We start from the raw sequence: 56,268 nt of genomic DNA on the forward strand, positions 1-56,268 counted from the left end.
TTGCTATGTAGGTGCATCACGGATTAAAAATGATGCGTTTATTATTATAGCGCATTTCCGTAAAATTTCAAAGGGAAATTTCAAAAATGAATCATCCCAAGAAGCGAAGGGTAATATGATAACACCAACCATCCATGTAAAGGAGCTTGTGCCATGCGTCAATTATTGTCGGCCTTATCCTATTTCAGCATATTTTTCGCGCCGTTTCTTTTTCCGTTGATCGTCTGGATCGCAACGCAGGACAGGTATATAGCGATGCACTCCAAACGCGCTTTGGTTTCGCATATAGTCCCTTTTGCTGCCGCCATTCCCCTGCTGATCCTCACCTTCGGCGCCGATAACCCCGGGTCGGTATTCGGTTACATCGTATTATTCATCATTATCTACTTCGGAACGTTTATTTACAATATTGTCAAAGGCATTCAGGTTTTGCGCGAATATGCCTAATCCATAAAAATAAATTCCTTCCATTATATGTTACCAATATCCGCAATATCGCATCGTTCGTAATAATAACCCTCCGGGCTTCCCGGAGGGTTATTCGTTTCAGGGGTTACTTGTTGCCAAAACGTCTCGGGCTTTGCGGAACAGCCATATTTCTGTCGTTTTTGCTCAGGACCTCTTCAGCAAATTCAGTCTGGTGGGCATACTTGTTGCCTTTCGTCTTTTTGTACGGAATCGCCACTTTCGCTCACCCCCCTAAAGGATAGTATGGGAAGCACGAAGCGAGGTTATGAACCGAAAATTTTGGCTTGGTTTACAGGGACAAACGAAACCGGTAAACGTTAAACCAAGTGCTTTTTGAATGACAGCATCCCGCTGTTTGTGACAAGTTCCTCCGGAACACTTCACGGTCGGACAGACATTTTATGCCCAGCTTCGGCATATAACTGTATCACTTGACAAAGAAATTTGGCAAAACTCCCCAAGCGGGGTGGATAGTAGTGGATAAAGACAAAGAAAGGATGAGCCGTCATGTGCGGAATAACCGGTTTTGTTCAGTGGAGCGGCGATTTGACGCAGCATTCCCAAACTCTCGTAAAAATGACGGAAACCTTGACCCCAAGGGGTCCGGATGCTTATGGAACCTGGATATCGGGTCCATGCGCCTTCGGCCATCGGAGGCTGAGCGTCATCGATCCGGAAAACGGGGCGCAGCCCATGCTTGTATACGATGATGAGGATTTATACACCATAGTATATAACGGGGAATTGTATAACGCGGCAGAGCTCAAAAGGGAGCTGCTGAAAAGAGGCCACCACTTCCGGACGAATTGCGATACGGAAGTTCTTTTGGTCTCCTACATCGAGTGGGGCCCAGCCTGCATCGACAAATTCAACGGCATTTTTGCCTTCGCCATCTGGGACAGCGTGCGGGAGCAGGTCTTTATGGCAAGGGATCGGCTTGGCGTGAAGCCGTTTTTCTACAGTCTTCTCGGCGGCACGCTGATTTTCGGCTCCGAGCCCAAAGCATTGCTACAGCATCCCAAGGTTGAACCCGTCGTTGGTGCGGAAGGGCTGGCCGAAGTCTTCATCATCGGGCCGGCGCGCACGCCTGGCCAAGGCGTTTACCGCGATATCAAGGAGCTCCGCGCTGGGCATGCCATGATATTCAGCCGCAGCGGTTTAAAATCGTATGCCTACTGGAAGCTCGACAGCCATCAGCATGAGGATGACACCGAAGCGACGGCAGCGCAACTGCAGGAGCTGCTTCGGGATACATTGGAGCGCCAGCTCGTATCCGACGTTCCGGTATGTACGCTGCTGTCCGGCGGACTCGATTCAAGCGCCCTGACGGCACTTGCCGTCCAGTATTATCAAAGAACCGGCCAAGGGCAAATCGACACCTATTCGGTTGATTACGTCGGCAACGACAAGCATTTCCAATCCCACAGCTTCCAGCCCGGTGCCGACGGCCCCTGGATTCAGCGGATGGTCGAGGAGCTGGGGACGAATCACCATTACATTGAATTCGACACCCCGGAGCTGATCGAATCGCTGAACTATTCCACCCTGACGCGAGATCTGCCCGGCATGGCCGACGTGGACGGCTCGTTGTACCTGTTTTGCCGGGAAATCAAAAAAGGCGCCACCGTCGCCGTCTCCGGCGAAGCAGCCGATGAAATTTTCGGCGGGTATCCGTGGTTTCACCGCGATGAAATGCTGAATTCCGGCACCTTCCCCTGGGCCGTAGCCTCCGAGATGCGTGCAAGCTTGCTGTCGCCTGAAATTCGGGAATGGACGCGGCCGATCGACTACCTGGGCGACCGTTACGCCGACGCTGTGCGGGAAGTACCGAAGCTGCGGGGCGAAACAGGCAAACAGGCCCAAATGCGCGTCATGTCTTATTTGAATATCACGCGCTTCATGCCGACGCTGCTTGACCGCAAAGACCGCATGAGCATGGGGGTCGGTCTGGAGGTTCGCGTACCTTATTGTGACCATCGCCTCGTGCAGTATGTATGGAATATCCCTTGGGAGATGAAAATGACCGGCGGCCGCGAAAAAGGCATTTTGCGCAAAGCGCTGGAAGGCGTGCTGCCTGACGACGTGCTCTACCGCAAAAAAAGCCCTTACCCGAAAACCCACAATCCCGATTTTCTTGCCAGCGTCAAACAGCAGATGATGGAGGTTCTGGATGACCCGTCTTCCCCCATCCTGCCCCTGATCAATCAGGAAAAAATACGCGAAATCGCCGCTTCCCCGGAAGCTTCCTCGAACCTGCCCTGGTTCGGCCAGCTGATGTCCGGTCCGCAGCTGTTTGCTTACCTGGCCCAGGTGAACCATTGGTTGAAAACCTATCATGTTACCATCAAATAACGCTTGTCCTCGGACGCTAGAAAGCCCGTTTCCTCAGAAACGGGCTTCCCTTTTTCACTGCAAGCGCCTTGATGTCATCCGATTACGCCTTTGGACAAAATCAGGTTTCCGTACAAAGCCTTCTCGCCTGTAGCGACGACCGCATAAGCCTTTTTGGCGCGCTCATAAAATTCAAAACGCTCGATCTCCGCGAACTCGATGCCCGCTTCAGATTTGTCCACCAGACTGCGGTACACCTCCCATATGGGTGTCTCCACCGGATCGCCCGGGACGACCTGCATCAGCATCACCGGATGCGTAAGGTACCGGTTCAGCGGAAACAGCTCCAGCGTCGCCTCCAGCAGCTCCGGGATGCCGTGGCCGTCGGCGCGCACCAGGCGCTGAGCCATCGAAACGGCAGGAAAATTCGCATCCGCAAATACAATCTCATCCCCGTGTCCCATTTCACACAATATCTTCAGCAGCTCCGGAGACAATAAGGGGGAAATCCCTTTTAGCATGTTGAAACCTCCTCATCAGCAAGCGCATTCATCCTCTATACATTACGACATGAACCGAAGCAATCCTTCCCGGCAACCCGTGAAAAATACCGTTCCCCCTTCCCCCTATCGCTCCCCGCAAGCGTTTATACCATCTATTCCGACGCATCGGCGGACCTGGCAGCTTCAAGCTTGATGCAGACGCCTGTATTTCAGCGGCGGCATTCCCGTGAGTTCTTTAAAGGTACGGCCGAAATGAGTGAGGCTTTCAAAGCCGACCCGCTCCGCGACATCCGCGACTTTATCGCTGGTGCCGATCAGAAGTGCTTTCGCTTCCTTGATGCGTACATTGTTCAAGTATTCGGTAAAGGTAAACCCGGTGCTTTTGCGGAACGTTTTGCAAAAATGGGACGGGCTGATATAAAAGCGTTTGGAAATCCCTTCGATCGTAAGCCGTTCCGCATAATGGCGGTTCATGTAATCGACGATTTCGAACGTTTTTTTGTGTATGGTGCCGATTGAGGTTTGCTCCGGGGCTTGCGCGGAAGACATTTTGCGGCGGATGAACAGCAGCAGCTGGAACAGGAGTGTTTGCAGGCAGGCTTCATAGCCTTCGGGCATGTGTGTAAATTCATGGATCATGTGCTCCAGATGCCTTTCGACGTAGCCCTGCTCCTGTCCCGTCAATTTTACGAATGGACGTCCTTCGTTAAAGCTGGACATCACGTCAAAGGATTGGCCTTCCGGAAACAGACCCTCCAGAAATTCCTTTTTGAATTCCAGCGTGATTCTCTCAAAAGTGGCGCCGCTGGCATTCACCAGCTTATGGATTTCGTTCATGCCGATGATGAACAGCGCTCCGCTGACGGCCTGATAAGCCTGGTCCCCAATGAAATAACAAATATCGCCGGAAACCAGATAAAAGATCTCATATCCGTCATGATAATGGTGCATCGGCATGCTGGATTGGTATTTATGTCCCTTGTCTACGTAGAACATGGAAGCTTCATAGAAATTGCTCTCCATCCCTGTTGAGCCCCCTGCATCTAAAGAAATATAAGAATAAGATATGTAGAAAATAACCTATAAACAACGCAATATGTAATGATTATGATCTTATCATGCGGTATGGTGGGGAGCAAGATAGAAAAACCTAAGGTTTGGAGGCTTTCCTCATGACATTCGATCTGCATACGCATCACAACCGCTGCGGGCATGCCCACGGCTCGATTCGCGACTATATTGAAGCAGCTGTAGACAAAGGCCTGTTTTACATCGGAATTTCGGATCATACCCCCTTGTTTGCGGAAAAAGACGATCATCCCTCTCCGGAAGCCTGTATGGCCAAAAGCGAATTTCCCGCCTATATCAAAGAGGTGCTCGCGCTCAAAAAAGAATATGAGGGGCGAATTGACGTGCTTCTCGGCATAGAAGCCGATTTTCTTCCGGATTGCCTGCATACCTACGAGCGGATATTTAAATCCTATCCCTTCGATTACGTCATTGGATCCGTTCATGGATTTGCCGGAATCAGCCTGTACGATACCCTTTATTGGGAGCAGCTTTCGCCTGAAGGAAGACGCGAACTCAAGGAAAGCTACTACGATTACATCGCCAGGTCTGCGGCATCGGGCCTCTACGATGTGTTGGGACATGTGGATGCACTGAACCGCTACTTCCCCGGCTATTCCAAGCTGCGGACCGAAGCCGCGGATCACACGCTGAAGACGATCGCGGCGCATAATATCGCCATTGAAGTCAATTCCTCGGACGAACTCTGGGTACCTGACGGATGGGTGCTGGAGCGCGCGCTCCATTACGGCGTCAGCGTCACCTTCGGCTCCGATGCGCACGAGCCAGCCCGCGTCGGGGAATACGCTGACGATATTCGCAAACATCTGATCGACATCGGTTACCGGGAATGGGCCGTCTTCAAAAACCGTGAACGCATCCTGCTTCCGCTGTAGGAGTCAAATAAAATCATTGCCAAAAAAAAAGAACACCCCCGGCCGCGAATGCTGACGAGGGTGTTCTTGGCTTAGTTCAAGCCTACCGGTTCAATCCAAAATTCAAAGCTCATATCCTGATCCGCCGGCAGGCGGTACTCCTCATGGACGGGTGCTCCCCAGCTGTCATCGCCGCCAACGCCCATTTGCCGCCCGGCTACGGTCACCACCGTATAATGAACCGGCGGAAGCTCGAAGCGGTGCCGCGCATGCTCCAGCTCGAAGGCAGTGTACGGCGATATCCGGCATTCCAATGGCGCATGGGCCGGAGCCTTCACCGAAATCCCCGCCTCTCCCCGGTCGAGGATGCTTACGCTTCTGACACCGGTCCGGTTTCCGGACTCCTGCGGAACAAGATAACCTGCGTCGCTGTCTTTCACTTCCGTCTCGAACAGGCAGAGTCTGGCTCCCGAGCAGCGATCGATGTAGTTCTCCTCCGGTCCCATGGCAAGCCATTTGAGCTTGCTGTAACTAGCGGGAAGCTTGAAGCAAAGCGCAAAAATCGGTATATCAGGCAGTCCTTCCACTCCCTTATATTCAGATCTGACGCGGATTCTTCCATCCGGGTACACCGAGTACGCTACGGACGCTCCTGCATCCGCATGAATGCTGAGTTTGTAGTTAAAGCGGACGGTCACCGCCGTGCCCTCTTCCCGAAGCTGAACATCGGTACACTTCGGTGCAAGGCTAGCCGCATACCAGCCGGCACCGTGGAAATCCATCCCCGTGCCGCGGTCATTATCCGTCGTCGCCCGCCAGAACAGCGGCTGCGGCGGATAAGAGATCAGTTCCCGTCCCCCGTAGCTTAGCGATACCAGCGTTCCGATCTGCTTCGAGAACAGAACTGAATAATCACGTCCATGAACGCCGATATTCACATCGCCCTGTACCACTTCGGGCGCAGGGCTGCTCGAGCCCGCTGTTTCAGATTCATTCCTGCTGCCAATCTCGAACACATGCTGTCCGAAAGCCGTTTCGTATCCCGCTTTTGCCCACAGGTTGTCTTTCTTCAGCTTCAGGGAAGCCTGAATACAGTATTCGCCGGCAGGAAGCTCTTCGGCCCCGGCAGTTCCTTCAAACTCTATCGGCAGCGTTTGACGGCACAGCGGCTCGATATGGACCGGTACCATGCTTCTTCCGATCGCTTGGCCTTCCCGATACAGAATGACCTCCAGCGAATAATCCGACGTATCCGCAAACAGCTGGTCGTTGACGACCGTAATGCACCCCTGTTCCGGGATCAGCTTGACGTTCTGATACAGGTATTTAACCTCCTGCATCTTCGGCGACCACTTGCGCTCCGCATAAACAATGCCGTTGCCGCAGAAGTTGTAATCCGTTGCGCGATCCCCGAAGTCCCCGCCATATGCGGGATAAGACTGGCCGTAAACGTCCTCCTTCAACAGCGCTTGATCGATGTAATCCCAAATAAAGCCACCCTGGTACATCGGATATTTTTCCTCAAGCTCCGTATATTTGTGCATGCCGCCGAGCGAATTGCCCATCGCGTGCATGTACTCACAGGTGATATATGGCTTGCCCGGATCGCTCTTCAGGTAAGCTTCTACCTCCGCGGGCTTGGCATACATCCGGCTCTCCATGTCGCTGGTGCCGTTGAATCTGCGATCATGAAAGACGCCTTCATAATGCACGAGCCTGCCGGGATCGGCTTTACGGAAATATTCCGACACCTGATAAATGACTTCGCCGCCGAACGATTCGTTGCCGCAGGACCAGATCAGAATCGAGGGGTGATTTTTGTCCCGCTCCAGCATCGATACGGCCCGGTCCATGACGATCTCTTTCCACTCCGGACGATCTCCCGGAACAACCCATGACGGCTCTACTGCGCCCATTTTCTGCCAGGATCCGTGGCTCTCGAGATTCATCTCGTCGATCACGTACATGCCGTATTTGTCGCATAGCTCATACCACAGACTTTGATTCGGATAGTGCGAGGTCCGCACCGCATTGATGTTGTTCTCCTTCATCGTCTTGATATCGTAGAGCATGTCTTCCTTCGTCACGGCCCGTCCGCGCTGGCAGTTCCATTCATGCCGGTTGACGCCCTTGAAGACGATCCGTTTGCCGTTCAGGTGCATGATGCGGTCCTTCATTTCGAAGGTGCGGAACCCGACCGTCTGCGGCACGGACTCTACAACCGCATTCGAGCTGTCATAAATTGTGATCAGCAGCGTGTAGAGCGCGGGAATTTCCGCGCTCCACAGCCGGGCCCCTTTAACCGGCAGCTCCAGCGTCAAACGCAGCTCCGGCCCGCCGTCTGCCGCCGGTGTCAGGCTCGTTCTTCCCGCCACCTTGCCATCCGGGTCCAGCAGGACGGCTTCGGCATATCCCAAGCCCTCCCCCTGCACGCAGACATCCGCCTTCAAAACCCCATCTTGATAAGCCCCGTCCAGCTCCGTGCGGACAAACAGATCGCGTACATGCAGCTTCGGCACGGTATATAAATAAACATCCCGGAATATGCCGGAGAAACGCCAGAAATCCTGGTCCTCAATCCAGCTGCCTGTGCTGCGCTGGTATACCTCGACCGCCAGCTTATTGCTTCCATCCTTCACAAAAGGAGTCAGATCAAACTCCGACGGCGTAAAGCTGTCCTCGCTGTATCCCACGAACTGTCCGTTCAGCCACACATAAAAGGCTGATTCTACGCCTTGAAACGATATATAGACCGGCTGCTCCGCAAAAGACGCGGGAAGCTCGAACTCCTTCACGTAACTGCCGACCGGATTGGTTTTTCGCGGCAGCTGCGGCGGACGAAGCTCCTCATGCCCGTCCCAAGGATACATGGTGTTGACATACTGCGGCTTCCCGAAGCCCTGCAGCTGGATATGCCCCGGCACCTGGATGCTGTCCCAGCCGGCACAGCTTCGCTCCGGCAGGTAGAAGTCCGCAGGCCGGCTGTCCGGATGGTTCGAATACGCGAATTTCCAGGCTCCGTTCAGCGAGGAGCGAAGGTTCATTGCTCCTTGTTCGCGTGCTTCGCCTTCCGTGCGGTAGTAGCGGTGATCCGAATGCGCCGGCAGACGGTTCACCGCAAAGACGGCGGGATCGCCAAGCCAATCCAGACTCGGTTGTTTGATGTTCATGTGTTTCCTCCCCTTCAAAAGCGTCTCTCTCGTACTGAATGTATTATTTAACGGATCCCATCATGCCTGCGACGAAATGCTTTTGCATCAGGAAAAATACAAGCGCGGTCGGCAGCGTGGCGATCACGATCGCCAGCATGATGATCCCGTAATCCGGCGCATAACCCGAGCCGAGATTCGAAATCAGCAGCGGAATGGTTTTCTGCTGCGGCGACTGCAGCACGATCAACGGCCAGAGGTAATTGTTCCAGCTGGACATGAACGTGATGATCCCTGCGGCTGCATAAGTCGTCTTCATCGTCGGCATAAAGATGCGGAAGAAAATTCCGACTTCGCTTAAACCGTCAATTCGTCCCGCTTCGATCATCTCTTTCGGGAACATTTTCGTGCTCTGCCGGAAAAAGAAAATCAAAAACGCCGTCGTTACCGTCGGCAGCATCACGGCCGCCTTGGAATCGATGCCAATCAGGGGAGCCGAGTTGGACATATCCGCGAACATCCGGTACAGCGGAACCATCAGCGCCGCGAAAGGAATCATCATGGACAGCAGCAGCACGTTAAAGACTGCGTCCTTCAGCTTGCTGCGGAATATTTCAAACCCGTATCCGGCCAAAGAGGCGATCACGATGGCCAGCACCGTCGTGATGATCGAAATGACGGCGGAATTCCACAAAGCCCTCCCCAGATCCGTCGTATCCAGCAGGTTTTTGAAATTTTCGAGCAGATGACTGCCCGGCAGCAGCCGGCCTTTGGTGACATCCACCGATTTATTGGTCGCGCTGACCACCATCCACAGAAAAGGGAAAATGGAGATGATCGAGGCGACAGTCAGGAACACATACGTAAACATACGCTTCGTTTGTCTCATTTCCGTTCACCTGCCACTCTGAATTGGATCAACGACAGCACCACGATGATAAGGACGATGGAATAGGAGACGGTTGCCGCATATCCGAAGTCCGCCGTATATTTGAAGGACAGATTATAGATGTACTGCGAAATGGAGAGCGTCGAGTTCCCCGGTCCGCCTTTCGTAATATTAAGCACCTCGTCAAACAGCTGAAGCGTACCGATCGTCGACGTAATCGATGTGAACAGAATGATCGGCTTCAGCATCGGGATGGTAATGCGGAAAAACTGTTTCACCGACGATGCCCCGTCGATGCGCGCTGCTTCATAAATCGAGCTGTCGATATTTTGGAGCGCGGACAGGTAAAAAATCATATTGTATCCGGTCCAGCGCCATGTGATGGCGATAATGATCGTGATCTTCGCCCAGAACGGATCGGTGATCCATTCGATCGGCGCATGGATGATGGACAATTTCATCAGCATGGTGTTCACCAATCCGCCGCTGCCGAACAAATATTTGAACACGACGGAATAGGCGACGAGCGAGGTCACGCATGGCAGAAAGATTGCCGTACGGAAAAAGCCGCGGAATTTCAAATGGCTGTCGTTCAGCAGCACCGAAATGAACAAGGCCAGAATGATCATGATCGGTACCTGCACGATCAGGTAGATGAACGTGTTCTTGAGCGCCGTGAAAAAGGTTTTGTCCGTCAGCAGCCGCTCATAGTTGGACCAGCCGGTATAAGAAAGATTGACGCCGCGGCCTGTTTTGAAAGATAAGAGTAACGCCTGGATCATCGGATAGAAATAAAAGCCCGCGATCATGAGTACCGCGATAATGATAAAGCTCCAGCCCGTGAGGGTGCTTTTCGTCCGGATGCTGAGGCCGCCCCGCCGCTCCGTTTTTAACATGGTCATAATCCCCTTTCGGTCAAAAATATAACCCCGGACGCTTCGGCTGTCTTGCGACTACGAAAAGCGCGCCAGGGTTACACCGGGTAGCTATGAAACAAGCGGACAGCCGTTTATTTGATTTGCGCTTCGGCCTGGGATTGCGCGTCGCTAAGCACTTGATCCAAGCTCTTGCCATTCAGGTAATTTTGCATTTCAACCACGAGGATGTCCTCGATCGCATACGTGGATGTGCCGTAGTTCACTTTCGGAATTTCCGCCGTCCACTTGGCAAAATCGCTTACGGTATGCTGTCCGCCGAAGAAATCGTCCGGCTGCGTATACGCTTCGCCCTTAGCGGCTTCCTTGAGCGTGCCGATGGCACCGACTTTCGTCAGCAGCGTCTGATACATATCCGCATTGGAGCCAAAGGTTTCGGCCAGGAAATCCGCCGCCGTGTCGGAGCCCGGAATGTTCATGACGTACCAGGAGCTGCCGCCCAGGTTCGTTGCATGCACCGAGTTCGGCGTGGCAGGAAGCTTCGGCATCGGCAGGATCGCCCACTTGCCCGCTTGGGACGCTTCCGCTTTGACCGATGGCGTAATCCAGTTCCCGGTTGGAACGGTCGCCACATCACCGTTGTTGATGGAAGCGATAAACTGGCTCCAGTCCGCGTTAACTTTGACGATGTTGGCCTCCATGAGTTCTTTGTACAGGCTGAAGGCTTCCTTGAGGGCTGCATTGTCCTTCAGATCCGGTGTCGTGCCATCGCTCTTCAAATACCAGGAGCCGGCAGACTGGATCATCATCCGCAAAATCCCGAGATCGTTCGGATCGAGCGAAATCATATTTTTGCCCGTCTTTTCTTTCACTTTTTTGCCGAGCTCGATATACTGCTTCCAGTCCATATTCTGAAGATCTTCCAGCTTATAGCCTGCCTGCTCGATGTAATCCTTGCGCACGTAGAGTCCGGCGACGCCGGTATCGAACGGTACGCCGTACTGCTTGCCGTTGTAGCTGGTCGGACCGATTTTATATTCCGCAAAGTCGTCCGCCTTGATTTTGCCGCTCAGGTCGGTGAAGGAATCCGGATAAGCCTGCAGGAAGCCCTGCGCCCGGTAGTCCTCGATCAGAACGACGTTCGGCAGTCCTTTGGTCGTACCGGAGTTCAGTCCCGTGTTCAGCTTTTGGATAATATCCGCCTGCGCGAATTCCACGATGTTGACCTTAACGTCCGGATGCTTTGCATTGTAAGCCTCTTTGGCAATGTCGAGTGCCGCAATGTTGAATTTCGGATCCCATGCCCAGATCGTAATTTCTTTGGATTGGGAGTCCCCGCCGCCGGACGCCGCTTGTTCCTTGTCTTTGCCGCCCGAGGAGCAGGCCGCTAGCAGAACCATGCAGGTCAGCAACAACACCATTACCTTTTTCATCGTTTCAGCCCCTTTTATTGTTCAATCTCTTCCCTTCAGGCGGTTCGCACAGCGTTTGCAAACGCTTCCGCCCGGGTCTGAAATCAGTGTAGCACCGGGCCGGCAGGCATCGTTAGAATTTACTTTGCATAGATTTGTCATTTTATCGCATTCATGTATGCGCTTTCTGAAAGCGCTTGTTATTTCTTTGGATTCTGGTATTTTGTTTAGATGCCGCGGTTCCCGGCCATGCTCAAGACGGCTGCTGCTCCATCGCTTCGATTAACGGCAGGGTGATCTTTACCCTCGTTCCTTCCCCTTTTTCGCTCGTGATGGTGACGCCGTAATCCTCGCCGTACAAAAGCCGGATGCGGTCATGAACGTTGGCTACGCCGATGCCGGAAAACAGCTGGCGCGATTGTTTCCGGTTCCGTTTATCCTTGGCCTGCTCCAGCTGCAGCATATCCATGCCGTCCCCGTTATCGACCACCTCACAAATCAACTGCCGTGCATCGCATGAAATCAGTACGTGGATGAAGCCCTCTTCCTTCTCGTTAAAAGCATGGAAAAAAGCATTTTCGATAAAAGGCTGGATCATCAGCTTCGGAACCTGATATCGGCCGCAGCCGGGCGTTACGAAATAACTCACGCGGATGCGTTCGCCGTACCGGACATGGTTGATGAGCACATAATGCCTCATATTGACCAGCTCCTGGTCGACGGTGATTGTCTCGCTGACGTTGCTGATCGTATTCTGCAAAAGCGAAATGAGCGCATGAATCGTATCTACCGCCTTATCCTTGCTGTCCTGCTGAACCAAAAATTTAACGGAGGCCAGCGTGTTGTATAAAAAATGCGGGTTGATCTGCTGCTGCAGGGCCGCAAGCTCCGCCTTGCGCTGCTCCTGCTGGGTATGGACCAAACGCGCGACGTAATCATTCACTTCATCCAGCATGTAGTTATAGGCTTCGCCGAGCTGGCGGATCTCATATCCGCCGCTGACATTCACGTAGTTATGAAAATTCCGGCTCGTCACCTTGGACATTTGCCGAGATAAGAGCGTCAGCGAGCGGGTCATTTTGCGGGAGATCAAAAAGACGATGACAAGCGCAACCAGCACGATGACCAGCACCAGCAGAACGATCGATTTGGTGTTCACCATTTGCCCGAGCACCTGCTGCTGATCGATCATATTGACGAGATAAAAGTTATAAGAGGGCAGATATTGCGCAAGCATCAGCTCGTCCTTACCCATCAGCCTCACCTTTTTGACATGCAGGCCCTGCTCCTGGATCTCTTGGGCATAGGACAGTAACTGCGCATTTTCCGTTCCGATCAGCGAGGAATGATTGCTGGACATAACCGTCCCGGAGCCGTCAATAATGACAACATCATTGCCTTCGCTCGTAAAGCTGCTGTAAAAGGGCTTAAAATCATTCTCGTCAATGGTGATGTACAGCATCCCGTATTCCTGACCCGTCGTCGTTTCCTGCAGCACTTTGGTCGCGACAATGACAGGCTTCGATCCGTCCTCGCCCGCCCCCTCATACAGATGATACATGAGCTTCCCCGGACTGGCCTCGGCTTCCTTCGTCAAGGAATTGGCATACAATTCGCGGGCGTTCGGCTTCGTCAAATAAGAATTGCCCGAATAATTGCGGCCGTTCTTCCCCACGATCGCGATGCCTGCCGAATAAGCATCCACCGTCGACTGAATCTTGCGCATCTGCTGCGTCATGCCGTAATAAGCATTCATTTCAGGAATCGCCCGGTCCGAGCCCTGCTCGGTCAGGAAGGTTTTGAGCGTGCCGCTCTGCTGGGCTGTAATGGCGGCAAGCACGTTGGAATAATGGAAGGACTCGAAATTGCTTTTCACCTGATTCATGACTTTGGAATTGGTAATGCTGAAGGTTTCCAGAAACAGCTGCTCGGTCATGCGCAGGTTCGTCCAAGCCACCGACACCGCAATCGCGATGATGCTGATAAACATGACGGCGAACATTTTAATAAACAACCCATGAAATTTGAGGCGCTCGAAAAAGGCTTTCATCGTTCCCCCCGCTCTCCTATGCCTGGTGTTGTCTGCGGTATCCGGTTGGCGACAATCCCATGTTTTTTTTGAATACCTTGCAAAAATAACTATGGTCCCCGTATCCGACCAGGCTGCCGATTTCCGATATCGGCGTTTCGCTGTAGCGCAGCAAATCCGCCGCCTGGTTGATGCGAACACGGTTCAAATGCTCCTTGAAGCCTTCATGATGATGAGCAGCGAAAAAGCTGGACAGATACGACGGATTGAAATGAAAATGGGCGGCCATCCCGGTCAGGGTGATCGGCTCCATGTAATGCTGATCAATGTAGTCCAGCAGCAGCTTCATGCTCGGGTTCGGGGAGGCAGCTGACGGGTTCGCCTGAACCTGCTCCGTCACCTGTGCCTGGAATTGCCGGACCACCAGCCGAAGCTCAGAAAGATGCCGCGCTTCGTCAATCGCCTTGAAGTAGCTGTATTTCGCTTCATCCAGCGGCTTCATGTCATAATTCATGCTGCCGAGCAAATGAATGACGTTAAAGACAATGTTGCCGATAAACGATTTGAATTCGAATACATCGGCCGTATAAGCGTGTTGATGCTGATCCATGTGAGCCTCCAACTCATGGAAAGCTTCCTCAAGCTCCAGCCTCCGCACCTGTTCCATAAACGGCTGCAGCAAAAAAGACGGAGCGGATGAGCTAGATGGAAGAATGTCAAACGCCAACGAAATGTCTTTAGGCAGGAAGAAACGATACTGCAGCAGCTTGAGGAACGACTTCTCATAAATGCCGCGCATTCTTCCCGGCGAATCGAACGAGCTGCTCAGCATCCACGCAATACGGTCCTGGCTTTGGGACGCCGGGCACAGCAATGTCAGCTTCTCCGGCAGCTGGTCCCGGTCTTCGCGGCTTATGTTCAGTAAAAACAGCGTCATGCCGGGGCGTCCAGAAACCGCATGACCTTCGAGTCTTACGGCTTTCATTCCCGGCAAAAGCGCCTTCAAGGAATCTAACAGCGGATGCTCTTCCCCTGACCCACCATCCGGGGATTCCATACCAAGCAGGTAAAAATACGGTTTGGGAAACCACTCCTGAACCCATGCCGAATCGACATCCGCATCGTAACGGGAAAGCAGCTTTTCCACCGCTTGATGAACGGGAACAGGATAATTCCCGTTTATGACGGCGCCCGAGAGCGAGGGTATCCTCTCCGCCGTCTTGCGGAGTACCTGAAGCAGCTTTTCCGTATCCAGATGGGGCTTTAATATATAGTCCGAAACGCCGCTTTGAAACGTCGAGCGTACATAATCGAATTCGCTGAAGCTGCTGAGCACGATGATTTCGATCTCCGGCCACTGCTGCTTGATCAGACGCGTCAGCTCTTCCCCGTCCATGACCGGCATCACGATATCGGTCAGCACGATATGCGGCTTCAGTTCCCGGATCAGCGTCATGGCCTCTTTGCCGTTGCCCGCTTCCCCCACGATCTGAAACCCGTCTTGCTCCCAGTTCAATACATGCTTGATGCCCTGCCGCACCAGCAGCTCATCGTCGACGACGAGAACCTTGCATAATTCCCTCATGCGTTCTCCCCCTTCCGAAAACATGTTCTTTATTATAGGACAATCCACCTTCCGGAGTCTAGAAAGCGTTTTACTTATTCAAATCATGGATGATAGTACCCGGGAAAACAAAATCCGTACGCCTACCAGACGTTAAAGCCTGAAAGAACGTACGGACTTTGAGAAAAGCGCTTCGTTTACAGTCGAACATCCGCCACTACCGGATAATGATCCGAGGGCATTTGGCCTTGGCTGTGATCGGGTATCGATCCATAGCTCAGCACGTGAACCTGGCCCGTGACGAAAATAAAATCGATCGGGCTTTCAAACTCGATTTCATGCTTCGCCTGCCGCTCCAGAAAAGCCGGAAACGACCGCGCCGCCACCTCCCTGGAGTCGAAGCCCTGAAACGTGAACGCCGGGCCGAAATGCTTGTAGTCCGCCTCCAGGCTGGCATCACGCAGCAGCGCGAAGCCCTTCTCGTCTGCTTGGGTAAGCACCCGGTAAGGCACGGAATCCGAGGTCACGTTAAAATCGCCGGTGAGCACGGCGGGAATGCCCGCAGCTATAGCCTTGATCCGCTCGCGGATCAAATAGGCGCTCTGCTCCACGGCTACTCGTCCGATATGATCAAAATGCGTATTAAAGTGCAGGAAGGTCTTTCCCGTGAAGGCATCCTCGAACTCGCCCCAGGTCACGACGCGCCGGCAGCCGCCATCCCAACCGGGCATGCCCGGTTCCTCCGGAAGCTCCGACAGCCAGAACGTCTGCTCACGAAGCAGCTTCAGCCTGCTCTTGCGGTAAAAGATGCAGGAAAACTCCCCGTCCCGCTTCCCGTCATCCCTTCCCACGCCGATCCAGCTGTACTCGGGGAGCAGCCGCTGCAAATCCTCCAGCTGGTTGTACAGTACCTCCTGCATTCCAACCAGATCCGGGCGGTGGAAACGGATCATGCCGGCGACCAGCTCCTTGCGGCTGAGCCAGCCATTGTCACCTTCCATATCATAGGCATTTTTAATGTTATAGGACATGCAGCGCAGCGCCACATCCGGGTACTCTGCCAACGTTCCTCACTCCATTTCTTAAATTATAGCTACATACCAATATGCCTCATCATACCAAAAAACAGCAGGCGGTTGAGCCTTTTCAACAAAAAAAGCGCCAGCAGCCCGTCATTGCGGGGCCGCTAACGCTTTGGATCAATTGGAGTTATCTTCCGGCTGCTTGAGCATGCGAATCAAGCTGCGCAGCGCTGCGCCGCGGTGGCTGATCGCCTGTTTCTCTTCCATCGAAATTTCCGCCATCGTCTTCTTATAGTCCGGCAGGTAAAAGAGCGGATCGTATCCGAAGCCGCCGCAGCCGGCCGGCTCGTCCGTGATCCAGCCGTCCACCGCGCCGCTTGCTTCCATGTGCGAGCCTGTGGCCGGATTGTACAGCACCAGCGAGCAGACAAAGCGTGCGGCACTGAGAAACGGCTGTTCCGTGTCTTCGCCCAGCTTTTTGTCTTCCAGCATGCGCAGCAGCTTCTCGTTATTCTCCTGGTCCGTGGCATGTTCTCCGGCAAAACGCGCCGAGTAGACCCCCGGACGGCCGTCGAGCTCATCCACGCACAGCCCCGAATCATCCGCCAGAACCGGCAGGCCAAGCGCATCGCCGACCGTTTTGGCCTTTTTCAGCGCATTCTCGGCGAAAGTAACGCCGTCCTCCACCACGTCAGGCAGCTCCGGATAATCGAACATGCTCTTCACCTGTTTGCCCAGCTGGGCAAAGGCATGCTCGAACTCCTTGACCTTCCCCTGGTTTCGAGTCGCTACTATAATCAAGTCGCTATCCAGTATCATGCCTTAAACCTCTCTTCCCGTTTGGCCGGAGCCAATCATGAGGGCGATCGGTCCAAGCAGTTCCTTCTGCTTCTCGATCAGCTGTCCGATACCTTTTTCCCCGAGCTCCAGCAGCTGATTCAGCTCCGCGCGGGTAAAAGGGCTTTCCTCGCCGGTTCCCTGCAGCTCGACGAACTCGCCGCTGCCGGTCATCACCAGATTCATGTCGACCTTGGCGCTCGAGTCCTCCTCATAATTCAGGTCGAGCATCGGCTCGCCGTTCACCACGCCTACGCTGACCGAAGCCAGGTAATCCGTGATCGGAAATACCGGCAGCTTATGCTGCTGCGCGATTTTGTTCACGGCGATGGCAAGCGCGACGAAAGAACCTGTAATCGAGGTTGTACGCGTGCCGCCGTCTGCCTGAATAACATCGCAATCCAGCGTAATCGTGCGCTCGCCAAGCGCACGCAAATCCACGACGGAGCGCAGTGCTCTGCCGATCAGGCGCTGAATCTCCATCGTCCGGCCGCTGAGCTTGCCGCGCGCACTCTCCCGTTGATTACGGGATTGTGTTGCCCGCGGCAGCATGGAATATTCCGCCGTCACCCAGCCTTTTCCCTGTCCCTTCAAAAAAGGAGGCACCTTCTCGTCTATCGTCGCCGTGCATATGACCTTGGTGTCTCCCATTTCTATAAACACGGAGCCTTCCGCATACTTGTTCACGTTAACTGTCAAATTCATCGGCCTGAGCTGATCGCTGCTGCGTCCGTTTGATCTCATCTTGTCTGCCTCCTACATTTACGCATCCTGTTGTATCGATTGGAATCCTGTTTGTTTGCCACATTTTATATGTCGACTCTTATTTTAACAAAGTGTGGATGCAAAAGCATCCTACAGAGGCGGTTTAGAGCGGAATCTGATTAATGTAATCCGGTCTGGACACCGGCTTGCTGTAGTCCTGGTTGTCTTGACCCATCACTTTCGACTCGCCGTTCATATCAATTTTGACCTTGGCGTTCCCGGCATTTTCGGAGATGGAGAGCACGACGGACTGCAGCAGCTCATTCGGGACCGGCTCATCCTTCTCGAACATGTCGTCTTGGAGCGAAACCGTCACCGTGCCGTCTTTAGCGGTTTTAACCGACTCCACCTTCGTGCCGTCCGTCATCACCTGCTCCAGCCCGTCACCCTGCTGCGGCCCATGGATCAGCTCCTGCAGAGCGGTATACAGCTTGTTATTCCCCGGTGTAACCAGGCGGGTCACCGGCACGTAATACGAGACGCCGTCTTCGGACAAGGTGGAGAAGTAGACCGTGACCGGCGTAGAGTTCGTCAACGCGACCCCTTCGCCTTTTTGCAGATTGATGCCCAAGCTGCGGGTCAGCGGCTGGTTCAGCGGCGTTCCCTGGAGCGGCATTTCCGTCAAGGCCTTCCCCTCAACCATCAGCTGTACCTTATCCACCCCGGTGAAGCCGGTTAAGGTCCACGTAACGGCTTCGAGTATTTTGCGTTCATCCGGCGCGTTATATTGGTTGAAGGCGCTGTTAAAGTCCACAATCGCCAGCTTCTGGTCTTTATCTACCGTAAGCTTGTTCACCATCGTTCCTTTCGGCAGCACGCCCGTGAAGCCTTTTGGCACATATTTAGCATAGCTTCCGCCTGTCACCAAGGCCATCAGCGCCTGCTTCATGCTGTCAGTATTTTTGTCTTCCGGAATGCCCAGGGACACTGGAGCAAGCAGCCCCTTCTCATTTTTCAGGAAGGACGTCGTTTTCGGACCGGTCTGCGCGGCCGTTTTGGTCGTTGTGGTCGTCTGTGCGCCGCCATCCGTCATGTTCAGCATTTGCTGCTCCACCTCGGCCGGCGGCTTATCGATATCCATGGAAGACTGCGAACCGAACAAACTGCAGCCGGACAGCATAACGGGAACAGCGAGCAATCCGGCAGCGGAAATGCCGCGAATTTTACCTTTTTTCATATGCATGGTTCCTCCTAATCATTTTGTACAGATTGTACTACCATGTATACGAGCCCTCTTCGCAAAAAATAACAGCCGGTCCCATAAAAATTAGCGTAACCGGAAAAGCTGATGACGTAAGGGAAATGGCCGGGACTGCATGCCGGAGTTGGGTGAAACTGGACAACCGCATGAGAGAAACGTACAATCTTACTACCACGAAGAAAACGGGGGGATATCGATGAGTGATCCGAAGGACGAAAAAATTCCATACAGCCTGAACAGTCAAAAGGTAGCTTCCGCAACGCGGGAATGGATGCATAAAAGAGGCGTAAAGCTGGAGGAAATCGCCGAGCTCGTGATGCTCCTTCAGAAAAAATATTATCCCGATTTAACGATGGCCGAGTGTCTCGACAACGTGGAAAAGGTGCTCGGCAAACGCGAAGTGCAAAATGCCGTGCTGACGGGCATTCAGCTCGATGTGCTGGCCGAAGAAGGCAAGCTGCTCTCACCCTTGCAGGAAATGCTGGAGAACGATGAAAGCTTGTACGGCGTGGATGAAATTCTCGCTTTCTCCATCGTGAACGTCTATGGCAGCATCGGCTTCACGAACTACGGTTACGTGGACAAGCTAAAGCCGGGCGTCCTCGAACGATTGAATGACAAGACGACCGGCGAGACGCATACGTTTCTTGACGATATCGTCGGGGCCATCGCGGCCGCGGCCAGCAGCCGAATCGCCCACCGCAAGCAGGCCGAGCGCGAGCAGCAGCTTGAAGGCGGCGAGCTGGATCCGCCGGAGGATTGAACACGAAACATGCCAACAGGGGACAGCTTTGAACAAGCTGTCCCTTGTTGGCATGTGAATTATTGCATCTTGAATCGGATGACTCCATCCTCATATTCGCGTGAGATGATCCGTCCTCTTCGCTCCAGCTCCCGCGTATGCGCGAGCGTCTCGCACATGGCAAAGCGCATCTGATGAATGCCCAGCTTGCTGCTGAACAGCGCGGTGCAAAGCTCGAAGCCTGTGGCAGGCGCAGGATCAAGCAGCTGCTCGATCTTCACCAGCCGCTCCTCATGATGGAGAAGCAGCGCCTCGATCCGCTCCCCGAAATGCTGAAAAGGATTGCGGTGACCGGGATATGCGGTGCCGGCCTCCAGATTTTTCAGCTTCAGCAGCCCTTGCAAAAAGGATTGCAGCGGCTCCGGATCGCTACCCGGCATCAGGCTGACATTCGGGGAGATCTGCGGCAGCACGGCATCACCGCACAGGATATCCCCGCTCTCCTCATCATAAAAGGATACATGTCCCGGGGCATGTCCCGCCGTTTCGACCGGCAGCCACCCTCTTCCGCCCATGACAAACCGCTGTCCTTCCGGTATCCAGGCGACATCCGGACGCGGCGTAATTTGCGGTACAAAACTGTTCATATGTACTTCGAGCTGGCTTGTCCAGGCTTCCGGCATCCCGTTCCTCTGGAACAGCTCCGGGAGATCCGTGTTCATCGTAGACGTTGCTCCCCACATCCGCTCTGCTTCCTGAAAGGAGCGCTTCGACATCCATACCTTGCAGCCAGCCTGCTGCTGAATCCAGCCTGCGCAGCCCAGATGGTCCGGATGATGATGCGTCAGCACAACGTTCTTGACGTCCCTGAAGGAGATGCCAAGCTCATGCATCGCCTTTTTCCATTCTTCCTCGTTCTCCGGGGTATGCGGTCCCGGATCGATGATCGTATATCCATCCGGCTCCCGCAGGATATAGCTGTTCACCCAGCGCAGCGGATAGGACATCGATATTTTTACTTGAGTGATTCCACGGCGATGTTCTGTTATTTCCGGCATGTTCACGTTATTTAACCTCTTTTCACATCTTGCGTCCTGCGCGTTATGGGCGATGACCCACGAATATCATTCGTTCGGAGGTATCCTCGTTGTAGCTCTCGTCCTCATCGTATCCTCCATAGACTTCGTCCACAGCAAGCCCCGAATCTGCAAGCATCCGCTTCATTTGCTCCAGCGTGTACAGCTTGACCCGTTCATGATATTGGCGTTCCTCGCCATCCCCACCCAGCGGACGGATGATGATGTCTTTTTTAACAAAATGCTCCTCGATGATGCGCTTCTCTATAATTCGCTGGCCATCTGCTTCGCGTTCGGACTCCGGTACCAAATGAGCCCGGACATGGGGCGAATTCATGAAATCGATAATAAAACGGCCGCCCGGCTTCAGCATGCGCGTGATTTCCCGCAGCACCTTCCGCTGCTCCTCATCCTCCCGGAAATAACCGAAAGACGTAAAAAGATTAAGCACGGCATCGTAATGCCCTTTCAGCTGAATTTCGCGCATATCGGCCTGAACCCATGTCACCCGCTGCTTCGCATCAAGCTTTCGCGCCTCCCGCAGCAGCACGCCGGACAGGTCTACGCCGGTTACGCGGTAACCGCTGTCTGCCAGCGCCAGCGAATGGCGGCCTGTGCCGCAGCATAAATCAAGTACCCGGGCATGCTCCGGCAGGTCCAGCCAGGAAATCATTTTGCGGACCTCGCGCACGGCACCTGCCGCATCCCGGTGTTTATATACAAGCAAATAGTCTTCTCCAAAACTTTTTTCGTACCAGTCTTTGACCATGATGTCCTCCTGAATAAGTTGGCTTCGCTGTAATATACATACCGTAAAATACTTTAGCCTGAACCATATTCTGCCCATCAACGATCCAAAGCACTTCAATTCTTTGCTTAATAATCCTGAATCAATATGGAATAAAGATAGGAGTCCACGAATCCTCCCTTATTGGAAAGAAGATGCTCGCGCAGATGCCCCTCCTTCTGCATGCCAAGCTTCTGCATCACGCGTTCGGAGCCCTTGTTGCCAGGCCGGCAGGTCGCGTATATCCGGTGCAACCCAAGCTGCCTGAAGCCTAGCTCGAGCATGGCAGCCGCACTTTCGGAGGCGTAGCCTTTGCCCCAATAATCCGGGTGGAAGCAGTAGCCCACTTCTCCGTTATAGCCGTTCTTATGGATACCGACGCCGCCGATCATCTCGCCGCTTTCTTTTAACGTCGCCGCAAATTCGTACCCTGTGCGCGGCTCTTGCCGCTGCATCTCCAGCATGGCATCGATATGCGCCTTCGTCTCTTCCGGGGAGTTAGGGCCCCACAGCGTATATGTCGTTACCCGCGGATTTGAAGCATAGCGATGCACGCTTTCCAAATCGTCTGCCCGATACTCGCGAAGGATAAGTCTTTCCGTCTCTATGATCATATTGCCCCTCCCTTTTTTACGGAACTCCAGCTTCCAGATTAATGCATGATCGCTTCCTTGCCAAGGAAATATCCGCTGTTATATTCGGTTATTTATGATGAATGTAACATACGGGTGAACCGAAGCGTTTTACATACTAAATGTTACGCCCGCGCCGGTAATCAAGTGATAATCCGACAATTCTGCAGGACAACCCGCAATTTGCCGAAATATTATAGAAAATAAAGTGATAGAGGGCTCACAATCTGACAAACGTTTTCATAGACAAGTGATATATTGAAATTGCACTTATGAATAGGTGTATAAATTGGAGGGATTAAACATGGAAAATTTCGAAAATGAACTGCTGCTGTCCGAGGAAGAGGTAGAGGAATCCCAAATCGAAGACATCGAGGAAAGCGACGACGAGGAAGAAGAAGAGGAAGAAGAAGAGTCTGAATCCGAAGAAGACGAAGAGTCGGACGAAGACGAAGATCCCGAGCAATAATAGTTTTCAAATCCCTTCTCCAAAGAAACGACAGACTTATCCAAACCCAACCTGTTCAGTCATGAACAGGTTTTTCATTGCGGCTTTCCGTCCCATGCAAAAAGGCGCCGGACTCCCTTGGGAGCCAGCGCCTTCTTCAATTGGATTCTTATTTGCTCAGCGTTTCGGTCAGAACCGGTACGATTTGCGATTTGCGGGATACAACGCCTTTCAGTACGGCTGTGTTGTTCTCCAGCTTCACGTTATAAGCGGTTTCCACGGCGGAAGCGGCACTGCCGAGAGCCAGGGCGACGGAATCATTGTTCAGAATATCGGTTACGACGAACACGAACAAATCCAGTCCCTTTTGGCTGATGATGTTGTTCAGCGCGTCTTCAAGCTCGGCTTGACGGTTCAGAACGTCATTCGTGTCAACGACGTTGACTTGAGCAATTTCCACCTTGCGCGTGCCCATCTGGAACTCTTTGGCGTCCAGGGAAATGAGCTCGGCAATCGTTTTGCTGCTCATGTCGGCTCCGGCTTTCAGCATCTCCAGGCCGTATTCCTCCAGGTTCACGCCGGCGATGTCGGCCAATTCGCGAACGGCAGCCACATCCTCATCCGTGCAGGTCGGGGATTTCAGCAGCAGCGTATCCGATACGATCGCCGAAACCATCAGGCCGGCCATTTCCTTCGTTACAGCCACATTTTTTTCTTTGAACAGCTTGTTCAAAATCGTTGCCGTGCAGCCCACAGGCTCGGCACGATAGTAGAGCGGATGGCTCGTCTCAAAGTTCGCGATGCGGTGATGGTCGATTACCTCGGTTACGCGTACCTGATCGATATCGTCAGCGCTTTGCTGGCGTTCGTTGTGGTCGACGAGAATGACCTCGGATACTTCGCCTGCCACTTTGTCCACCAAGCGGGGTGCGGCTACCTTGAAGGTGTCCAGCGCATATTGCGTTTCGCCGTTGACGTTGCCCAGACGTACGGGCTCGGTATCGAATCCGAGCTGGTTTTTCAAATAGGAGTATACAATAGCCGAAGTAATCGTGTCCGTATCCGGATTTTTATGTCCGAAAATCAAAGTTTTAGCCATGAGTTTCATTGCTCCTTATCCATTTATAAAGTACAGACATTCCAGAAATGTCTTGGTCTACATTCGATTATAGCGGTAAATAGGTAATATTCCAATTCCTTTACAGAGATTTATTTACAAATCCCGAGGATCAAGCTTCGGGAACTGTTTTCCTCGGAATCTCGCCCAAAGGCAGCCCCTCTTTATAGTATAACGAATGCTGCAGCAGCACGTAAAAAATATGAGTCCGGTCATATCCTTGCTTCTTCAGGTGTCCGTCTATCATTTTGGCGATGGCGTCATGCTTTTCCTGCTCGCGCGGAAACATATAAATTTCAACCGACTGGGGACTATTTGTGATTTTTTCCACATGCAAAAGCTCGATTTTTACGATCTCCTGCGGAATGTTGGCGATCGCTGCCATTTCTTCGATAATTGCCGGAGCGACAGTTTCCACCACGTTTTTTTCGAATCCCGTAAATCTGACAAAAGGCAAAGCTGTTCCCTTCTTTCCTGAAGTTGGTGTTTCGGTTATGCTGGCATAATATACCCTACCACAAAAACACCGAAGGAGTCACCTCATGCAAGCGACCCCTTCGTGAATTAAGCGTTACTCCATGATTTTATGCGGATCGGCGACTGTCTCGATCTTCTCTTGAACCCGCTCCGGCTCACCGAGAAAATGGCGGCTTAACGGCTTCAGATTATCTTCCAGCTCATACAGAATCGGCACGGCCGTCGGTATGTTCAGATCGAGTATATCCTCGTCGCTGATATCCTCCAGCACCTTCATCAGCGCGCGCAGGCTGTTGCCATGGGCCACGACCAGCACCTTTTTGCCCGCCTTGATCTGGGGTACGATCTCCCCTTCCCAATACGGCAGTACCCTGGCAATCGTATCTTTCAGGCTTTCACCCAGCGGAATTTCCTGCTCGGTCAGTCGCCCGTAGCGCTTATCCTTTTGCGGATACCGGTCGTCGTCGGCAGTGATTTGCAGCGGCTTCACATCAAAGCTTCTGCGCCACAGCTGCACCTGCTCCGCCCCGTATTTCTCCGCCGTTTCCTGCTTGTTCAGCCCTTGCAGCGCCCCGTAATGCCGCTCATTCAGCTTCCAGCTTTTATGGATCGGGATCCAGAGGAGATCGTTGACGTCGAGAATATAATTCAGCGTCTTGATCGCCCGCTTCAGAACGGACGTAAACGCAATATCGATTTCGTAAGGCAGATCTTTCAGCAGTTCGCCTGCCTTGATGGCTTCCTTGACCCCTTTTTCCGTCAAATCGACGTCGGTCCAGCCCGTAAACCGGTTCTCCTGATTCCAGATGCTTTCGCCGTGTCTCACCAATACCACTTTGAACATCGTCGCATACCTCCCTCGCAGCGATGCGGCATGAACGCCGCTTGGTCTATTCTTTGCCTATCCTATTTGTTTAACCCTTACTCCGTTCTTTGATTCATGCGGGTGACCACATTGTCCGTGGCCAGGAAATTCAGCTTGCGGGTCTTTTCATCATATTCGTAGATCAGAATTTTTCCGTACGACTCGGATTCCTTATTGCCGTCGATGACCGCGAACCGGTCGCCACCCAAAGAAATGGTCTGGATCCCGGCCGAATCGGATTTCACGTTCACCTCGCGCGGGAATTCCGGTATGTCGATGCCGCGTGCGATCACGTCCAGACTGCCCCCGTCGATATGGGTGCTTGTGCCAGACTCCATTTTAATGAACGGCTGCTCCTTTAACAAATACAGCACGACCAAGATCAGCAAACCGTAAAACAAAAACAAGTACGGGTTATTCTTGAAGTTCAAGCCTGATCCGCTCCTTTCCATTGTCATATAGTAGGATACTGCTTCGCATCTTGAGAAGCATTTGCTCCAACGCCTCCCGTACTGTAAAATTGAATGAAGATTACATATGGTAAGGAGGACTACTAACGATGAGAGATTCTTATGTATTCTGGCTCATGCTGCGCACGCGCAATAACATCATCCAGAAAGTCAGCCAGCTTCCGGCTGAAAAACGCAACCTGATTCCAGAGGGCTTTAATAACAGCCTTCACTGGCAGCTCGGACATCTGCTGACGGTGACGAATATGATCGCATTCCAATTTGCAGGCAAAGAATCCGTCATTCCGGAAAGCTATAAAGCATTTTTCGGCTCCGGGACGAAGCCGTCCGACTGGACCCAGGAGCCTCCGGCTTGGGATGCGCTGATCGAAGAGCTGACTTCGCAGTGCAAAGTCATCGAGGATACGTTTGCAGGCAAGCTCGAGGAACCGCTGGCGGTCAAAGAAAATTTCGCTAAAGCGGAAACCGTCGGCGAGGCGCTGCTGATCAACATCAGCCATGAGAGCTCGCATGCCGGCATGATCAACGCCATGCTGAAGGTGCTCGCATAAAGTTGAAAAAAAGATACCCTGGCTTATAAGTCAGGGTATTTCTTTTATCCATATTATTACATATTATGTCATGTCTGCATAGATAAAGCTTGTCATATTTTGGACTTTTTGAGTTTTACTTGATAGATCGTGCCCGTGAAAAGGATGGCCATGCACACCAGGCAAAGGACGGCTGCGCCCGCAGCACCCTTGGCTTCACCGGAGGACTGCAGCCACTCAGCCGAAATTTGCGGCAGGGACCCCGGACTCCAGGCCGTATACCTCGGCAGCCATCCCGAAGCCATGGACAGCAGCAGCGCTGCGCCCAAGCTGACAAAAGCAATCCCCGCCGCGGGATTTATGAGCGAGCTCATAAACAGCGTCAGCGATCCCGCAAACCAGAGCCACAGCAAATAAAAGAGACCCGCTTTCACGGCCGCCCCGGCGTCGACGCTTCCGATCATCTGCACCGTATAATACCAAGCCCCAGCATAGCCAAGCGCGAACGAGACCGTAATCAGGGACAGCATGCTTGCCCATTTCGCTGCCGTATAAGAGCCATAGGATACCGGCTTGGAAAAAATCATCTGCGAAACGCCGCTCTGCCGTTCGCCTGAAATGATCGTCATGAAAGACAGAACCAGGATGAGCAGTCCGACCGAGCTGTATTGGCCGAGCGTCTGCGCCAGCACCTCTGCGCCCGATGGCGGCTCAATCGAAATCGTCATGCCCTTGGGCATATTGCCCGCGGACTTCAGAATCTCCGGCATAAAACGCGTCACAATCGGCTGCATCACACCCAGCATCAAGAACACGAGCGGCACCCAGAGCCACTTATAGCTTCGCCCCATCTCCAGCATTTCTTTGCGGAAAAACAATCGGAACTGCATCATGACTGCACCACCTTCAAAAACAAATCTTCGAGCGTGCTCTGGCCGGCTTCTAGCGAGCGGATCATGACGCGATGGGCTACCGCATCGGCCATCAGCGCGAGCGAAGCCAGCTCGACGTCTGTCACCGTCAGCTTCGCCCGCCCTCCGGAGGTCTCCGCCTGACTCACGAAATCCTTGGAACCGACCGCAGCCAGCCATGCCCGCGAGGCTTCATCTCCGCCGACCTCGAGCCTGATCACCGGCTCGCTGTATGTCCGGCGAATATGATCCAGACTCCCCGCCAGCGCGATTTCGCCTTCCCGGATCATGAGAATTTCATCACAAATCTCCTCGGCGTCATGCAGGACATGAGTAGAGAACAGCACGGTCGTCTCTTGGCGGATGCGCTGTAGCAAGCTGAGCACGTCCTTGCGGCCGGAAGGATCAAGCGCGGACACCGGCTCATCCAGGATGAGCAGCTTCGGGCGGTGGATGAGCGCCTGGGCCAAACCCAGCCGCTGCTTCATACCGCCGGAGTAGCCGCCGATTTTGCGTTTGCCCGCATCCTTCAGCCCCACGTCCTCCAGCCACTCCGCGGTTTCCAGCGCAGCCTCCCGGCTTTTCAGGCCGGCGAGTTCACCGGCATAGAGCAGAAATTCCTTACCGGTCATCCATGGATAAAATACCGGGGTCTGCGGTAAATAACCGATATATGGCCGACGGTCCGGAACGGGGCTTCCGTTCACCAGCAGCTCGATTGATCCTCCGGACGGCTGAAGCAGTCCGGCCAGCATGCTGATCGTTGTCGTCTTCCCCGCGCCGTTCGGCCCAAGCAGCGCTGCACAGCTGCCTTCGGCCACGGAAAAGGATATGCCTTTGACAACCTCGCGCTCTTTGAAGCGCTTGGTCAGCCCCTTCACCTGCAGCAGCGGCCGGGTCATGAGGCATCCTTCCTTCCGATGATAAAGTAAGCGACCGAACCCAGAATATTGCCACACAAGATGATGATCACCCATAACCACTTAGGTCCACGGGTCGCTTCGGCTTTATATAATGAAATGAGTCCCACTACAGCCAAAATCAGCTGCAGGACAATCAGAGGCGCAATCAGGCCCCAAGGTATGCTTGTATTCATCGTATCCATCATGGTTTCCCCTTTTTATTCGTCTCGTTTGTTGCGATGTTCCCGATCTTTCAGGCGTTCTTTTCTCCAAGGCCAAAAAATATAGACAAGCCAATAGGCAATAAGCGGGCCCGGGGACTGGATCAACCCGACGATCCCCCAAATCCAGTAGTACTTCGTATGCCGGCGTGAATGGATAAACAAGAACAGGCTTTGGGTGAGCAAAATGCAGGCGGCCAGTACAATAACCCACACGGGAATGGATTCGGGATTCGTTTTATGCATGTCCGGACTTCACCTTCTTCCTGGAACGGTAGAAAAAACGAACGGCAAACGTGATGACACCAACGAAGACCAACGCTTGGATCGCGATAAAAACGATGAGGTTCATGGAAGCCAAAAGAATGTTGCCGCAAATTAATGCCAGGGCAATGACCAAAAACAGGGCGATCTCCAGTCCCACATGTTTGCGCAGCTTCCGCTGCTCGCTGGCAACAAGCATCTCCAGCTCATGCAGCGCAGGCGGTTCCGGCTGCCGGATCGCTCGCTCCATCTGATCGAATCCATACAGCAGCTGCGCGATCAGAGCCTGGTCATCGGCGGATGGTTCTTCATGGTTGCTTTCGGCCTGCATATGCTTCTGCTTGTTCAGATCGGAAAGCTCCTGCCGCTTTTCCTTATTCCTTTTCATCTGTCGTCAGCTCCTTTCGTAACTGCTGCAGTCCGTGATGGACTCTCGATTTTACCGTTCCTGGCGGGATATCCATCATATCGGCGATTTCTTCATAGGCATAGCCGTAATAATGCTTGAGCAAAATCGGCAGCCGCCACTCGTAGTCCAGCCTGGACAGTGCCTCCATCGCATCCGTCCATTCCTCCTGCCGTGCTTTCAACTGCCACTCCGTCCGGCGGAGCGCCTGCTCCTGGTCCTTCCACCGCTTCTCGACCTTCGTGCGGCGCATCTGATCGATGTAAATTCGCGTCGCGAGTGTAATCAGCCAGGAAGAAAATTTCGATGTATCGTTATATAAACGAATTTTCTCGATGCACCTGAGCATCGTCTCCTGCGCCACTTCCTCGGCCAGCGCCGGATTCATCGTCATTTTGATGAGATATTTCATTAAAAAGGAGTAGTGGGCCTGCAGCAGCTGCGCCATCGCCTGACTATCCCCGCGCTGCGCGCGTTTGATGAGCTTGAGTTCGTCCAACCGCAGTCCCTGCTCCTTTCCATGCTTCATGTGATTTAGAAAAGACCGCATCAGCCCGTACGCGACTCATGCAATCACCCATAATACGAAGTGGTTCGCGAAATCGTTCACGGGATTCCAAAAAACTTTTTCTGGAGATTCATCCCATATGAATGACGACTCCATCTTTATTTTCCGCCAGCCGCGCCTGTTGGTAAACGTAACCTTTTCGGATTCAAAACGTTCTATATATAAAGGAGGCGAATGTGATGCTCGGATATATAATATGTATTTTGATGATCTCAACAGGATTTTTTCTGATGCGCCTGTCGAATGTACGTTTAAGCGCCTATGCCGCGCAAGGACGGGACGACAATTCGGAAAAGCGTTCCTTCTTCAAAATGCCTTTGGTTCGGTTCGCCATCGTCTTCATTATCGTTTTCGCCGCGTTTTGCGCCTTCCCGTTCCTGTTATTCCGCTTCTTCCTTTAAGGGGGATGTTCATATGTTCATCATCAGCATTTTCGGCATTATAATCCTTGCGTTAAGCTGGTACCAGCTTCGGCATCCTGCCTGGAATTGGGAGCGCAGTCAAGGCTGGAAGGTCGATGGCGCATCCGAGCCCAGTGAAAATTACCTGGTGGCTGTTGAGATCGGCAGCGTGTTCGGCATCGTCTTCGGCGCCTTAATGGTGCTGCTGGGGATCTTTAAAATGTTCTATTGAAACGCAAAAAGGAAAAGCCGCTCCATGAGCGGCTTGTTTTCATTCATTCGTTATGCTTGCGAATAATAAATCAGGGCCGTATATAACGGGATCTGAATCGTACGGTTGACTTTATCCGGCTTCGAACCGACCGTGTAGTGAATGGATGGATTCTGAATGGCCGAATCATGAAGAAACTCGTTGATCTCCCGCTCCAATGCCAGCGAAGTTTCGCTCTCAAATATTTTTACCCGGTTCATGCGTGACCTCCGTATGAATATTCTTATTAGATAGGTGAAATAAAAAAATCCATAAATTTCGGATCGCATCCCTCCCCTTGAGCTCTTATTTCGACGCAGGGGAAGGATAACCCTTTTATCCATTTTTTCGGGCCAGGTAGAGTTCGGTTACCGCCGGGGACGGTTGTCAACATTATATTTTTTCCACCCTGTGGAGATATGATTTAACATGCTCTTATTTTTTCAGATGATAGGGTACCTTCGTTACGTTGACGTCTGTGCTTTATTAATAAAATTCATGATGCTCTCATTCATTACATTCAGGGCTTCAGGCTCGACAGGATAATGACCGCCATTTGGTAAAATAACGATTTCAACCGGAACCTTTTTAATCTGCTCCAGAAATGGCGTACTTAAGTGCAAAGGCGTCCATCTGTCTTGTTCGGGTTGAGTCAGCAATACTGGACATACATTAAAATCTTCGGCTTCGATGGCAGGTTTATAGTTCATGTAGCTATCCAAGAAATTCATCGACGCTTTATTACCAGCTGAGGTTTTATCTTTCAAGAATACCTTCATAAGTTCCTGATCATTACATAATGCGTTCATCTTCGAAGTTAGCTTCATAGGCAATGTTAATCTACCCAATCCCATTTTTTTAGAGATGGTGGTTGCGGGTACACCCACTCGAGACATAAACATATTGTTTGTCGTTTCGTCACGTACAATTTGTAGTCGCTGGTCTAAAAAAGTCATGCCAATAATGCCTTTTACCTTGCGGTTAATACATGCGATATGATAGGTTTCCATTCCTCCCGCACTTAAGCCGTATAAGAATATCGGCCGATCATCTTGAGCTGCTTCAGCATCGATGAAGTCACTAGCAATTTGCACCCAATCCGCATACGTCACGTTATTGCGATCCGTAACTTCTGTCATACCATAGGTTGGCATATCGATCATAATCGTTTCGAATCCACGTTTAAACAGAGGCCCGCCAGCGATCAAGGAAATTTGTCGGCCATTCGTTCCCACACCATGGAGTAAAATGATTTTTGCCGAAGCTTCCGGGTTTCTAAATGTATCCAAATGAATGCGGTCCTGATTCCATGTCCACCATTCCTCTGCTGGTTGGTAGCTATCCGTAAAGCGATATGGATGAGGTAGCTTATTCATGATCACTTTCCATGTATTTTGATTGTTATAAGACATGGTATCACTCCTAGTTTACGTTCTTCCGTTCGAACTAACGAACATTTATACCATAAAATTAGCGTATTAATATGGCTGTGTCAATATTACTACGCTTATTGTATATATTTGATTAATTCAGTTTATTTTTTCTAGTTCAATGACTAAGAGCTTTAAAATCTGTGTTGCCCATTTTAAATTGAGCGAGTAATGCCGTTCTGTGCCTCGCTTTTCAACTTCAACTAATTTATTATCCAGTAAATGCTTCAAATGATGTGAGATGGCCGGGCGAGATAAAGGTAATTTTTGCGCTAGCTCTGTCACGGTCATTTGTTTATTTTCATCCAGTAATAATAAAATTTCTTGCCGATTCTCATCTGCCAATATTGAAAAAACCGGAGCACATTGCTTTAACAGGTCCATCACTTGTCGACTCATTCATACACCTCTTTTGTATTTCGTCATCCTAACACATTCTCTTCATGTAAGACAAGGGAGTACGTATTTCAATAAGGTACGGTAACCAGGCCCGAAACGAATGAGCACGAAATTCGCGCTCTCCCTAAAAGGCTGCTAGATAGTGTACCTCTGCTGGGAAATTATACGTTAGCTAATACCGTCTTGGTCGCCAACCAAAGCGCATCACATATATCGGGAGGTTGCATATCATCACTCAGCAGCTTGTCCGGTAAAAGAATCTTAGGAATAGTCCAGTGAAGACGATAACTTGTCTTTTCTTGATTATATTCAATGACGAAGCCGTTCTCCAGGTTATCCTGAACCAATTCCATCATCTGTCCGATTGAAAGCAGCGGCAGCGCTTCGCCTTGATGAACGTCCTCGTTAAAGTCTCGATGGCCCGATTTCACGAAAGGTCCCTCGTAGCGAATGATGCCATCATGCATAACCTTCACTGCATAGAGATCAAACAATCCGGGGGTGCATCTCAACCGCCACCACATACGCAGCTTCTCTTTTTCCTCGGTCGTCAGTTCATTCAGGTTTTCGATCGTTATCCTTTGCTTCATAAACTGCTTACGTCCTCCTCTTCATCTCATCCGAACCGTATCAGAAAGACATTATTCCACCAATTATGCTCAAATCCCTTTTTTGTACGTCCCACCGCCTTGGGCTAATCATTAATCCGTTCTCTAGCACATTTCTTTAAAATAGTCATCTGCTTGTTTCATTCCTTTCTCATTTTCATATTTTGTAACAACACGAAAGGAGTAGATCATATGAAAATATCCAAGGCACTTTGTAACCGTCTAGCCACCATCTTAGGTGGTACGGGTATGTCTGACGGGAAAAGCTGCTCTATCATGGTTGAAAGAAAATTAAATGCTAGAGTCCTTGGTAGAAAATACGAGACCGAACATGAAATCACGATACAATCCCTGCAAAACGGAACAACGTTAAATACGGGCGAAATAACTCTTTTACAGTCCGAAGTACAACGTTTTATAGATGCGGCTCGAAAACGTAATTTCAAAGTATCCGCAGTACACAACCATTGGTTATTCGATAAACCCAGATTGATGTATCTTCATATTGAATCCATTGAAAACCCGATTGTGTTTGCCAGAAAATTAAGATCGGCGTTAGACGTTCTAAAAAATTGACTGGTTAACATTGTGGCGTTCGGAATGAATCCTGAACGCCTCTTTTATCTTTTGTTCACTGATCTTTGAGATGCCTCCCACCCTCTACTGCGGCGGGTCCTTTCCTGACTTTTTAACTCGATGTGTCGCCACGTCACTCCCCTCCGATGAATCAAACTTAAAAGAAAAATCCCAAGAAACTCTTATTTGCTGGTGGAACAAAGTTTTGGTTGAATAATCACTCTACAAAAATAAAATATGCTCAAGGAGCGTGATTATTTTGCCAACAATTCGCAAGGAGATTTTGATTGATGCCTCACCAGAGCAAGTATGGAATGCGGTCAGCGACGTAGGTGCTGTCCATCATCGTCTTGTCCCTGGCTATACCGAGAACACCATTATGAACGGTCACGAAAGGACTCTGATGATGTCAAACGGTAATAGGGTCCGTGAAATCATCGTTTCCATCGATGAAAAGGAACGTCGAATGGCATATGCGGTTAAAGAGAGTAGTATGGCATTATTGCATCATCATGCATCCTTCAAAATCCTCCCGTATGACGACAACATCACGAAACTGGTGTGGACCACCGATTTCCTTCCAGTTCAACTCGCTCCGGAGATTCAAGCTCGTGTTGATCGGGGATCTCAAGTTATGAAAGAGACCATCGAAGCTGAGGTAAGAAAAGGATCAGAATCGAGGGAATGAGTAAATCCCATCCAAACACTCACATAAGTAAAATATATAGAAGCCAACCGTTCCCATCGAGAGGCTAATATTTATCCGGCTTTCGGTTCTTTACTGGAAGCCGGATATTTATTTGGTAGTAATGAAATTGGAACATCGTAATTAGTTACCTCTTATGATGGTATTATTGTATCAAATAAATTATTTCAGGTGGTCTCAAGGAGGAATACATTAATGATATATGTTGTCAGACATGGACTAACAGAATTAAATAGACAAGGGAGATTACACCATGTCGGATGAGATCACCGTGTTCCCCGTCGCTTGGCCACCTGCCCCGATCAAGACCGAGCGGCTCTTGCTCCGCCAGTCCGAGGCCCGGGACCGTGCGGCGCTGATCGACCTGTTCGCCTCACCAGAGGTGGGCACCTACGTCGGCGGCTCCCGTCCGCGTGACGAGCTCGAGCGCGCGATGCCCGAGGTGCCCGGGCATCGCTTCGGCTTCTTCGTGGTCGAGCTCAACGGAACAACGATCGGCATGATCACGCTCGATCGGCGCGACCCGGAGTGTAAGGGTCACATCCGTCCAGAGGGCGGGGAGCCCGGGCTCGGCTACCTGTTCCTGCCGCAGGCGTGGGGGCGCGGGTACGCCACCGAGGCTTGTGCAGCGGTGCTCGACTGGTTCGCCGATGCGCTTCCCGGCGAGCCGGTGGTGCTCTCCACACAGATCGCAAACGAGGCCTCCATGCGCGTTGCGGCGAAGCTGGGGTTCACCGAGGTCGGGCGATTCGAGGACTACGGCGCCGAGCAGTGGCTTGGCGTGTGGTACCCAGGCACGCCGTCCGATTGAGCTCATGCCCGTGGGCTTGGAGCCATGCAGAGCATCACATTGCGACCAGCGAATTCGTACAGCTGCTGTGCCTTGGCATCCCGATCCCCTTTGATTCCGAATTCATGACCGTTTTCTTGCTGTCGCGCTGCATGGATTCGAACGCTGACGAGTATGCTACAACCCACGGCTCCGGCTTTTCCTCATCCGTATATGCTCTCAATGTCTACCCGATCGTTATCATACGTTTCTGTCGGTAATCCATTTGTCCGTATCCCCTCCTGTGCTTATACCTGGGTTGATTTTGATACTTACATTCATTTTTGTTTGTTTATTGGGCATGATATGTCTGTAAATAATACAAAAAGGAGCAATACATGACGATGGGTATTTTGAGCGGTAATTCAAAAGATGAGCCTATGCATTATGGTGAAATTTTTAGTGTATGGAGTTGCTCTATGGTCGCTAGAGGCGCCGTATCATGCTACCAAGCATTCCTGAATCATGCTGGTGACAAAGAGCTCAAAAAGATATTGAACAATCTTATTGACCAAGCAAAGTTGGAGATTAAAGAGTGCGATCAATTGCTCACGGATAATGGAATTGCCGCGGCGCCAATCATGCCTGATAGACCACCGGTGAAAATCGAAGACATTCCAGCAGGTGCAAGATTTACTGACCCTGAGATAGCAGCAAAAATTTCTGTTGACATTGCTGCATCCCTGGTTGCTTGTAGCCAAGTTATGGGACAATCCATTAGAGAGGATATTGGTGCTTTATTTGCAAAATATCATCTAACTATGGCAGGCCTGGGCGTTCAAGCACTTAAGATGAACAAAGAAAAAGGTTGGCTTATCCCTCCCCCGCTTCAAGTAAAAAGACCTGAATCCGAATAACTAATTATTTTTCATCCTGCTCATTGAGTGGGATTTTTTCGTTTATGTTGCTCTCCTTGCCCACCACAAAGCAAAGAACCTTCTCGCCATGCCCTCCTTATATTAAATAAGGAAGACACAGTACAGAAGGCCAAGGGCGCTTGAAGGCATCGATCAGATCTTTAATTCCCCGAGCTTGATCAGCTCGACGACGGCCTGAGAACGGCCTTTGACATTGAGTTTTTGCATGACGTTGGAGATATGGTTCCGCACCGTCTTTTCACTGATAAACAACTGGCCGGCGATATCGCGGGTCGTTTTATCCTGAACAAGCAGCTCGAACACTTCACGTTCACGGTGAGTCAATAAAAATTTGCTTTTATGATCGTTCCCCTTCAATGGTGTCACCCCTCCTTGCTCGGGTTTGTATGGTATAACAAGGTAAAGGGATACAGTCAACTCATATTATGTAAGGTTCAGGCCAATGGTGTCGTTAAGGGTAAAAAATGGGCTGGCGCCTTGATAGCCTGCCTTTAGGGCTTATCCGGACTTCAACGCAAGCCCATTCAGAGATCATCCCCCATGCCGAAAATCATCGAGTTTAAATGAAGCATCCGGCGCCGACACTAGGATTAAGGAGGTGCTAAGCTTTGTTGTTTTGGCTGATCGCCGCATTCATCGTCGTTCCGTTCCCGATGACGGCCCTGGCCGTCCGTTTCCGGGTAGTCCGGTATGCGCTCCACCTGCTGGCGCTGGTTTGCTATTATACCGTAGGCTCCATCATTACGGCCGCCGTGTACTCGAACCGGGCCCATGACACCGTATTCACGACGGATGTTCACAATGTGCTGCTGAATCCTTGGTTCCTGTTCACGGGGGCTTACCTGGGACTTTACATTCCCTACCGGCTGCTGGCCGGATTCTGGCTGTACCGGCGCGCTTGAAGCACGATGAGAACCTGAAAGAACTCGGAGACCCGTTCGCCCCATTCCATTAAAAAGCACCCCTCCCGCAAATCGCCACGCTCCATAAGGAGCTTGCGACTGCAAAGAGGGGTGCTTTTTCATTTACTTCCCATGCGGTGGTTTAACCGGTCTACGCGGCTTACTCGTAAGCGCCCATGTTGACGCCTGCGCCTTGCACCCGCGGATTGCCTGCGATGTCCAGCGTGCCGATGAGGCTCGCATCCGTCAAGCCGGCATCCACGGCAGGCGAAGAAGTCGTCAGATGGAAGTCATTTGCGGCCGCGTTCAGGAACAGCGGATCGGCAAACTTGGAATGGGCATCGTTGCCCGTTCCGTTTTTATATGCTGCAAAACCCGTGTATTCTTTGTTTTTCCACGTCCAGGTCGCATTGGAGCTGCCGCCTGGAGCAAAGTACAGGTTGTAGTCGACCACATTGCCCGAGTTTTTGGTGTACTCATTGTAGATGAGCACGTTCGAGGAGCTGGCGACGAAAATGTTGTTCACGACCGTGTTGTTCTGCGTGTCATACTGCACGTACAGCTGGCCGCTGCCGTCGCCCAAGGTATCGTTTTTGTACAGCGTGTTATTAACGATTTTGCAGTTCACCGTCGAACCGCGCTTCGTGTCGTAACCGCCCATGGCGATCCCCGTCAAGCGGTTATTGTAGACCAGGTTGCTGCGAATCGTAATGTTGCTCGTCGCTTTGCCGGCATGCTCGGAGGCGATTTCGATCCCGATGTCGTTATTGTAGCTGTAGTTCCGCTCGATAACGCTGTCCTTGCCCCCGTCCACATAGATGCCGTCCGCCGCGTTGCTGTTGTTCGGCAGTTTTTTCCCGTAAGAAGGGTTGTTGTTGGACGTAATGTTGTACACCTCGTTGCCGCTGATGAATCCGTTTCGCGCCTGATCATAAGCGGTATTCGGAGATTTGCCCTCGAACCCGATGACATCGATGCCGATGTTGTCGTTATCGTGGATTTTGTTATTCGTCACGGAGAAGGTGTCGACGTTGCCGTTTACCACGAGCGATTCGCTCGATCCCAGCACCAGGTTGTACAGCTCGTTGCCGTCGATCGTCACGTCATGAATGGAATTCGGCGCTTTCGTGCCGTATACGGCGATGCCGTGCGCATCCCTGCCCAGAAGGTCGGTGCCTGACGGGGTGGACGTGTTTTTGATGTCATGGACCTTGTTGTTGGACAGGCTCAGATTGCCCCCTGCCCCGTGCACGTAAATGCCCACCGGCATGACGTTGTTTTTGGTGGTGGTAAAATTGCGAATTTCGAAACCTTTGACGGTAATATAGCTGGCGTCGGCGATGTCGATGATGCCTTCGGTGCCGCTGACGGTCAGACCGCTGCCGTCAATGATGGCCTGCTCGGACGGGTAGCTCGTGAACGTGATCGGTCCTTGGTTGGCCGATCCGGACTTCGTGATCTTCAGCTTTTCATTATAGACACCGCCACGGACGTAAATCGTGCTGCCCGGACCCGCGGCATCCGCCGCATGCTGAAGCGTCTTCCAAGGCGAGGCGCTCGTCCCCGCGTTCGAATCGCTGCCGCTGGTCGCGACGTAGTACTCGGTCCCGGCTGCCGCAGCGCGGGGCGCCTGCACGCTTCCGATCCCCGTCCCCAGTAATGCAATGCTGGCTGCAATCATCCAAGTCTTACCGAATTTCATTAATCATCAACCTCCCAAAATCGGATTTTATTTTAAACCGGACCCCTAAGAGTCCAAAGCTTAAAACCAGTCACATCGATTTCCTTGTCTTTACCGCAGGTCCGGGATAAAGTCGCGCTCCGCTTCATACAGCTCCTCAAACATATCGCTGATTTCAGCAAGCGAGCAAACGGCAGCGGACAGCGGGTCGACCATCAGCGCATGCCGGGCCATTTCCTTGTCACTCTCAAGCACCGCTCCGACAGCCAAATCAAAGAATGCCATATTGGAACGGCACAGGGCGGCCAGATGCTCCGGCAGACTGCCGAAACGGCATGGATTAATGCCATTGCGGTCGATCATGCAGGCAACTTCAACAACCCCGTCAGACGGAAGGTTATGAATCAGTCCTTCGTTCAGCACATTGCCGTAAATGACTTGCGGTTCATTCTTCAGCATCGCTTCAATGATGATGGCCGCATACTCGTTGCTTGGCTTCATTTCCAGCGGAAGCGTTCCCTCGAGCTGCTGGATGATCCGCTCGTCGTTCTCCCGCCGCCAAATCGGCCAATTATCGGCATAATAGCCTGTCGCCCCGTTATAACCGGCATTGCAGTGCTGATCAATCAGCGATTGGCGTTTGCGGTAGTATGGGATATATTCGGAGAAATGTCCGCTGGATTCCGAGACGAAAGCCCCCAGATACTTCATCGCATCCAACCGGACGGGATCCTTTTTCAGCAGCTCCGGATCCTTCATTTTCTCAAGCAGCACGGGGTACAGATCCTCGCCGTTATGGGTCAGCTCCACAAACCACGACATATGGTTGATTCCGGCCGCTCTCCATTTCATCTCTTCATAAGGTACTCCCGCAAATTTAGCCAAACGATGGGACGTGTTCTGGATTGAATGGCAGAGCCCGACCACCGGTATCTCCGTGAATCTGGACGTGAGCAGCGTGACCGCCGACATCGGGTTCGTGTAGTTCAGGATGATCGTATCCGGACAGAGATCCTCGACATCGCGGATAATCTCCATCCAGGACGGCAGCGTGCGCAGCGTCTTGAACAGCCCTCCCGGCCCCAGGGTATCACCAATGCACTGGTTTACGCCGTATTTCAGAGGAATTTCATATTCATAGCGCACGGTTTGCAATCCGCCCACCTCAATCTGGTTGATCACGAACTGCGAGCCACCGATCACCTCTCTGCGGTCGACTGATGCGATCACGTCCCACTTTTTACCTGACAGCTCAATGATTTGCGCGACCAGCCTGCGGGCGATCTCAAGTCGTTCCGCGTCTATATCCACGAGCGCGATCGTGCCGCCTTCAATTCCCTCAATCAGCATAATGTCCGTAATAATTTCCTGTGTAAATGCGCTGCCTGCGCCAATAATCGAAATTTTTGTCATCGGTACTCTCCCCTTTGGTTTACTTCATGCCCGTCATTGTCAGGCCTTTGATGAATTGCTTTTGGAATATGAGGAACACGACAATCACCGGAAGCGTAATCAGCACGGCTGCCGACATCACGACGTTATAATTGACCATATGCGTCCCGTTAAAATAAACCAGAGCCAGAGGGACGGTCATTTTACTCTCATCGTTCAAAATAATCAGCGGCCATAAGTAATTGTTCCAGGAATTCATGAAGGTAAAGATGCCGAGAGCGGACAGCATCGGCAGAATGAGCGGAGCGATAATCCGTACCATCAGCCTGAGCTCACCTGCACCATCCATCCTTGCGGCGTCCAGCAGATCCTGCGGGATGTCTTCAATGAATTGCTTGGCCAAGAAAACGCCGTAGGAGCTTACCAGGTTCGGCAAAACAATCGCCATCAGATGATTGACCAAACCCAGCTTCGCCGTGATCAGATAGGTTGGAATCATCACAACCTGAAAAGGAATCATCATCGTGGCCAAAATCAGAATGAATAATAGCTTTTGCCCTTTAAATTGATGTTTGGCAAAAATATAGCCGGCCAGAGCGCTCGTGAAGAGCGTCGCTGCCGTAATCACGACCGATGTCACCGCACTGTTCATCAGCCATCTTCCAAACGGCGCATCAAGCAGCACGGTACGATAGCCCTCCAAGCTGACTTGATGCGGCAAAACCGTATGCGAGCCCGAAACGATTTCCATGTTGCTTTTTAATGAAGACACAACCATCCATATATAAGGCAGCAGCATCACGCAGGCGGCCACTGCCAGCACCAGCATGATCGAGCCGTCCATCCATTTATTTCTGCGGTGCATAGGCTTAAGTCCCCCTTGTCAATATTCCCACTCCGTACGCCCCAATTTGAGCTGCACTAAGGTAACCACTAGAATGATCATCAGAAATACGGTAGCCATGGCCGACGCATAACCCATGTTGGAGTTGGAAAAAGCCTGTTCGTAAATATGTAAAGCAAGCACCCTGGTTTCATTAAAAGGCTCTCCCTTGGTCATGATCTGGAACTGCGCGAAGGCCTGGAAATAAGAGACCACGGTCGTGACGGATACAAACAGCATCGTTCTGCGGAGCAGCGGCAGCGTCACATGCCTGAACAGATGCCAGCGGTTTGCCCCGTCCAGAATGGCCGCCTCATAATACATGTCCGGGATGGAATCGAGGCCCGCAATGAAGAGCACGATATTGTATCCGATATCCGCCCATAGCGTCATCATGATGACGGAGTACAGCGCGTAATGCGGGTCGCTTAACCATTGGATCGGCGCGATATGGAGCTGTCCGAGCAGCATGTTAAACAGCCCGTGATTGTAATTGAACATGGTGCTCCATACGATGGCTGTCCCGGCAAGCGGGGCGATCGTCGGCAGAAAAAAGATGGTTCGCATCAAATTCCGCAGCCAGCCTGTTCGGATTCTTTGGATCGCGGCAGCGAACATCAGCGTAATTACGATGTTGATCAAAACGGCGATAACTACGAATTTAAACGTGACCCAGAGCGACTTCAGAAATATCGGATCGCTCCACATGCGGATAAAATTGTCCAGTCCGACAAACAGCGCGCTGTCGCTAAGCGGATTATATTTAAAAACGGATAGCCCTAAGCTCCACCCGATGGGCAGAAAGGCAAACACGCCGAACAGCAGCAGGATGGGAGCCAGCGACAGGTAGATAAATTTACGCCCGCCTCTTTTTCCCGGACCCTGCATGTCTATTTGGGGTGGTATGGCTTGATTTCCGCTTGTTGCCGTGCCATGATTCATCTCCTCACAACTCCGATCATTTATGTTGATCCTGACTGTCGTTAATGGATTTCTCGATGTTCTGGAGCCCTGCCTCCACCGTTTCCTGGCCGCTCGTCATTAACTGGAAGTGATCATTGATCACTTTGAAAAAGTAATCGCGGTCCGCAATCGGCCCAATCCATTGTCCAAGCTTCAGAATATTAAGGGATGTTTCCATATACGGATTGGCTTTCACGAATTCAGGATTCTCTGCGACTTCTTTTTTCGCCGGAACGGTGAAGGTGTTCAAATTCCAATCTAACAAATTATCATTCGTCGAGAGGTACTTGATAAAATCAATCGCGGCTTGCTGCTGCTTGCTCTTCTGGGCAGCTACCAGGCCCCAGCCCGATTCGGCCGCGAAGGCTGGCGGATTCGTCGTAAAGGAAGGCACCGGCACATACTCAAAGTCTTTCACCTTGTACGTGTTCAGGCCCGCAGCGATGGACCAAGGCCCGCGGTAGGTCATCGCCGAGCCGCCTTGAAAGAAATAGTCCGAAGTGTCAAGTTCGCCGCCGAACGTCGTGAGATCCGCTACTTTGTCGCCGGAGATGAGGGAGGTCAAAGCGGTCATCGCCCTCTGGGCTTCAGGGGTCTGGAAATTGACATGGTTGTTATCGCCCCAGTATTTGCCGTTCTGCTGCAAAATCATGGACAGAAACGTAAACGTGATATTATCGCCTGAGACAAAATCAAAGCCCTTGACCTTGATTCTATTCCCGTCACGTATGGTCAGCTTTTTGGCGTCCGCTACAAGCTCATCCCAGGTGGATGGAGGCTGCGAGATGCCTTGCGCCTTTAACATGTCGGGGTGGATCAGCATGCCGCCGTTCTCGATATTAAATTCCAGCGGAAGTCCGTACAGCTTGTCGTTCAGCGTATATCCGCCGAGCGGCGCTTCATAATACTCATTCATCAGCTGATCCCCGTCCGGGATTTCCGCAAGCAGGCCGTTTTTGGCGTATTCGGGAACCCAGGTGCCGAACATCTCGGCAATATCAGGCGGTTTTTTTGCGGAAAAGGATGCTTTAAGCTTCTGGTTGTATACATCGTAAGGGAAGGTCTGATAGTCAATTTTCACATCGGGATGAAGGGCTTCATAGGCTGTAATCGCTTTCTTATAAGCATTCATAATGGCATCTTCCTGATGACTCCAGAAAACGAGCTTTATATCGCCTTGAGCGCTGGAGGGTGAAGAATCCGTTTTTGCATCACTCGTGCAACCCGAAATTGCAAACATTGCGCAAATAACAGCAAAAACCATGCAACTATTAAAAAAACGCATGAGACTACCCCTTTCTGATCATTGTACTTCCTGGAAATATCTTGTTTACATGAAAATAATACCTCCCCTACAAACGATAGTCAATCCTATTTTATGCAAAATTTAACGCAAACTACTTCTTTTGTTTGCGGCAACTTTTCCGAAAAAATGTTGACCTTTTCTTCTCTTTTCCTTAACATAGTGAGTAAGAAATAACGTTTCACTCCGGATCTTATATGAAATTAAAGGCAGGTCATATCATGCCCACATTAAAAGATATAGCCGAACGCGTCGGCGTTTCCATCTCGACCGTTTCCCGCGTTTTGGCCGATGAATCGGGCCGCTTTTTCAACTACGAAACAAGGCAGAAAATTTGGGATGCTGCACGTGATTTGGGCTATACAGCGAAGCCTGCTGCGCAGGAATCCGCACATCCTAACCAAAAAATCGGCTGCATCGTATCCACCATGCAGGGGCGGCATTACCACCCTTATTTCTCTGTCATTTTTGAAGGGATCGAAAAGGAACTGTCCCGCCAAGGAAATAAAATTTCCTTTATTTTGACGCAAGAAGATTTGAAAAGACCCGAAATATTGCAGCAAATCACAAACGGAGAGCAAACGGATGGCCTGATTATGATTGAAGGCATCGAGCACAAGCTGTACAGCTTCATTAAAAAGCATGTGCAGCACATCGTCGGCATCGACGTTTCCGATCCGGACATCCCCACGATTTCCTTCGACCGCGTCGAGGCTGCGCGAGTGGCTGTCCAGCATCTGATCGATCAGGGTCACCGTGAGATGATGTTTATCGGCGGAACCGGTTTATCCGGAGAATTCGAACGGGAGAAAAGATACCGCGGTTACAAGCTGGCCTTGGAGCAAGCCGGGCTGACGGTCCATCCGCGCCATGTCCTGAATGCCGAATGGGAGCCGGACAATGCCTATCGCCTCGTACTAAGCTACCTTGACAGGCATAAAAAGCAGCTCCCCACCGCCGTATTTGCCGCCAGTGACATTATGGCAATGGCAGCCATGCGTGCCATCTCGGAGAAGGGATACCGGATCCCGCAGGATTTCGCCATCATCGGCTTTGATGACAATGAACCGTCACGCTATACCGTTCCTCCGCTTTCAACGATTCATATTCCGACCCTCGAAATCGGAAGCGTGGCTGCACGAACGCTCCTGCAGAGTATAGAGGCGCCATACCCGCTGCCTATTAAGATTTTGCTGCCGTTTGAGCCTATTTTCCGCCAGTCCAGCCACTGGACCATCACATAACCGCAAAAAAGCCTCTTTTTAAGATGCGAAGACCACAACCTTCCATCCGAAAAGAGGCTTTTTAACGTATAAGCATGATTAGCAAAACACGCATAATTGCGATCAGAACTCCTTCCTGTGCTCCTATACAAAAAAATATTGACAGTCACCAAGCAACTCTATATTATTATTTCAGGTATGACATTGAGAATCATTATCAATTATTAATTTAAAATCCACACTTTCCATATAAAAGGAGCTGCTTTTCTTGAAATACAAAGTTATTCTTCCTACCGGTATGCTGGTCGCATCCCTGATCTTCAGCGGATGCGGGCAAAAGGAGAACGCCGAGGCTGAACAGACGCCTCCGGCTGCACCGGCTGCAGCAGACACGAGCAACGCTTCCAGCGCCGATTTCTCCGCAGCTGTCGAGCAGTACCGCACTTTCGCCGTCGAGCAGTGCGACCTGTTCGTGAAGGAGACGGAAAAATTCACGAATGCGGTCAAAGCCGGCAAGCTGGACGAAGCCAAAAAGCTCTATGCGCCAGCACGCGCTTACTATGAACGGATTGAGCCGGTAGCCGAAGCGCTCGGAGATTTGGACCCGGATATCGATGCACGGGTGAATGACGTTGACGCAGCCGACTGGCGCGGCTTCCACCGCATTGAAAAAGCGCTTTGGGAGGATAACACGACAGCAGGCCAAGAGGGCTTTGCTGACCAACTGCTCAAGGATGCTCAGCTTCTCAGAGCGAAAATCGAAACCATTGACATTGATGCCAGCCTGATGGTCACCGGTGCGGTGGAGCTTCTGAACGAAGTTTCGTCCTCCAAAGTCACCGGCGAGGAAGAGCTATACTCCCATACGGATCTATACGACTTTGCCGCCAACGTGGAAGGCGCGGACAAAATTTACGAAATTCTAAAAGCCGATCTGGCGAAAAAGGATCCAGACCTGGAAAAAGAAATCGGCGAACGCTTCGCCGCCTTGAAACAAGAGCTGGACGCTTTCAAGAAAGGCGACGGCTATGTTGATTATACCGAGCTGAAAGAGGACCAGATCCGCAAGCTCAGCCAAAACCTCGATGCTTTAGCTGAACCCTTGTCCAATATGGGCAAGATTCTAGGAGTGTAAGTCATGTCAGATCAACACCAGAACGATAACGACAATTCCATCATGAAAAAACCGATGACCCGCCGCGACGTCCTTCGTCTGGCGGGTACCGGAGGTCTTGGGCTTCTTCTCGGAGGCGGTGCCATCGGCAGTCTCTTCAAAATCGAGAACAACCGTAAGGCAAATGCTGCCCGAACGGATGCCACCGGGTCCCGGGTGCCGTTTTACGGCCAGCACCAAGCCGGAATCACCACACCGCCGCAAAACTTTATTTGTTTCGCGGCTTTTGACGTGACGGCGAGCGGCAGCAAGGCGCTGCAAAAGCTGTTCAAAACCTGGACGGCAGCCGCAGCGGCGATGGCGGAAGGCAAACAGGTCGGCGAGGAGAGCGGCAATCTGAATCTGCCGCCTGTCGACACCGGCGAATCGGCCGGACTTAACCCATCCCAGCTTACGATCACCTTTGGTGCCGGACCGTCGCTGTTTGATGACCGATTTGGGCTGGCTTCCAAACGCCCTCCATCCTTTAAAGATCTGCCTGCCTTCAATGGAGAGCAGCTGGAACCGCAGTGGTGCGGCGGCGATATCGGCGTGCAGGTATGCGCGGATGACATGCAGGTGGCGTTCCACGCCGTCCGCAACCTGGCGCGGATCGCACGCGGTACAGCCGTTTTGCGCTGGGTGCAGGAAGGCTTCCAGCGGACCGCACAGGCGGATCCAACCGGCGGAACGCCGCGCAACCTGCTCGGCTTCAAGGACGGAACCGCCAATCCGGCGGTAAGCAGCGCCCAGGACATGAACAAGATCGTATGGGCGCAAAGCGGCGACGGCGCATCCTGGATGGCCGGCGGCAGTTATATGGCGGTCCGCCGCATCCGGATGCGCATCGAAATATGGGACCGTTCCAGCCTGAAGGACCAAGAGGATACCTTCGGACGCTACCGCGCCAGTGGCGCTCCCCTCGGCTCCAAAAACGAATTTGATCCGGTCGATCTGAACCAAAAAGACGAGAAAGGCAATCCTATGATCCCCGCGGATTCTCATGTTGCCCTCGCCCGGGGGGACGGATCCATCCAGATGCTCCGCCGGTCTTATTCCTATTCGGGCGGCATCGACTCCAAAACGGGCCAGCTCGATGCCGGACTGCTGTTCATCAGCTACCAGCGCGATTTGTTCAAACAGTTTGTAGCCTTACAGCAAAAACTATCGAAAAGCGATCGTCTGAATGAATATATTCTGCATGTCGGCAGCGCAGCGTTTGCCTGCTTTCCCGGGGCCTCCAAGGGCGGCTACATCGGAGATACCTTGTTCTAATGCATCACCCGCACCGACCTTTCATTATTCGCTTTAAAGGAGATCACAAGCCTATGCCGTCAAGCCATCATGTTAAACCATTCCCGCAAAATCAAAGAACGCGAAGCGGTGGATGGAGCTTCCTTGTTCTCGCCTTACTGATGATATTCCAGTTAGGTGCGGCTCCCGGATCGGTGAAAGCAGATCCGGCCTCCACCTCCCAGGTAGACCATCTCTTGCCTGCCGTCGGCAGCGCACTGGTGGAAGCCGGACAGCAGCAATGGAAAGAAGCTGCGGGAGACCTGCAGCAGTTTAAAGAGCTGTGGCTGGCCGTCAAACAAGCGGACGGCAAAGATCTTGCCGATGCGGAGGCTCAGGTTGACGCCGCCCTTGCGGATGCCGAGTCCAAGCTTCAGACGGAAGACGCCGGAGCCAAGCTATCCCTCTCGACGCTCGCCAAGGCGGTTAACGCTTACGTGGATGCCGCTACGGTACAATCCGGCGGTGGCGCCAGCGCTTCCGCAGGCGCGGAAGCGGCCGGAAAGCTGCTGCCTTTTGCTAAGGAGAGCCTCGCTGCCATCGAAAGCAAGGATTGGGCCAAGGCCAAATCCACCTATCAGAATATCGTAAACGCTTGGCCGAAAAGCGAAACGCCGATCCGCAGCGACAATTTTACCGTTTACGGCCAGCTGGAAACGGAGATCAGCCTTGTTCGGATCGCCTTGCAGGCCGACCCTGTCCGGGAAGAACAGGCCGCGCAGGAAATGAAGAAGCTGATTGAGCTTCTATCCGATTACAAGGACGGCAAAGCCCAGGCTGCAAGCGATACAAGCGGTACCAGCTATAGCTTGTCCGACCTTCTGGGCGTTCTGGAATCAGCGCGTCAGCAAACCGCGGACGGACAAAGCGACAAAGCAGCCGACAGCATGAGTCAGTTCATATCCGCTTGGCCGACCGTGGAAGGCGTAGTCCGTATTTCATCTCCGGCGCTGTATACCAAAGTGGAGAATCAAATGTCCGAAGTGTCCGGTTATCTCTTATCTACGCCGCCGAAGAACCAGGAAGCGCTGGCCGTTATCGAAGAGATGAAAGCCTCCCTGACCCCAATCGCGGGGAGCCACAGCTACACCGCATGGGATGCGGCGCTCGTGATGCTTCGTGAAGGGCTTGAAGCCATTCTCGTCATCGCCGCGCTGCTGTCGTATCTGAAACGCAGCGGCAACAGTCAGGGAAGGAAATATATATGGTCCGGCGCAGGTACCGGCTTGGTTCTTTCGCTGCTGCTCGCCATCCTGCTGACCTATACAATTTCCCAAGCCGCTTCAGGCAGCGCACGTGAGTTGATCGAAGGCATCACCGGCCTCGTCGCGGTCGTCATGATGATCACCGTCGGGCAATGGCTGCATAACAAGTCGAACACGAAGGCCTGGAACCAATATGTCGGCAAGCAGGTCAGCAATGCACTGGCCAAAGGCAGTTTGTGGTCGCTTTTCACGGTTGCCTTGCTCGCCATTTTGCGTGAAGGCGCCGAAACAACGATTTTCTATATCGGGATGGCGCCATCCATGTCCATGCTGCAGCTCATACTCGGCGTATTGATCGCGTTTGCGATCCTTGCCATTTTGGCCTATGCGATCATCGTGCTCAGCGCTTCGCTGCCATTACGCCCGTTTTTTCTGGTGGCGACGCTGCTGATTTATTACCTGGTATTCCGTTTCCTGGGCGACAGCATCCATTCCCTTCAGGTTGCCGGACATCTGTCCAGTCATTCGCAGTCTTCCCTGCCGTCCGTTTCGTGGCTTGGCATGTATCCAACCTGGGAAACCTTCATACCGCAGATGGTCATTCTGGTCTATATCATATGGCAGGTTTTGCGTCAGGAAATCGGGAAGAACGAAAAGTCCCAAGCAAGCGCGTAGCCGCTTAAAAACAACGTTCCTCCCGTCCATGTACCCTACATCCAGCTCAATTGCTGTGCTCATATCTCCTTCGGCAGGATCTCCAAAAGCCCGTGATTCTTCATGAACGCGGGCTTTGTCATTTCCTGGGGAATGCTGCTTGAAAAATTCATGTTTTCGCCCCTTGCCACCAGGAGACTTTTGGCCTATGATGGGGTTAGATATAAAAATAATTTTCTTATTTCAGAAAATAAATATTAAAATAATTTTCATGACAAAAATTGAATAAGGAGGTCCTATCGTGGCACCGATCTTGTATGCCCTGGCGCAGGAAAAAGAAAAACTTTCCCAGCAGGAACGCCGGATTGCCGATTACATTCTATCTTCCCCGGCTGAGGTTGTGCATATGGGAATCAAGGAGCTGGCCGAGCAGTGCGGAACCAGTCCGGCCACGGTCACACGCTTCTGCAAGGTTTTCCATTTAAAAGGGTATCCCGATTTGAAGGTCAAGCTGTCCGCGGAAATTGCCCATACGGAAATGCAGGACCGGAGCCAATCTTCTTCTTATCAGGACATCGTGGCCAACAATCCGCTTTCCAAAATCGTGGAAGCCATGGAAGCCAATCATCTGACCTCCATACGCGACACCACTTCACTGCTGGATATGAACCGGCTTTCCGAGGCCATCACCCTGCTGTGCCAAGCGCAGCGTATCGATTTATACGGTGTGGCCACCTCATCGGTTGTCGCGCTCGACTTTTACCAGAAGCTGATCCGGATCGGGAAAAATTGCACGGCTTTCGCGGATCCCCATATGCAGATCACGTCAGCTTCCACCCTGACGGACCGGGACGTGGCCGTCGCCATTTCCTATTCCGGTGAAACCGAGGAAACGATCAACGCTCTGGCCTGTGCCAAAGACAGCGGAGCGGCGACGATTACCCTCACTTCTTACGGCAGCAACACGCTGGCTTCCATGGCCGATATTCCCCTGTTCGTCTCTTCGCTTGAAGAAGGCATGCGCAGAGGGGACATGGCTTCCCGGATCGCCCAGCTTCATATTATCGATATTCTATTCATGGGCATGAACAGCGAGCAGTTCGGACAATATGTTCCCAAGCTGGAGCAATCCTACCAGAATGTCCGGAGCTATCTAAAACCACGAGGAGGTCATTAACCCGTATGAACATCTACACATTCAAGCAAGAGACTGATTTTGTCTCCACCGGAGCGAGCCTCATTGCGAGCCTGCTTCACACCAAACCAAGGGCCGTTCTCGGCCTTGCGACAGGGAGTTCCCCGATCGGAATCTATCAGCGGCTGATTGAAATGAATCAGCAAGGACTCGTCAGCTTTGCGAAGGCGTCCAGCTATAATTTGGATGAATATGTTGGTTTACCGGACGGACATCCGGAGAGCTACCGCTACTTCATGAACGACAAATTCTTCAATCATATTGATATTAAAATGGAAAATACGCATGTGCCTAACGGCAATGCCGTTGATCTCGAAGCCGAATGCAAACAATATGACGCCATGCTGGAGGAAAACGGTCCCGTGGACCTGCAGATTCTCGGACTCGGCCATAATGGCCATATCGGATTTAACGAACCGGACGAAAGCCTCATTGGCGGCACGCATGTCGTTGAGCTTCAGGAGAAAACGCGCACAGCCAATGCCCGTTTCTTCCCTTCCCTTGCCGATGTACCGACGCAGGCGGTGACGATGGGCGTAGGAAGCATCCTGAAGGCTAAACAGATTCTGCTGCTGGTACGGGGCGAAGACAAGGCTGAAATCGTTAAGCGGGCCTTGAAAGGACCAATCACATCCCAATGTCCGGCATCGCTGCTGCAATGTCATCCTAACGTTGTCGTATTACTCGATCAAGGAGCAGGGAGGTTATTATCGTGAGTGAAGGAACAGAGCAGCTTCTGTACGGAAAGGTGGTCATCCCTGGAGGCGTCATCGAGGAAGGCGTCGTTGCCATTCAGGATGGAAGCATCGTATATGCGGGCGAGGTTCAAAATCTGCCGGAGCGCTGGCAAAGCCTAAGCAGCAAAAAAACGGACGGCTACATTCTCCCGGGCTTTATCGATGTGCATGTTCATGGGGGCAATGGCGAAGACTTCATGTATTCCGGCAAAGAGGAGCTCGATAAAATCACCTCCTTCCACTGTTCCCAAGGAACCACGGCCATGCTTGCGACCACGATGACCGCACCGAAAGCGGCAATCGACAAGGTGCTGAAGGAAGTTCATGATTACAAGCAGCAGGATATGCCGTACACGATCATCGAAGGCGTGCATATGGAAGGACCTTTCATCAGCCCGAAATGGCCAGGAGCCCAAAATCCGGAGCATATCGTGAATCCGAACGTGGAATGGCTCGAAGCCTGGGAATCCCAGTATCCTGGATTGATCAAACAAGTTACTCTCGCTCCGGAACGCGAAGGCGCATTGAATGCGATCGCTTGGATGGACGCCCACGGTATCAATGCCGCCTTGGGTCATACGGATGCGACCTATGAGCAGGTTGAGGCTGCGGTTGAAGCCGGCCTTCGTCAAGGCGTGCATACGTTCAATGCCATGACGCCGCTGCATCACCGCAAACCGGGAACAGCCGGCGCTGTGCTCAGCGACGATCGGATCCATGCGGAAATCATCGCCGACGGCATCCACGTGCATCCCGCATGCATTTCCATCCTCGCGAAGCTGAAAACGAATGACAATCTCATTTTGATTACGGACGCCATGTCTGCAGCCGGTATGCCTGACGGTGATTATACGATCGGCGATCTGCCCGTGGAAGTTAAAGACGGCATTGCCATGCTGAAAGGCGAAACGAGCAGTCTGGCGGGAAGCACGCTAACCATGATCAAAGGCTTCCGCTATCTGGTGGAAACCGTTGGTTTGACCGTGGAGCATGCGTCCCGTGTGGCCAGCTTCAACCCGGCCAAGCGGCTGCGCATCGAGAATCGTACCGGTACGCTGGAAGCCGGCAAGCAGGCCGATGTGCTGATGCTGGATGACAGCCTGAACCTTCAAGGCGTGTGGGTCCGCGGACGCCAGGTATTTTAATTTCGGACTTCCTATGAATAGATGATAAACAAGCCTCCCGTTTCTTTCGCGGAGGCTTGTTTTCATGGAGCCAGCTGTTGATGATCGTCATGTGCTTGGTTAAACTTAGCCCTAATATAAAGAAGCAGCTGCCCTTAAAGCGCAGCTGCTTTCTCGTTATCCGTTATTGCATCATATGTCTGCCTGCAGGGGTTTTGCCGAGGGGTGCGGACGGCGTATTTCCCATCGGAGTCACGCGGTTGGTGTTATTGTAGTTATTCGTCCCCGTGCCGGTGTGCATCGGGAAGATGCGTTCAAACATCGTTGACAGCTCCGACACCATGCCTCCGATCGGGTGACCGTTTTTCACCTCGGTTGCATAATTGCTGACACGTTGGACAAAATCAGGATTAGCGGATACATACACGTTCGTGATGCTTGGATCCGACTTCTTGATCACATCACTGATTTTATTTTTCGTTTCGGCACTTACGTTGTCCTTATTTTCGGATAAGGTTTCATTGGTGCCTGATGTTCCCGGGGTCGTCGCATTAAAACCGTTGCTTCTCGTGATCGGTTCTCCGGCGCTTGTCGTGTAATTATGCAAACGGCCCGTTCCGGTTCCCGCCGTACCATTGCCGGTTACGCCATTCATGATGCCGTAGCTGCCTGTTCCCATCGTGCCGTATAACCCGCGGTTGTTAGCGCTCGTGGAGCCGCTGCCTACGCTGTTGTTATTGAAGCTGCTGTTGTTCATCGTTCCAAAGCTGCTGCTGCGGAAATTGCTGTTGGTGCTTTTCATGCCATAGTTGCCTGTGATGCCCTTAGTTCCCATATGGCCTTTGGCTCCGTCCTCCAGAGAGACGGCTACATAAGCGCTGTTGCCTGTACGAAGTACATTTGCCGTCCGCACTTCCTTCAATGCCGCAACCTTGTCAGCCAGCTCCTGGGATGATGTCAGATTGCTGACATTATGTCTCGAACCGTCTGTACCATACGTCGATAACCGGCCCCCGTCTCTCAGGGAGTTCACATTCAACCGTCCGTTCATTCCGTTCAATCCACGGGCATCATGGACGTTTTTGGTGCGGACGTTGGTATTGGCAGGCTCTTTCGTGGTACAGCCGCCACACCGGCCACGCTTACGAGAAGTGCGGCGGATATGGAAAGGCTTATCGCTTTGGATCGCATCATGAGTTCATCCTCCGTTTATGAATGTGATGTAGTAACACCTGTTAAGATGACCGTGCGGTCCTAGCGCTATGCTGAAAGGATTTGGCATCCTTGCAGCGATTTTGAAGCTTAGTCAGCCGGGCTCGACGAAATGAACTGAGCGATATTTTTTTCCAGCTCCAAGATATCTTTTTTCGGCACCGGAAATACCTGTGATTGCCCGGCCGGAATAATCCACATCGTCTCGGGATATGCGGGCTCCACTGCAATCTGATATACCTTGTCCCCGTGTTCCGGGCCGCTTAACAGCGTCACGGTGGAATCGATGACCTCCGCTTTTAATGAAGAAGCTTTTCGGGAAGACTCTGAAGAACGGCTTAACAGCGCGTTCATTTGAGCCATGATCGAGTCCGCCTGATTCATGGATACCTTTTTTCCGTTTAATGTCCATGCCCCTTCTTTCCCTTTTTCCTCCTCTTGATCTTCACCGGCACGCCGCAGCATCCAAGACAATCTTTTCCCGTCCCATTCAACCGAAGTGACGTCCGAGGTAGACCATACCTGCTTGCCAGTGGTTTGCTGGGCATCGTCCGATACCGGAGCGGCAGGATGGCTTGGACCCGGCTCAGCCGTGCGGTACGGACGAATGAAATAAGCCGCGCCGGCAATGACGATCATGCAAATCACGATGATGATGATCGGATTCCATTTCTTCACCTTCGCTTTCCTCCCTTCCCCTCTCCATGAAGCTGAGACTCTCTACTAACATGTTACCCTAATGCCGACGCTTTACTACCTTGCAGCATGTAAAATCAGATGCGGCGGCCGATTTAGGGATATGCCTAATGCCAACCCGCGAACGGCCACATACGATAGATCATGACCTATCTTTACGGGAGGGAATGATATTGACAACGGTGGTGGTTACGGGCGGAGCAGGATTCATCGGCTCCCATTTGGTGCAGAGCCTGATTGAGCAAGGACGGCAGGTACACGTTATCGATAATCTTTCGACCGGCTCGGCGGCAATGGTTCATCCTTCGGCCGTACTGCATGTGGAAGACATCCGTGACTTGTCGGCGAGGCAAATCATTGGCAAGCTGCGCCCCGACACGGTGTTTCATCTGGCGGCTCAAGCCGATGTGCAGCAATCCATTCTTAATCCCGGGCAGGACATGGAGATTAATGCTGGAGGAACGCTGAATCTGCTTGAGGCCTGCCGCCAGGCCGGCGTGCATAAATTCATTTTTGCATCAACCTCGGGCGTCTACGGGAATACGGATAAAAATCCGCTGGAGGAAACGGACGCGGCGGCACCGATTTCCTTTTACGGATTGTCCAAATTTTGCGCCGAGCATTACATTCGCCTCTACGGGCAGCTGTTTGGCGTCGACTGGACGGTGCTGCGGTTTGCCAATGTATACGGACCAGGCCAGACGTCCAAGGGCGAAGGCGGCGTCGTATCGATTTTTATGGAGAAGCTTCGACAGGGGCATCCGTTAACCATTAACGGAGACGGGGAACAGACCCGGGATTTCGTCTATGTAAAGGATGTCGTATCCGCTCTCCTTGCCGCGGGCAACGCGGGAGAAAGGGATATTTTTCATGTCAGCACCGGAAAAGCGACTTCCGTCAACCGCTTAATAGCTTTATTGCGGCAGCAGCACGGCCAAGAATTTGAAACGCTGCATCGGTCGGCCAGGGATGGGGACATCCGCGACAGCTGCTTATCCAACGCCAAGATCCGCAGCAGCCTGAACTGGGTGCCTGCCGTTACCATGGAGGAAGGCCTGCGGGAAACCTATCGCCACTTCTTTCCCGCCGGCTCGTAATCCCTTCCAATTGCAAGCGGCCGAACCTCGGAATAACGGGGATCGGCCGTTTCAGTCATGCCGGAGCGAATACGCTCCCTTCCAGGGCGTAAGAGACAATCCGGGCTTTCTCTTCTTTGGACTTTACCGTCAAATAAAAATGGCGCATGCCGGCATTTCCCGCCAGCGTCACGTTTTCTCTGGTACGGGCCTTGGCAAAGCAGGTTTCGAGGGTCCAGTATACGACCGGCCCGTCAGGCGCGTCTTTTTTCACGAAAAACTCCAGCTCGCCGAGATCGCATAACGGCTTGAGCCAGGTGGCGTCGATGCCAAGCACGACCTGATCACCGTCCGCGATGCCTTCCAGCGTCACGGAGGTCAGCACGATTTCGTCCGCCCCGATCATGAACGAGTCGAAGGAGCCTGCCGGGGCTTCCTGTCTGGTTCGGTATTTAAGAATCATTCCTCTCACTTCCCTTACAATTGATTCAGCATGCCGATAAAGCTCAAACAGTATAGATGCGGATTGAATTCCGTTTGCAGCAGCCGCAAGGCATTCAGCCGGATGCTCTCCCGGAGGACGCCGTTTTGCATCAATTCCAGCCCCTCTTGGACTGCCTGCGCGACGTTGCCGAGCGCATAATTTTTGCCCGTTTCATTATGCCGGATGCATAAGGCTACGCCGTCCGAATGGGTGGCGAGAACCGGACAGAGGCAGCTCATTGCTTCGAGCACCGATAAGGGCCCTCCCTCCACCTTGGAGGTGGAGCACATAAATCCCCCGGAATCGCCAATCATCGAATAAAAATACTGCATTTGCGCGTTGGCGACGTTGGAGCGCAGCGTGAGCCGCGAACGCAGGTTCAGGTTATCGACCATGAGCTCGAACTGCTGCCGTTCGGCAGGGTCCGCCAAATTCGGATCCTCGAACATCCATAGCTCGATTGTCGGCACGTAATACGAGAGCTGATAACCGATGTGCAGAAACTCCCTCCAGTTTTTATTGTCCTCCATGCGGCCCAGCCAGGCGATGATCGGATGATCCGGAACCGCTCCGTATCGATACGTGAAGCTTTTGGAATCGAAACAGTTCGGAAAATGAAATTGGGGGATATGCGGAAACAGCTCCTGAAAAATCGCCGCAATATGCGGAGTGCATGGGTTCAGCAGTCCGTCCGCGTATGCGTTGACGATCGGTACCGCATCCACCAGCTGCTTTCTGGCATTTTCCTTGGAGCCATAGCCCTGAATTTCAAGCACGAGCTTGCCTTGATATCCGAGCGCCCTGAATCTCGGGAAGCTGGTATGATCCGTGGGACCACGATCACGTCATAATTTCCCGCTGCCAGAATGCCCCGGATTTCATCGTCGTTATTGGTGATATACATCGGAATCTCGTCATTATTTTGCACGCCCGCCCCCCAGTAGTAATAGAGGCAGGAAGCATGAATACCGTATTTTTTCAGGGCTTTGCAGCGCAGCCGGTTCAGCGTATCCATGCCGCCGCTGGGCACGTAAAACACAAACAGCACGTTCATGTCGTCATGTTCCTCCTCCATCCTCCGTCTATGGGGTACGGATCATATCCTCCTGTGTATACACGGCAATCAGATTGCCATGATCCCGGACTCTGACGGTTGCCCATGTATTCGCATAGTGATTCACGTTCGTAACGAGGACAAGCTGAAAAGGTGCGTAACCCGTCACGATGTTGTACAGCGGAATGGTGCTGCCCGGCGCCATGTGAACCAGATGGACGTAGAACAGTCCCTGGTTGCCGTAGCCGTGAACAAGCATCTCAAAGCTTTCCTGTCCTCCATTGGTCACTTCCACGTCAAAAGATTCGATGTAACGGCAGTCGATCGGGGCAAAAGGCGCTGCTTCGAGCCGCAAAATGGACATGAACCCATCCTCCCGTAAAACAAGTCTTTATCCCATCGTATGTTGCGTTTGGCCAAGGGTAAGGGCGGATGGCGTTAGCCTTCAACCTAAAATTGAGCGGATACACGGGGGTACAGGCCAAACGGCAGCGGAACGCATTTACTGTATGGTAAAGCACATCATTTGAGGTGAAAGGAAGGGCAACGAACCATGC

64 protein-coding genes are annotated in these 56,268 nt (G+C 52.1%); 21 read left to right on the plus strand and 43 right to left on the minus strand.

Going from position 1 to position 56,268, the window contains the following annotated elements:
- The first annotated feature begins 153 nt into the window (after positions 1–153).
- On the plus strand, positions 154–447 hold the full coding sequence (locus tag PCH05_RS22640; protein ID WP_127606166.1) for a magnetosome magnetite crystal formation protein family: 294 nt from the start codon (positions 154–156) through the stop codon (positions 445–447).
- A gap of 106 nt (positions 448–553) precedes the next feature.
- Here the strand turns inward: PCH05_RS22640 and PCH05_RS27955 are convergent, their stop codons facing one another.
- On the minus strand, positions 554–685 hold the full coding sequence (locus PCH05_RS27955; RefSeq protein ID WP_281278791.1) for a hypothetical protein: 132 nt from the start codon (positions 683–685) through the stop codon (positions 554–556).
- 290 nt (positions 686–975) lie between these two features.
- Between PCH05_RS27955 and asnB the strand changes: the two genes are divergently transcribed.
- Positions 976–2,820 (plus strand): asparagine synthase (glutamine-hydrolyzing), encoded by a 1,845-nt coding sequence (asnB, locus tag PCH05_RS22645; RefSeq protein WP_127606168.1) that lies wholly within the window; start codon positions 976–978, stop codon positions 2,818–2,820.
- Between the two features lie 74 nt (positions 2,821–2,894).
- On the opposite strand, the gene fucU is transcribed toward asnB, so the two are convergent.
- Positions 2,895–3,320: an L-fucose mutarotase gene (fucU, locus tag PCH05_RS22650; RefSeq protein ID WP_127606170.1), complete on the minus strand. Its 426-nt coding sequence runs from the start codon at positions 3,318–3,320 to the stop codon at positions 2,895–2,897.
- A gap of 165 nt (positions 3,321–3,485) precedes the next feature.
- A complete protein-coding gene (locus tag PCH05_RS22655; protein ID WP_127606172.1) occupies positions 3,486–4,325 on the minus strand; it encodes a helix-turn-helix domain-containing protein in 840 nt (279 codons plus the stop codon).
- 149 nt (positions 4,326–4,474) lie between these two features.
- Between PCH05_RS22655 and PCH05_RS22660 the strand changes: the two genes are divergently transcribed.
- On the plus strand, positions 4,475–5,266 hold the full coding sequence (locus PCH05_RS22660; RefSeq protein ID WP_127606174.1) for a histidinol-phosphatase: 792 nt from the start codon (positions 4,475–4,477) through the stop codon (positions 5,264–5,266).
- Between the two features lie 71 nt (positions 5,267–5,337).
- Here PCH05_RS22660 and lacZ read toward each other — a convergent pair whose 3' ends face one another.
- From lacZ to PCH05_RS22710, 10 genes are all read right to left on the minus strand, one after another.
- Complete coding sequence (gene lacZ / locus PCH05_RS22665) at positions 5,338–8,415, minus strand: beta-galactosidase, LacZ type (protein ID WP_127606176.1); 3,078 nt, start codon at positions 8,413–8,415, stop codon at positions 5,338–5,340.
- A 43-nt stretch (positions 8,416–8,458) separates the two neighbouring features.
- Positions 8,459–9,283, minus strand: coding sequence for a carbohydrate ABC transporter permease (locus PCH05_RS22670; protein ID WP_127606178.1), 825 nt, complete (start codon positions 9,281–9,283; stop codon positions 8,459–8,461).
- The gene (locus tag PCH05_RS22675) at positions 9,280–10,179 is read right to left on the minus strand and encodes a carbohydrate ABC transporter permease (protein ID WP_174806294.1); all 900 of its coding nucleotides are present in this window, start codon (positions 10,177–10,179) and stop codon (positions 9,280–9,282) included. The genes PCH05_RS22670 and PCH05_RS22675 overlap by 4 nt, the downstream gene beginning before the upstream one ends.
- Positions 10,180–10,292: 113 nt before the next feature.
- Positions 10,293–11,591 (minus strand): ABC transporter substrate-binding protein, encoded by a 1,299-nt coding sequence (locus PCH05_RS22680; protein WP_127606182.1) that lies wholly within the window; start codon positions 11,589–11,591, stop codon positions 10,293–10,295.
- A gap of 232 nt (positions 11,592–11,823) precedes the next feature.
- The gene (locus tag PCH05_RS22685; protein WP_127606184.1) at positions 11,824–13,620 is read right to left on the minus strand and encodes a cache domain-containing sensor histidine kinase; all 1,797 of its coding nucleotides are present in this window, start codon (positions 13,618–13,620) and stop codon (positions 11,824–11,826) included.
- A 16-nt stretch (positions 13,621–13,636) separates the two neighbouring features.
- Positions 13,637–15,184 (minus strand): response regulator transcription factor, encoded by a 1,548-nt coding sequence (locus PCH05_RS22690; RefSeq protein WP_127606186.1) that lies wholly within the window; start codon positions 15,182–15,184, stop codon positions 13,637–13,639.
- A 176-nt stretch (positions 15,185–15,360) separates the two neighbouring features.
- Positions 15,361–16,227: an endonuclease/exonuclease/phosphatase family protein gene (locus PCH05_RS22695; protein ID WP_246049909.1), complete on the minus strand. Its 867-nt coding sequence runs from the start codon at positions 16,225–16,227 to the stop codon at positions 15,361–15,363.
- A gap of 135 nt (positions 16,228–16,362) precedes the next feature.
- Positions 16,363–17,004 carry an XTP/dITP diphosphatase gene (locus PCH05_RS22700; RefSeq protein ID WP_127606188.1) on the minus strand — a complete coding sequence of 214 codons (642 nt, stop codon included), beginning with the start codon at positions 17,002–17,004 and terminating at the stop codon, positions 16,363–16,365.
- Between the two features lie 3 nt (positions 17,005–17,007).
- On the minus strand, positions 17,008–17,766 hold the full coding sequence (rph, locus tag PCH05_RS22705) for a ribonuclease PH (RefSeq protein WP_127606191.1): 759 nt from the start codon (positions 17,764–17,766) through the stop codon (positions 17,008–17,010).
- 124 nt (positions 17,767–17,890) lie between these two features.
- Entirely contained in the window at positions 17,891–18,970 is a 1,080-nt protein-coding gene (locus PCH05_RS22710) for a GerMN domain-containing protein (RefSeq protein ID WP_127606193.1), read from the minus strand.
- Between the two features lie 214 nt (positions 18,971–19,184).
- Here PCH05_RS22710 and PCH05_RS22715 point away from each other — a divergent pair, with 214 nt between their 5' ends.
- Positions 19,185–19,751: a phosphatidylglycerophosphatase A family protein gene (locus PCH05_RS22715; RefSeq protein WP_127606195.1), complete on the plus strand. Its 567-nt coding sequence runs from the start codon at positions 19,185–19,187 to the stop codon at positions 19,749–19,751.
- 59 nt (positions 19,752–19,810) lie between these two features.
- Here PCH05_RS22715 and PCH05_RS22720 read toward each other — a convergent pair whose 3' ends face one another.
- The 3 genes from PCH05_RS22720 to PCH05_RS22730 all read right to left on the minus strand — a co-directional run bounded on the left by PCH05_RS22720 (position 19,811) and on the right by PCH05_RS22730 (position 22,207).
- Positions 19,811–20,794 (minus strand): MBL fold metallo-hydrolase, encoded by a 984-nt coding sequence (locus PCH05_RS22720; RefSeq protein ID WP_127606197.1) that lies wholly within the window; start codon positions 20,792–20,794, stop codon positions 19,811–19,813.
- Positions 20,795–20,831: 37 nt separating this feature from the next.
- A complete protein-coding gene (locus PCH05_RS22725; protein WP_127606199.1) occupies positions 20,832–21,575 on the minus strand; it encodes a class I SAM-dependent methyltransferase in 744 nt (247 codons plus the stop codon).
- 107 nt (positions 21,576–21,682) lie between these two features.
- Positions 21,683–22,207, minus strand: a complete 525-nt coding sequence (locus PCH05_RS22730; RefSeq protein ID WP_127606201.1) for a GNAT family N-acetyltransferase — start codon at positions 22,205–22,207, stop codon at positions 21,683–21,685.
- A 322-nt stretch (positions 22,208–22,529) separates the two neighbouring features.
- Between PCH05_RS22730 and PCH05_RS27415 the strand changes: the two genes are divergently transcribed.
- Positions 22,530–22,694, plus strand: a complete 165-nt coding sequence (locus tag PCH05_RS27415; RefSeq protein WP_164766769.1) for a hypothetical protein — start codon at positions 22,530–22,532, stop codon at positions 22,692–22,694.
- Between the two features lie 148 nt (positions 22,695–22,842).
- Here PCH05_RS27415 and PCH05_RS22740 read toward each other — a convergent pair whose 3' ends face one another.
- From PCH05_RS22740 to PCH05_RS22755, 4 genes are all read right to left on the minus strand, one after another.
- Positions 22,843–23,772: a manganese-dependent inorganic pyrophosphatase gene (locus tag PCH05_RS22740; RefSeq protein ID WP_127606205.1), complete on the minus strand. Its 930-nt coding sequence runs from the start codon at positions 23,770–23,772 to the stop codon at positions 22,843–22,845.
- A gap of 130 nt (positions 23,773–23,902) precedes the next feature.
- Complete coding sequence (locus tag PCH05_RS22745) at positions 23,903–24,247, minus strand: DUF1904 family protein (RefSeq protein WP_127606207.1); 345 nt, start codon at positions 24,245–24,247, stop codon at positions 23,903–23,905.
- 114 nt (positions 24,248–24,361) lie between these two features.
- The gene (gene gpmA, locus PCH05_RS22750; protein ID WP_127606209.1) at positions 24,362–25,111 is read right to left on the minus strand and encodes a 2,3-diphosphoglycerate-dependent phosphoglycerate mutase; all 750 of its coding nucleotides are present in this window, start codon (positions 25,109–25,111) and stop codon (positions 24,362–24,364) included.
- A 77-nt stretch (positions 25,112–25,188) separates the two neighbouring features.
- Positions 25,189–25,563 (minus strand): hypothetical protein, encoded by a 375-nt coding sequence (locus PCH05_RS22755; RefSeq protein ID WP_127606211.1) that lies wholly within the window; start codon positions 25,561–25,563, stop codon positions 25,189–25,191.
- 128 nt (positions 25,564–25,691) lie between these two features.
- Here PCH05_RS22755 and PCH05_RS22760 point away from each other — a divergent pair, with 128 nt between their 5' ends.
- Positions 25,692–26,153 carry a DinB family protein gene (locus PCH05_RS22760; protein WP_127606213.1) on the plus strand — a complete coding sequence of 154 codons (462 nt, stop codon included), beginning with the start codon at positions 25,692–25,694 and terminating at the stop codon, positions 26,151–26,153.
- 92 nt (positions 26,154–26,245) lie between these two features.
- On the opposite strand, the gene PCH05_RS22765 is transcribed toward PCH05_RS22760, so the two are convergent.
- From PCH05_RS22765 to sigY, 6 genes are read right to left on the minus strand one after another with little or no spacing between them, the layout of a single operon-like run.
- Positions 26,246–27,025 carry an ABC transporter permease gene (locus PCH05_RS22765; RefSeq protein WP_127606215.1) on the minus strand — a complete coding sequence of 260 codons (780 nt, stop codon included), beginning with the start codon at positions 27,023–27,025 and terminating at the stop codon, positions 26,246–26,248.
- The gene (locus tag PCH05_RS22770; RefSeq protein ID WP_127606218.1) at positions 27,022–27,945 is read right to left on the minus strand and encodes an ABC transporter ATP-binding protein; all 924 of its coding nucleotides are present in this window, start codon (positions 27,943–27,945) and stop codon (positions 27,022–27,024) included. Before PCH05_RS22770 ends, PCH05_RS22765 begins: the two co-directional genes overlap by 4 nt.
- Complete coding sequence (locus PCH05_RS22775) at positions 27,942–28,139, minus strand: PLD nuclease N-terminal domain-containing protein (protein ID WP_371860576.1); 198 nt, start codon at positions 28,137–28,139, stop codon at positions 27,942–27,944. The genes PCH05_RS22770 and PCH05_RS22775 overlap by 4 nt, the downstream gene beginning before the upstream one ends.
- A 24-nt stretch (positions 28,140–28,163) precedes the next feature.
- Complete coding sequence (locus PCH05_RS22780) at positions 28,164–28,412, minus strand: sigma-Y antisigma factor component (RefSeq protein ID WP_127606222.1); 249 nt, start codon at positions 28,410–28,412, stop codon at positions 28,164–28,166.
- A complete protein-coding gene (locus PCH05_RS22785) occupies positions 28,405–28,818 on the minus strand; it encodes a YxlC family protein (RefSeq protein WP_127606224.1) in 414 nt (137 codons plus the stop codon). Before PCH05_RS22785 ends, PCH05_RS22780 begins: the two co-directional genes overlap by 8 nt.
- The gene (gene sigY / locus PCH05_RS22790; protein WP_164766771.1) at positions 28,805–29,365 is read right to left on the minus strand and encodes an RNA polymerase sigma factor SigY; all 561 of its coding nucleotides are present in this window, start codon (positions 29,363–29,365) and stop codon (positions 28,805–28,807) included. Before sigY ends, PCH05_RS22785 begins: the two co-directional genes overlap by 14 nt.
- Positions 29,366–29,583: 218 nt before the next feature.
- On the opposite strand from sigY, the gene PCH05_RS22795 reads away from it, so the two are divergent.
- Both PCH05_RS22795 and PCH05_RS22800 read left to right on the plus strand, forming a co-directional pair.
- Complete coding sequence (locus tag PCH05_RS22795) at positions 29,584–29,805, plus strand: hypothetical protein (protein WP_127606226.1); 222 nt, start codon at positions 29,584–29,586, stop codon at positions 29,803–29,805.
- Positions 29,806–29,818: 13 nt separating this feature from the next.
- Positions 29,819–30,037, plus strand: a complete 219-nt coding sequence (locus PCH05_RS22800; protein ID WP_127606228.1) for a DUF6199 family natural product biosynthesis protein — start codon at positions 29,819–29,821, stop codon at positions 30,035–30,037.
- 50 nt (positions 30,038–30,087) lie between these two features.
- On the opposite strand, the gene PCH05_RS22805 is transcribed toward PCH05_RS22800, so the two are convergent.
- From PCH05_RS22805 to PCH05_RS22820, 4 genes are all read right to left on the minus strand, one after another.
- The gene (locus PCH05_RS22805; RefSeq protein WP_127606230.1) at positions 30,088–30,276 is read right to left on the minus strand and encodes a sporulation protein Cse60; all 189 of its coding nucleotides are present in this window, start codon (positions 30,274–30,276) and stop codon (positions 30,088–30,090) included.
- Between the two features lie 243 nt (positions 30,277–30,519).
- Complete coding sequence (locus PCH05_RS22810) at positions 30,520–31,467, minus strand: alpha/beta hydrolase (protein WP_127606232.1); 948 nt, start codon at positions 31,465–31,467, stop codon at positions 30,520–30,522.
- A 117-nt stretch (positions 31,468–31,584) separates the two neighbouring features.
- Positions 31,585–31,884 carry an ArsR/SmtB family transcription factor gene (locus tag PCH05_RS22815; protein ID WP_127606234.1) on the minus strand — a complete coding sequence of 100 codons (300 nt, stop codon included), beginning with the start codon at positions 31,882–31,884 and terminating at the stop codon, positions 31,585–31,587.
- 161 nt (positions 31,885–32,045) lie between these two features.
- Complete coding sequence (locus PCH05_RS22820) at positions 32,046–32,474, minus strand: hypothetical protein (RefSeq protein WP_127606236.1); 429 nt, start codon at positions 32,472–32,474, stop codon at positions 32,046–32,048.
- A 210-nt stretch (positions 32,475–32,684) separates the two neighbouring features.
- On the opposite strand from PCH05_RS22820, the gene PCH05_RS22825 reads away from it, so the two are divergent.
- The 3 genes from PCH05_RS22825 (at position 32,685) to PCH05_RS22835 (ending at position 34,585) form a co-directional block, all read left to right on the plus strand.
- Complete coding sequence (locus PCH05_RS22825) at positions 32,685–33,068, plus strand: DUF1259 domain-containing protein (RefSeq protein ID WP_127606238.1); 384 nt, start codon at positions 32,685–32,687, stop codon at positions 33,066–33,068.
- A gap of 259 nt (positions 33,069–33,327) precedes the next feature.
- Complete coding sequence (locus tag PCH05_RS22830; RefSeq protein ID WP_127606240.1) at positions 33,328–33,756, plus strand: SRPBCC family protein; 429 nt, start codon at positions 33,328–33,330, stop codon at positions 33,754–33,756.
- Positions 33,757–34,027: 271 nt separating this feature from the next.
- Positions 34,028–34,585, plus strand: coding sequence for a GNAT family N-acetyltransferase (locus PCH05_RS22835; protein WP_127606242.1), 558 nt, complete (start codon positions 34,028–34,030; stop codon positions 34,583–34,585).
- A 34-nt stretch (positions 34,586–34,619) separates the two neighbouring features.
- On the opposite strand, the gene PCH05_RS27420 is transcribed toward PCH05_RS22835, so the two are convergent.
- Complete coding sequence (locus tag PCH05_RS27420; protein ID WP_164766772.1) at positions 34,620–34,787, minus strand: hypothetical protein; 168 nt, start codon at positions 34,785–34,787, stop codon at positions 34,620–34,622.
- 160 nt (positions 34,788–34,947) lie between these two features.
- Between PCH05_RS27420 and PCH05_RS22840 the strand changes: the two genes are divergently transcribed.
- Positions 34,948–35,460 (plus strand): DUF3231 family protein, encoded by a 513-nt coding sequence (locus tag PCH05_RS22840; RefSeq protein ID WP_127606322.1) that lies wholly within the window; start codon positions 34,948–34,950, stop codon positions 35,458–35,460.
- Positions 35,461–35,613: 153 nt separating this feature from the next.
- On the opposite strand, the gene PCH05_RS22845 is transcribed toward PCH05_RS22840, so the two are convergent.
- On the minus strand, positions 35,614–35,838 hold the full coding sequence (locus PCH05_RS22845) for a helix-turn-helix domain-containing protein (protein WP_036649309.1): 225 nt from the start codon (positions 35,836–35,838) through the stop codon (positions 35,614–35,616).
- 251 nt (positions 35,839–36,089) lie between these two features.
- Between PCH05_RS22845 and PCH05_RS22850 the strand changes: the two genes are divergently transcribed.
- A complete protein-coding gene (locus PCH05_RS22850; RefSeq protein WP_127606244.1) occupies positions 36,090–36,383 on the plus strand; it encodes a transposase in 294 nt (97 codons plus the stop codon).
- Positions 36,384–36,543: 160 nt separating this feature from the next.
- Here the strand turns inward: PCH05_RS22850 and PCH05_RS22855 are convergent, their stop codons facing one another.
- From PCH05_RS22855 to PCH05_RS22875, 5 genes are all read right to left on the minus strand, one after another.
- On the minus strand, positions 36,544–38,085 hold the full coding sequence (locus tag PCH05_RS22855; protein ID WP_127606246.1) for a right-handed parallel beta-helix repeat-containing protein: 1,542 nt from the start codon (positions 38,083–38,085) through the stop codon (positions 36,544–36,546).
- 90 nt (positions 38,086–38,175) lie between these two features.
- Entirely contained in the window at positions 38,176–39,477 is a 1,302-nt protein-coding gene (melA, locus tag PCH05_RS22860) for an alpha-galactosidase (protein ID WP_127606248.1), read from the minus strand.
- Positions 39,478–39,496: 19 nt separating this feature from the next.
- Positions 39,497–40,321 (minus strand): carbohydrate ABC transporter permease, encoded by an 825-nt coding sequence (locus PCH05_RS22865; RefSeq protein ID WP_127606250.1) that lies wholly within the window; start codon positions 40,319–40,321, stop codon positions 39,497–39,499.
- 18 nt (positions 40,322–40,339) lie between these two features.
- The gene (locus tag PCH05_RS22870) at positions 40,340–41,281 is read right to left on the minus strand and encodes a carbohydrate ABC transporter permease (RefSeq protein ID WP_246049910.1); all 942 of its coding nucleotides are present in this window, start codon (positions 41,279–41,281) and stop codon (positions 40,340–40,342) included.
- Positions 41,282–41,297: 16 nt separating this feature from the next.
- The gene (locus PCH05_RS22875; protein ID WP_246049911.1) at positions 41,298–42,434 is read right to left on the minus strand and encodes an ABC transporter substrate-binding protein; all 1,137 of its coding nucleotides are present in this window, start codon (positions 42,432–42,434) and stop codon (positions 41,298–41,300) included.
- A 392-nt stretch (positions 42,435–42,826) separates the two neighbouring features.
- Between PCH05_RS22875 and PCH05_RS22880 the strand changes: the two genes are divergently transcribed.
- The 7 genes from PCH05_RS22880 (at position 42,827) to nagA (ending at position 51,210) form a co-directional block, all read left to right on the plus strand.
- Complete coding sequence (locus tag PCH05_RS22880) at positions 42,827–43,849, plus strand: LacI family DNA-binding transcriptional regulator (RefSeq protein ID WP_127606256.1); 1,023 nt, start codon at positions 42,827–42,829, stop codon at positions 43,847–43,849.
- 247 nt (positions 43,850–44,096) lie between these two features.
- Positions 44,097–44,963 (plus strand): iron uptake system protein EfeO, encoded by an 867-nt coding sequence (gene efeO, locus PCH05_RS22885; protein WP_127606258.1) that lies wholly within the window; start codon positions 44,097–44,099, stop codon positions 44,961–44,963.
- A gap of 3 nt (positions 44,964–44,966) precedes the next feature.
- A complete protein-coding gene (gene efeB, locus PCH05_RS22890; protein WP_127606260.1) occupies positions 44,967–46,256 on the plus strand; it encodes an iron uptake transporter deferrochelatase/peroxidase subunit in 1,290 nt (429 codons plus the stop codon).
- Between the two features lie 140 nt (positions 46,257–46,396).
- The gene (locus PCH05_RS22895) at positions 46,397–48,154 is read left to right on the plus strand and encodes an FTR1 family iron permease (RefSeq protein WP_246049912.1); all 1,758 of its coding nucleotides are present in this window, start codon (positions 46,397–46,399) and stop codon (positions 48,152–48,154) included.
- Between the two features lie 280 nt (positions 48,155–48,434).
- A complete protein-coding gene (locus PCH05_RS22900) occupies positions 48,435–49,310 on the plus strand; it encodes a MurR/RpiR family transcriptional regulator (protein WP_127606265.1) in 876 nt (291 codons plus the stop codon).
- 5 nt (positions 49,311–49,315) lie between these two features.
- Positions 49,316–50,044 carry a glucosamine-6-phosphate deaminase gene (gene nagB, locus PCH05_RS22905; RefSeq protein ID WP_127606267.1) on the plus strand — a complete coding sequence of 243 codons (729 nt, stop codon included), beginning with the start codon at positions 49,316–49,318 and terminating at the stop codon, positions 50,042–50,044.
- Positions 50,041–51,210 (plus strand): N-acetylglucosamine-6-phosphate deacetylase, encoded by a 1,170-nt coding sequence (nagA, locus tag PCH05_RS22910; protein WP_246049913.1) that lies wholly within the window; start codon positions 50,041–50,043, stop codon positions 51,208–51,210. The genes nagB and nagA overlap by 4 nt, the downstream gene beginning before the upstream one ends.
- A gap of 163 nt (positions 51,211–51,373) precedes the next feature.
- On the opposite strand, the gene PCH05_RS22915 is transcribed toward nagA, so the two are convergent.
- Both PCH05_RS22915 and PCH05_RS22920 read right to left on the minus strand, forming a co-directional pair.
- Positions 51,374–52,375 carry a YhcN/YlaJ family sporulation lipoprotein gene (locus PCH05_RS22915; protein ID WP_326069299.1) on the minus strand — a complete coding sequence of 334 codons (1,002 nt, stop codon included), beginning with the start codon at positions 52,373–52,375 and terminating at the stop codon, positions 51,374–51,376.
- Between the two features lie 116 nt (positions 52,376–52,491).
- Entirely contained in the window at positions 52,492–53,079 is a 588-nt protein-coding gene (locus PCH05_RS22920) for a hypothetical protein (RefSeq protein ID WP_127606273.1), read from the minus strand.
- A gap of 200 nt (positions 53,080–53,279) precedes the next feature.
- On the opposite strand from PCH05_RS22920, the gene PCH05_RS22925 reads away from it, so the two are divergent.
- Positions 53,280–54,194, plus strand: coding sequence for an NAD-dependent epimerase/dehydratase family protein (locus PCH05_RS22925; RefSeq protein WP_307719574.1), 915 nt, complete (start codon positions 53,280–53,282; stop codon positions 54,192–54,194).
- Between the two features lie 55 nt (positions 54,195–54,249).
- On the opposite strand, the gene PCH05_RS22930 is transcribed toward PCH05_RS22925, so the two are convergent.
- The 4 genes from PCH05_RS22930 to PCH05_RS22940 are packed head-to-tail and all read right to left on the minus strand — an operon-like array spanning position 54,250 to position 56,075.
- A complete protein-coding gene (locus PCH05_RS22930; RefSeq protein ID WP_127606279.1) occupies positions 54,250–54,636 on the minus strand; it encodes a hypothetical protein in 387 nt (128 codons plus the stop codon).
- A gap of 14 nt (positions 54,637–54,650) precedes the next feature.
- Positions 54,651–55,433 (minus strand): glycosyltransferase family 4 protein, encoded by a 783-nt coding sequence (locus PCH05_RS22935; protein WP_307719571.1) that lies wholly within the window; start codon positions 55,431–55,433, stop codon positions 54,651–54,653.
- Positions 55,337–55,711: a hypothetical protein gene (locus tag PCH05_RS28040; RefSeq protein ID WP_307719573.1), complete on the minus strand. Its 375-nt coding sequence runs from the start codon at positions 55,709–55,711 to the stop codon at positions 55,337–55,339. Before PCH05_RS28040 ends, PCH05_RS22935 begins: the two co-directional genes overlap by 97 nt.
- Before the next feature lie 28 nt (positions 55,712–55,739).
- Positions 55,740–56,075 (minus strand): hypothetical protein, encoded by a 336-nt coding sequence (locus tag PCH05_RS22940; protein WP_127606281.1) that lies wholly within the window; start codon positions 56,073–56,075, stop codon positions 55,740–55,742.
- Positions 56,076–56,268: the final 193 nt, after the last annotated feature.

Origin of the sequence: Paenibacillus chibensis (genome assembly GCF_004001045.1) — a bacterium.
GTDB lineage: Bacteria > Bacillota > Bacilli > Paenibacillales > Paenibacillaceae > Paenibacillus_AQ > Paenibacillus_AQ chibensis.

Bases quoted from the DNA above. Each gene is read 5' to 3' on its own strand.
- PCH05_RS22870 (WP_246049910.1), bottom strand. From the start codon at position 41,281: ATGAATCATGGCACGGCAACAAGCGGAAATCAAGCCATACCACCCCAA.
- PCH05_RS22785 (WP_127606224.1), bottom strand. From the start codon at position 28,818: ATGAAAAGGAATAAGGAAAAGCGGCAGGAGCTTTCCGATCTGAACAAG.
- PCH05_RS22675 (WP_174806294.1), bottom strand. From the start codon at position 10,179: ATGTTAAAAACGGAGCGGCGGGGCGGCCTCAGCATCCGGACGAAAAGC.
- PCH05_RS22685 (WP_127606184.1), bottom strand. From the start codon at position 13,620: ATGAAAGCCTTTTTCGAGCGCCTCAAATTTCATGGGTTGTTTATTAAA.
- PCH05_RS22640 (WP_127606166.1), top strand. From the start codon at position 154: ATGCGTCAATTATTGTCGGCCTTATCCTATTTCAGCATATTTTTCGCG.
- sigY (WP_164766771.1), bottom strand. From the start codon at position 29,365: ATGAAGCATGGAAAGGAGCAGGGACTGCGGTTGGACGAACTCAAGCTC.
- PCH05_RS22655 (WP_127606172.1), bottom strand. From the start codon at position 4,325: ATGGAGAGCAATTTCTATGAAGCTTCCATGTTCTACGTAGACAAGGGA.
- PCH05_RS22840 (WP_127606322.1), top strand. From the start codon at position 34,948: ATGGGTATTTTGAGCGGTAATTCAAAAGATGAGCCTATGCATTATGGT.
- PCH05_RS22810 (WP_127606232.1), bottom strand. From the start codon at position 31,467: ATGTCTTATAACAATCAAAATACATGGAAAGTGATCATGAATAAGCTA.
- PCH05_RS22835 (WP_127606242.1), top strand. From the start codon at position 34,028: ATGTCGGATGAGATCACCGTGTTCCCCGTCGCTTGGCCACCTGCCCCG.
- PCH05_RS22875 (WP_246049911.1), bottom strand. From the start codon at position 42,434: ATGAATGCTTATAAGAAAGCGATTACAGCCTATGAAGCCCTTCATCCC.
- PCH05_RS22725 (WP_127606199.1), bottom strand. From the start codon at position 21,575: ATGGTCAAAGACTGGTACGAAAAAAGTTTTGGAGAAGACTATTTGCTT.
- gpmA (WP_127606209.1), bottom strand. From the start codon at position 25,111: ATGTTCAAAGTGGTATTGGTGAGACACGGCGAAAGCATCTGGAATCAG.
- PCH05_RS22895 (WP_246049912.1), top strand. From the start codon at position 46,397: ATGATATTCCAGTTAGGTGCGGCTCCCGGATCGGTGAAAGCAGATCCG.
- PCH05_RS22855 (WP_127606246.1), bottom strand. From the start codon at position 38,085: ATGAAATTCGGTAAGACTTGGATGATTGCAGCCAGCATTGCATTACTG.
- fucU (WP_127606170.1), bottom strand. From the start codon at position 3,320: ATGCTAAAAGGGATTTCCCCCTTATTGTCTCCGGAGCTGCTGAAGATA.
- PCH05_RS22805 (WP_127606230.1), bottom strand. From the start codon at position 30,276: ATGAACCGGGTAAAAATATTTGAGAGCGAAACTTCGCTGGCATTGGAG.
- PCH05_RS22930 (WP_127606279.1), bottom strand. From the start codon at position 54,636: ATGATTCTTAAATACCGAACCAGACAGGAAGCCCCGGCAGGCTCCTTC.
- PCH05_RS22780 (WP_127606222.1), bottom strand. From the start codon at position 28,412: ATGCATAAAACGAATCCCGAATCCATTCCCGTGTGGGTTATTGTACTG.
- PCH05_RS22765 (WP_127606215.1), bottom strand. From the start codon at position 27,025: ATGATGCAGTTCCGATTGTTTTTCCGCAAAGAAATGCTGGAGATGGGG.
- PCH05_RS22770 (WP_127606218.1), bottom strand. From the start codon at position 27,945: ATGACCCGGCCGCTGCTGCAGGTGAAGGGGCTGACCAAGCGCTTCAAA.
- PCH05_RS22680 (WP_127606182.1), bottom strand. From the start codon at position 11,591: ATGAAAAAGGTAATGGTGTTGTTGCTGACCTGCATGGTTCTGCTAGCG.
- PCH05_RS22710 (WP_127606193.1), bottom strand. From the start codon at position 18,970: ATGCATATGAAAAAAGGTAAAATTCGCGGCATTTCCGCTGCCGGATTG.
- melA (WP_127606248.1), bottom strand. From the start codon at position 39,477: ATGACAAAAATTTCGATTATTGGCGCAGGCAGCGCATTTACACAGGAA.
- PCH05_RS22670 (WP_127606178.1), bottom strand. From the start codon at position 9,283: ATGAGACAAACGAAGCGTATGTTTACGTATGTGTTCCTGACTGTCGCC.
- efeB (WP_127606260.1), top strand. From the start codon at position 44,967: ATGTCAGATCAACACCAGAACGATAACGACAATTCCATCATGAAAAAA.
- asnB (WP_127606168.1), top strand. From the start codon at position 976: ATGTGCGGAATAACCGGTTTTGTTCAGTGGAGCGGCGATTTGACGCAG.
- PCH05_RS22795 (WP_127606226.1), top strand. From the start codon at position 29,584: ATGCTCGGATATATAATATGTATTTTGATGATCTCAACAGGATTTTTT.
- PCH05_RS22775 (WP_371860576.1), bottom strand. From the start codon at position 28,139: ATGAATACAAGCATACCTTGGGGCCTGATTGCGCCTCTGATTGTCCTG.
- nagB (WP_127606267.1), top strand. From the start codon at position 49,316: ATGAACATCTACACATTCAAGCAAGAGACTGATTTTGTCTCCACCGGA.
- PCH05_RS22815 (WP_127606234.1), bottom strand. From the start codon at position 31,884: ATGAGTCGACAAGTGATGGACCTGTTAAAGCAATGTGCTCCGGTTTTT.
- PCH05_RS22660 (WP_127606174.1), top strand. From the start codon at position 4,475: ATGACATTCGATCTGCATACGCATCACAACCGCTGCGGGCATGCCCAC.
- PCH05_RS22820 (WP_127606236.1), bottom strand. From the start codon at position 32,474: ATGAAGCAAAGGATAACGATCGAAAACCTGAATGAACTGACGACCGAG.
- PCH05_RS22940 (WP_127606281.1), bottom strand. From the start codon at position 56,075: ATGTCCATTTTGCGGCTCGAAGCAGCGCCTTTTGCCCCGATCGACTGC.
- PCH05_RS22825 (WP_127606238.1), top strand. From the start codon at position 32,685: ATGAAAATATCCAAGGCACTTTGTAACCGTCTAGCCACCATCTTAGGT.
- lacZ (WP_127606176.1), bottom strand. From the start codon at position 8,415: ATGAACATCAAACAACCGAGTCTGGATTGGCTTGGCGATCCCGCCGTC.
- rph (WP_127606191.1), bottom strand. From the start codon at position 17,766: ATGAGATCAAACGGACGCAGCAGCGATCAGCTCAGGCCGATGAATTTG.
- PCH05_RS28040 (WP_307719573.1), bottom strand. From the start codon at position 55,711: ATGAACGTGCTGTTTGTGTTTTACGTGCCCAGCGGCGGCATGGATACG.
- PCH05_RS22700 (WP_127606188.1), bottom strand. From the start codon at position 17,004: ATGATACTGGATAGCGACTTGATTATAGTAGCGACTCGAAACCAGGGG.
- PCH05_RS22880 (WP_127606256.1), top strand. From the start codon at position 42,827: ATGCCCACATTAAAAGATATAGCCGAACGCGTCGGCGTTTCCATCTCG.
- PCH05_RS22740 (WP_127606205.1), bottom strand. From the start codon at position 23,772: ATGGCTAAAACTTTGATTTTCGGACATAAAAATCCGGATACGGACACG.
- PCH05_RS22760 (WP_127606213.1), top strand. From the start codon at position 25,692: ATGAGAGATTCTTATGTATTCTGGCTCATGCTGCGCACGCGCAATAAC.
- PCH05_RS22730 (WP_127606201.1), bottom strand. From the start codon at position 22,207: ATGATCATAGAGACGGAAAGACTTATCCTTCGCGAGTATCGGGCAGAC.
- PCH05_RS22865 (WP_127606250.1), bottom strand. From the start codon at position 40,321: ATGCACCGCAGAAATAAATGGATGGACGGCTCGATCATGCTGGTGCTG.
- PCH05_RS22715 (WP_127606195.1), top strand. From the start codon at position 19,185: ATGAGTGATCCGAAGGACGAAAAAATTCCATACAGCCTGAACAGTCAA.
- PCH05_RS22800 (WP_127606228.1), top strand. From the start codon at position 29,819: ATGTTCATCATCAGCATTTTCGGCATTATAATCCTTGCGTTAAGCTGG.
- PCH05_RS27415 (WP_164766769.1), top strand. From the start codon at position 22,530: ATGGAAAATTTCGAAAATGAACTGCTGCTGTCCGAGGAAGAGGTAGAG.
- PCH05_RS22690 (WP_127606186.1), bottom strand. From the start codon at position 15,184: ATGAGGGAATTATGCAAGGTTCTCGTCGTCGACGATGAGCTGCTGGTG.